Here is a 56,833-nt window from a genome sequence, read left to right on the forward strand (position 1 = left end):
GCTCGTCCTGGTCGTCGCCACCATGCCGTTCAGCTTCGAGGGCCGCCGTCGCCTCGCCCAGGCCGAGGAGGCGCTCGAATTGCTTCAGAAACGCGCTGACGCTCTCGTGCTCTTTGAGAACAACCGCATGGGCGAGCTCATCCTGCCGAAGGACGGCATCCAGAAGGCCTTCAGCCAGGCGGACCAGCTCATCGCGCAGAGCCTGCGCGCCGTTTCCACCATCACCACCACGCCGGGTCTCGTGAAACTCGGCCTCGACGACCTCACCTCCGCGCTCGCCAACGCAAACGGCCGCTGCCTCTTCGGCTTCGGCGAGGCCCGTGGCCAGAATCGCGGTGCGGAGGCGCTCAAAAAGGCGCTCAAGAGCCCGCTCATCGATCAGGGCCGTCTGCTGCATCAAACGAAGAACCTGCTTGTGCATGTCGCCGGCGGCGAATCGCTCACGCTCGTCGAAGTCGAGGGCGTGATGAAACAGCTTGGCCGTCATGTGCCCGACCAGACGCACATTCTCTTCGGTCTCGGTGTCGATGCGAAACTCGGCGACGCCATCGCCGTCACGCTCATCAGCTCGCTCGGTCTCAATCAGCTCAACGCCCACGCCGCCGTCGCGCCGCCTTCGGAAATGCTCCAGCCGCGTGCTGAAGCCCCCGCTCACGTCAACGCACCCGCGCCGAAGCGCGAGACGCCCGCCAGGAAGAGTCATTCGCCTTACGCGCCGCCTCAGGCCGAGCCGGCCGCCGCCCTGCTTTTCAAGGACGAGGAAATCACCGCCGCATCACCGGCGCACGAAATGTCTTTCAACGGCCTGCATCCCGAGAAGCCGGCACCAGAGGAGGAACAGCAACCAGTTCTCGTGCGCGACGAACCAGCTCCTGAGCCTGCGGCTCCGCCGGTCATCGAGCCCACGCCCGAGACCGCGCGTATCCCCGTGCGCACTCCTGCCGCGAAGGAGCTTGCCGATGCTGCCCGCGTCAAAGAATCCACCCTCGCCAGCGTCGTGGCCCGAAGTGTCACCCTTCAGACCGAGTCCGCGCCTCCTCAGGATGACATGATCACCTTCGAAACGCCGGCGGCCACCACCATCACCGCCGTCAGCGCCACCTCGACCGTTATCGCCCGCAAGCCCGCCGCCACCGAGCAGCAGACTTTCAGCCTTGGCGAGGAAGACCGCGGCCGCTTCAAGGACACTGAGCCCTCCATCGTGCAGGGCGAAGATCTTGACGTCCCAACCTGGATGCGTTTGAAGAAAAAGCTGCGTCGTTGAGCACAGGTCGCGGTTTGGGAGCGTTTGTCTGCAACGCCGCATGACTCTCCCACTTTCCCGCCGCCGCCTTCTGCAAACCATGCCGCTCGCCGCTCTCGCCGGCAGCTTTCACATCCACGTTCGCTCGCAGGAGTCGAAAAAATCGTGGATCACCGGCAATCCAGCCATCGACAAGCCGCGTGAGGTCGCCATCAACCTGCTGAAGCCCACACAGGCTCAGATCGATCACGCGTGGGAGCTGCATTTCGGCTCGGTCGTGTTTGAGAGCTACGGCTTCGCCCCGCGCTGCGCCATTGATGCCGAGGCGATGAACGGAGCGATCCAATCAGGCGCGCCAGCCGGCGAAATCGCCGATCTCCGCGAATCAATGTCGATGAACCGCAATGCGACGAACGAGCGCGAGCGCAAGGAATTTCTCGACGCCTTCCATGCATCGGGTGTGACCTGCATCTTTCAGAACACAGGCGAGGAAGGCAGCGATCCGATGCGCCTCATCAAACGCCTGGCCCATTTCACCAAGGCCACCGACTTGATGAAGCCGGCGCTCTCCAAAGTAGTGACGGCGGACGAGATCGTCGCCTTGAAGAAAGCCGGAAACGTCGGCCTGTGCTTCACCACGAACGGCGTGCCGCTGATGCAAGACTGGGAGAGCGTGCGCGATGAGTTGCGCTTCATCCGCATCTTCCATGAGCTCGGCACTCGCATGATGCACGTCACCTACAACCGCCGCAATCCGCTCGGCGACGGCGCGGGCGAGCCGCACGACGGCGGATTGAGTGATTTCGGCAAAGCGGCCATCGCGGAGATGAACAAGATCGGCGTCATCGCCGATGTGGCCCACAGCGGCTGGAAAACGGCCTTCGACGCCGCCAAAGCCTCGTCCAAGCCCATGGTGGCCAGCCACACGACCTGCTGCGGCGTTTACGAGCACTTTCGCGGCAAGCCTGACGACACCATCAAGGCCATTTGTGACACCGGCGGCCTCGTCGGCATCTGCTGCATCCCGCGTTTCCTCGGCGGCAAGGGCGACATCACCGCGCTGCTCGATCACCTCGACCACGTTATCAAAAAATTCGGCCCTCAGCATGCCGCCATCGGCTGCGACGTGGCCTACACCTCGCGCTTCGACAAAGAGGAGCGCGCCAAGCTCCTCAAAGCCCCCGGTGGTCCATCGGACCGCTGGGAGCATCTGTGGCCGAAGGACGATTATCAAACCACTGTCGAGGCCGAGCAAAGCGTCGCATGGTCGAACTGGCCGCTCTTCACGCTCGGCATGGTCATGCGCGGCCACAGCGATGACACCATCCGCCAGATCATCGGCGGCAACATGTTGCGCGTGCTGCAGGCGAATCAGGTCTGACCTTTCCAGGCTGCAAGGTGGCACGACGGCTGCGCGTTTGGATTTTTGGAGGTTTGCGCGTAGCATCTTCCGAACCCCCACATGACCCCACGCCTCCAGTTTCCCTCGCTTGTTTTGGGCAGCTTCGCTGTCGCCACGTCGCTCGTCGCGGCGGCGGACACGGCCTTTCCGCCGGAGCAGGTCGAGTTCTTCGAGAAAAACGTGCGCCCAGTGCTCGCCGAGCGCTGCTACGACTGCCACGGCGCCTCGAAGCACCAAAACGGCCTGCGCCTCGACTCGCGTGACGCCGTGATCCGCGGCAGCGACTACGGCAAGGTCGTCGAGCCCGGCAATCCGAGCGCCAGCAAGCTCATCAAGGCCGTCACCCATGCCGCCGGCGTCGAACCGATGCCGAAAAAGGGTGACAAGCTCACCGCCATCGAGGTCGCCGCGTTGGAGAGATGGATCACGATGGGCCTGCCTTGGCCCAAAGAAGCCGCCGTGGCCGCCGCGCACAGCGAGAAGGCCGATCCGAAGCAGCATTGGGCGTTTCAGCCGGTGAAGGCAGACCGCTCGAAAAGCATCGACGAGCTCGTCGGTGCCAAGTTGAAGGCTGCAGGTCTCGATTTCGCTCCAAAGGGCGACAACCGCACACTCACACGTCGTCTTTATCTGACGCTTACAGGTCTCCCGCCGAAATCCGACGAGTCCGACCAGTCCGACACGTCAGACGTGATCCAACGCCTCCTCTCCAAACCCGCCTACGGCGAACGCTGGGCCCGCGTCTGGCTCGATGTCGTGCGCTACGCGGACACGAACGGCTACCAAGTGGCCGGGCGCTCGAACTTCTACCCGTATGCCTACACCTACCGCGACTGGGTGGTGAAGGCCTTCAACGACGACATGCCGTATGACCAGTTCGTCAGCTACCAGCTCGCTGCCGATCGTATCACCGCCTCCACGCCGAATTCGCCGCACCTCGCCGCGCTCGGCCTCTACAATGTCGGCGAGCGCTTCATCAACGACCGCCTGCTCATCAATGACGACCGCATCGATGTGATCGGCCGCGGCCTGCTCGGCCTCACTGTGGCCTGCGCCCGCTGTCACGATCACAAATTCGATCCCATCCCGAGCCGCGACTACTACGCGATCTACAGCATCATCAGCAGCAGCGACGAGCCTGAGGAGACGGCGATGCCGATCATCGGCAAAGCCGCCAACGAGGCCGATGCGAAGGACTACGACGCGAAGATCGCCGTCATCAACACGAAGGAGCTCGACTACAAAAAGCAGGTCTATGACGAGTTCCGCAAACCGGAGCGCCTCGCCGAGTATCTCGTCTTTGCGCAGGAGGTCATGGACATCGCCGACCGCACCGTTTTCAACGGTAAGGCCGGCCAGGCCAAGCTGCGTGACAAGGTGGCCGACAAGTGGCGTGACTTCCTGAAGCGTTACGCGCTCGCCCCGAAGCCGCATGCCGCGCTGATAGCGTGGAACCGCTTTGCGAAGCTGCCTGCGGGCGAGTTTGCCGCGAAGGCCGCCAGCATCGCGCAGGAGCTCGCGAAGCCCGAGAGCGGCTGCACGCCGGAGATCGCTGCGGAGTTCACCAAGGCCGCGCCGAAGTCGATGAAGGACGTCGCCGGTGTTTATGCGAAGATCATTCTCGATGGCAAGCTGGAGCCCGTGCGCCAGCTCATGCAGGACAAGCTTTCTCCGATGGCCATCCCGGTGGAGGGAGCGGACGCCTTCTTCACCCGCAAGGACCTCGAAACCGTCGTGCGCATCAAAAACGAGCGCAACAAGCTCGACGCCACCCATCCCGGCGCACCGCCGCGGGCGATGGTGATGCTGGACAAGCCGAAGCCGAACGACGTGCGCATCTACATGCGCGGCAACCCCGCCCGCCAGGGCGATCCCGCGCCTCGTGCGTGGCTCACCATGTTCGGCGGCGAGAAGTTCACGAATGGCTCCGGCCGTCTCGAGCTCGCGCAGAAGATCACCAGCAAGGACAACCCGCTCACCGCCCGCGTCATCGTGAACCGCGTGTGGATGCAGCACTTCGGCAAGCCGCTCGTCTCGCAGCCCAGCGACTTCGGCGTGCAGACGCCAAAGCCCGCGCAGGCCGATCTGCTCGACTTTTTGGCCGATTACCTCATGCAAAACGGCTGGAGCCTCAAAAAGCTCCACACCCTCATTTTGACCAGCCGCACCTGGCAGCAGAGCAGCCATGCCACGCCCGAAAAACTCCTCAAAGATGCCGACAACGAGCTCCTCAGCCGCTTCAACCGCCAGCGCCTCGACTATGAAACGATGCGCGACTGCATCCTCGCCGCCACCGGCGAGCTCGACACCTCGAAGCAAGGCGGCCGCGCCATCGAATTGAACGCCAAGGACGCCGACACGCGCCGCACGCTCTATCTCAAAGTCGATCGCTACGACCAGGCCACCGTGCCCGCCATGTTCGACTTCGCCAATCCGGACGGCCACAGCCCGCAGCGCTTCAACACCACCGTGCCGCAGCAGGCGCTCTTTTTGATGAACAGCCCCTTCCTGCGCACCCGCGCCGATTCCATCGCCAAGGCCACGAAGCTCCAAGGCAGCACGCTCGACTCCGAGGCGCTGCGCTCGATGTATCAGCGCATCCTCGCCCGCGATCCGCGGCCCGATGAAGTCGAGCTCGCCCAGCGTTTCATGGCCGACGCCACCGTGCTCGATGCCGAAAAGCCCTTCCGCTGGAGCTACGGCACCGTCACGCTCACCCGCGGTGCCGATGGCAAACCAGCGTTCAGCGGCTTCGAGCCCTTCAAGCACCTCACCGAGCGTGCGAACGGCGGCCAGCGCCTCTGGAGCCCCAGCGAAAAAATCCCCAGCGCCGACGCAAAGTGGGGCCACGCCTTCTGGGCCAACTACGGCGGCCACGCAGCGCCGAAGGAACTCGTCGTCGCCGCCCGCTGGCATGTGCCATCCGATTTGAAAGTGAACATCGACGCCACCCTCAGCCGCAAAACCGACCGTGGCGACGGCGTCCGCGCCTGGATCCACAACAGCGGCACCGGCGTGCTCAGCGAGTATCTCTGCAACCCGCAGAACAAGCAGCTCCCCACCCACCTCACCACCGACGTGAAGAAAGGCGATGTCCTTAGCTTCCTCGTCCACAACGAAGCCAGCACCGACAGCGACAGCTTCGAGTGGCAACCCCGCATCACCCGCGCCGACACCGACGAGCTCCTCACCGACGCCAAAGCCGACTTCTGCGACGCCAACCGCTGGCCCTTCGGCCGCGCCAAGCCCCAAAGCCCCCTCAGCCAGCTCGCCCAAGTGCTCCTCATCAGCAACGAGTTCATGTTCCTCGACTAAAGTTGCCCCGTTCCTGCGGAACAGGGCTCTTGTTGCACAGCAACAATGCTACTTTGCTCTCGACTCCGTCATGCTCGTTTCTTTATCATGGCGGAATGAGATTTCTCCGTGCCGCCGCCGTCTGCTCGTCTCTCGCGCTGCTTTTTAGTTGTGTGTGGTTCACGCAGAAACAGGCGAATCCCACGATGATGCCCAGCTCCAAGCTGCTCGTGCTGCCCAAACCCAATCAGACCACGCCGCAGGCCGTCATGCCCGGCTCCAAAAGCATCGCGCCGCTTCTCACGCCGTCGCAGAGTGCAAACACGCCTCGGATGATCATGCCCGGCAGCAAATCCTACACCGGTGGCACCACGATCAGCTCGGGCGCTTTGCAGACCAACAAACCGCTGCTGCCGCCTGTGCCATGAAGCTGAAAACCAAACTCCTCCGTGCTGGCGTGCTTGTCTTCTCGCTGCTGCTTGCCGCGTTCGGCATGTGGTTCTCGCAAAAACGGGCGTCCAACGAACCAGCGCTGATGCCGAGTTCCAAACTCAAAATCTTTCGTAGCCACGCGCTGACACCGCCTGCCGGGCCATGACACTCCCCGTCGTCATCCTCTCCACCGGCGTGAGCATCCTGTTTCTCGTGGTGCTGTTCCGGCCACTGGAGAAGCTGTTCCCGGCACGTGAGGGCCAGAAATTTCTGCGCCCAGCCTTCTGGACGGATCTGTGCTTCCTGCTCGGCCAATACCTCCTGTGGAGCGGCCTCGTGTTCTGGGCGCTGAATCACTTCCGTGGCTGGCTCGATGGGATCGTGCCCGCGAACTTCCGCGCGAGCGTCGCCGCGCAGTCGTGGTGGCTGCAGGCGGTCGAAATGATCGTGCTCAGCGACTTTCTCATCTACTGGGCGCATCGACTGCAACACAAGCTGCCCTTCCTGTGGCGCTTTCACTCGATCCATCACAGCGCAGAGCACCTCGACTGGCTCGCGGCGCACCGCGAGCATCCGCTCGATACGATTTACACCGTCGGCATTATCAATCTGCCCGCCTTCATCCTCGGCTTCCCGTTGGAGACGCTGGCCGGGTTCCTCGCCTTCCGGGGCCTGTGGGCCATCTTCATTCACTCGAACGTGCGTCTGCCCATCGGCCCGCTGCGCATGCTCATCGGCGCGCCGGAACTGCATCACTGGCATCACGACAAGGCGCGTGACGCCGGCAACTACGCCAACATCTCGCCGCTCATGGACATTCTCTTCGGCACCTACCGCTGCCCCGATCACGAGCCTGCCGCTTTCGGCATTCACGAGCCCATCTCGAAACATTACCTCGGCCAGCTCTGGCACCCGTTTCGATGGAACAAACAGAGGGGGAATGATTCTGGCCCGAACATGGACTTTCCCGCTCCTGCCGGACAAACTGGCCTGGAAAGGCAAGAATGACCATCCCTTGTCGTATTCGCCGCTGATTCTGATCCACCTTTCACCCAACGCACCCCATGTTCCGCATCCCTGGCGCCCTCGGCAAAGATCTCTGCGACAAAGACCTCGGCATGACCCGCCGCGACATTCTCCGCGTCGGTGGTGGCACCATGATGGGGCTGACTCTCAACAATGTGCTGCGTGGACAGGCGATGGCCGCAAACTCGCCGAATGTCGGCCGTGCCGGCTGGGGCAAGGCGAAGCACGTCCTCATGATCTACCTCCAGGGCGGCCCGTCGCACCTCGATCTCTGGGACCCCAAGGAAAACGTGCCGGACAAAGTGCGCTCCGCTTTCAAAACGATCCCGACCAAGGTCCCTGGCACGCACTTCACCGAGATCCTGCCGCAGTTCGCGAAGGTGAACGACAAGTTCACCATGATCAATTCGATGAGCTACACGCCGAACGGGCTCTTCAATCACACCGCCGCGATCTACCAGATCATGACCGGCTACACGACGGACAAAGTGAGCCCCTCCGGCCAGCTCGAGCCGCCGAACGCCAAGGACTTCCCGAACTTCGGCTCGAACATCATCCGCCTGAAGCCGCCGCAGGAGCCCATGCTGCCCTTCGTGCAGCTTCCGCGTCCCTTGCAGGAATCCAACGTCGTCGGCAAAGGCGGCGGCGCAGGCTTCCTCGGCAAGGCCTACGATCCTTACACCCTCTTCCCCGATGGCGATGACCTCGACATGGGCAAGATGGACCGCATCAAGATCGACGACCTGCAACTGCGCCCCGACCTTTTCAGTGTGCGTCTCGAGCGCCGCGCGAAGCTGCGCGATGCCATCAACGACCAAATGCCCGTCATCGAGGCCGCCACGAAGGACATGAGCCTCGACAGCTACTACAGCCAGGCCTTGAATCTCATCTCCAGCGGACGCGCCCGCGATGCTTTCGCCCTCGACCGCGAGCCTGAAAAGCTCCGCGACCGCTACGGCCGCAACACCTTCGGCCAAAGCTGCCTCCTGGCGCGTCGCCTGCTCGAAGCCGGCACCCGCGTCGTCGAGGTCATCTGGCCGAAAGTGGCCAATTCCGACAATCACAGCTGGGATCACCACGTCGGCCTCACCGAGCGCATGAAGGGCAAATCCGGCCCGATGCTTGATCAGGGCCTCAGCGCTCTCTTTGAAGACCTTGATGCCTCCGGCCTGCTCGACGAAACGCTCGTCGTCGCCCTCGGCGAATTCGGTCGCAGCCCTGAAAAAGGCGTCTCCACCTCCGGCAATGGCAACAGCGCCGACGGTCGCGACCACTGGCCCTACTGCTACACCGCCGTCATCGGCGGCGCCGGCATCAAGCGCGGCTACGTCCACGGCAAATCCGACAAAACCGGCTCCGCGCCGACCGAAGACGCCGTCCACCCGATGGAACTCCTCGCCACGATCTACCACAGCGTCGGCATCGACCCCGAGACCATCGTGTACAACCACCTCAACCAGCCCCGCGAGCTCGTGAAGGCCAAACCGGTGACGAAGCTGTTTGCGTAAAGTTGTCCTGTTGCTCCGCAGCCGGGGGCACCCGTCGCCCATGACCACCCGCTTCATCTTCGACGGCGCGGACCACTTCGACGAGCGTGCGCGTCTCATCGCGGAGCGGCTCGCGAAGCATGAGCGGGAGCTCCGTGCCTCCTCATGGATCACCCGTTGGCTTCTGCGCCGAAAAATCATCCGCGGAGTTGACCGGGAGCTTTTCGGACGGCTGTATTGACTGAATGACGCGTATGCTACTTTTCACGCATGCCCGTCATTCCCTCGCTCAAATCGCGTCTCGCCGTCCGTGAGCGTCCTGCATGCGCTCACGTGATGCTCCAACGCTGGGAAAAGCTCGCCTTCCTGCACTGGCGCTGGGACGCGGATGAAATCCAGCGCACGCTGCCGCCGGGATTGTTCGTGGACACGTTTCAAGGCGATGCGTGGCTTGCCATCGTGCCGTTTTACATGCGTGGCATCCGTCCACGTTTTCTTCTCGCTGTGCCGGGCATCAGTGACTTTCTGGAGCTCAACGTTCGCACCTACGTCCACGACGAAGCGGGTCGTCCTGGTGTGTGGTTTTACTCGCTCGATTGCAACCAGCCGCTCGCCGTCTGGACAGCGCGCACGTTCTTCTGTCTTCCGTATCAGCATGCGCGGATGCAGGCACGTGAGAGCTCGTGGATCGACTACACCTGCCATCGTCGGGGCGAATCAGGAGCGTCGCACTTCCGCTATCAAATAGCTGATGGAACACAACACGCGGAGCCAGGCTCGATCGAGTTCTTCCTCGCGGAGCGCTACCTGCTTTTTGCGCACACGTCACGCGGCATTCGCTTTGGCCAGGTCCATCACGTGCCGTACCCTCTGGCCGACGTGAAACTCGACGCGTGGGACGTCAATCCGCTGCTCCAGGCAGGATTCGCCGACCCGCAGCGACCGCCGGATCACTTGATCGGCTCGCCGGGCGTCGATGTGCGGGTGTATCCGCTCACCGCATGAGGACCGTGATGCCTTCTTCCACGACAGGTTTCACGGCACGAAGCTTCTTGTCGGTGGAGCTGAGCTGCTTGTCGCCTTGCAGGTATTCCGGGATTTCCTCGCTGCTTGGGTTGAAGCGCACGCTCAACTTCGCGGCCAGTTTGCCACCCTCGAAATTCGCATAGCCGCCGTAGTCCCAACTGAAACCGGCGACCTTGAACGGCTTGCCGTTGATCTTTTCGACCTCTTCGATGCTCATGCCCGCCTTGAGACCGTTTTCAAAGGTCCACGCCTTGCCGATGATGCGGATGTCGAACACGACCTTCTTTCCTTCCTTCTCCGGATCCCACACGATTTCCAGTTCGCGCTCCGTGCCTTCAAACAGCTTCGCGCCGGGGAAGGTCGAGCCCTCAGGCCCTGGCAGATCCATGTTCTTGAGGTTCTTTTTGCCGTAGGCGCGTTCGATGTCTGCGGCGGTCATGTTCGGCTTGATCAACCCGACCCGCTTGCCGAGAACGATCGTATTGTCTGCCGGATCGAACTCGTCGGCATGAAGAATGGCGGTGAGAAGCAGAAGGCAGGAAAGAATGCGTGTCATGCGCTGAGTACATCAAGAAGCACCGCGAAAATCAAGCCGTCACTTTGCGGCTGCGAACGGCCATGAGCGTGCTTTCCAGCTCCAGGCCAGGAAAACACCGCTGCCGGCGACCAAAGCCAGCGCGCCATAGCCCAGCAGCATGCGATCCGTCGTCAGCAGCAGGTAAACCCAGCCGACGAGCGCCAGCAGCGCTGGAAGCGGATACAGCCACATGCGGAAAGGCCGCTCCATATTCGGTTTCAGGCGACGCAGCATCACCAGCGCACCGATTTGACCCGCAAACTGCACGACGATGCGCGTGGTGAGCAGTCCGTCGATCAGCGTGCCCAGCTTCACGAAGGTGGCCGCAGCGGCGATCAGGCCGACGACAATCAATGACACATGCGGAAAGCCCAGCGTCGGGTGCAGACGGCCAAACACGCGGAAAAAGCTGCCATCCCGCGCCGCCGCATACGGGATGCGTGAGTAACCGAGCAGCATCGCGAAACAGCAGGCCACCATCGTCCACAGCACCAGCACCGTGAAAAGCTGCGCGAAGTCGTGGCCGTAGATTTTCGCCATCATCATCGTCACCACCGGCTTGTTCACGCCTTCCGCCGTCACAAACTCCCGCCACGGCACCATGCCGATGATCGAGAGGTTCACGGCGAAATAGATGAGCGCCACCAGCACGAGTGAAAGCATCACCGCGCGCGGAATGACACGTCCCGGCTGCTTCACTTCATCACCGATGAAGCAGATGTCGTAGTAGCCGAGGTAGTCATACATCCCGATGCGAGCTGCCGCGCCCAGCGCGATCCATTTCGTCGTGTCCATCGTCCAGGCACCCTCTGGGAAGTCGAAAGCGAGCTTGGCATCGAAATGCATCGCGCCAGTGACGATCACCACCGCCATCGCCAGCAGCGCTCCCGCCCAAAGCATCACCGTGATCTTCCCAATCGACTCAATCCGCCGATACAGGAGAAAGATCACCAGCAGGCCGACACCCGCGCCCGCGCACAACCGTGTGGAATCACTGCTTTGTGGCCACAGCGGTTGCAAATACTGCGCCACGCCGATGTAGGCCGTCGCCAGCTCCAGCGGCCCGCTGAGGATGAACTGCCAGATGAAGAGAAAGCCCATGAAGCGGCCCCATTTTTCGCGCCCGTAGCCTTCGCGAAGATAAACATACGATCCGCCTGACTTTTGCAGCGCCGCGCCCAGCTCGCTCCACACGAGACCATCTGCCAGCGCCACGATGAGCGCCACACCCCAGCCGAGCATCGACTGCGGTCCGCCCATCGTTAGCATCAGCGCCGGGATCGTGATGAACGGCCCCGCACCGAGCATGTTCGACATGTTCAGCGCCGTCGCCTGCAGCAGGCCGAGGCGGCGTTCGGGTTCAGCATGGGCATTCATCGTCTGATTCGTTCTTCGATCCAGCGCATCAAAACGTCCATGTCCGGGGCTTTTGAAATCCGATCCGCACATTTCGCAGCCGCTTCGCGCATGGCTGTTTGGCCCAGCAGTCGCTTGAGCTCATCGGCTACTCGTTTGGACGTGAATTGTCGCACGCTGAGGCTGATTCCTGCCCCGAGTCGTTCGACACGATTCGCGTTGTCGGGCTGATCGTGCGCCATGTGCATGATGAGCTGTGGCACGCCAGCGGCGAAGGCCTGAGACATCGTGCCGATGCCGCCGTGATGCACAAACACGCTCGCTTGCTTCAGCAGCGTGCTGAACGGCGCATACTCGACGGTCAGGATGTTATCAGGAAGACTCGGCGGCACCTGTTTCGGCTCACGCGTCACAAAAACCGCCCGGCAGCCGACTTGCGCGACGGCTTGAGCCGCGACAGCAAAGAAGCGTGAGGCCTGCACATTCGCGCTGCCAGGTGTGAAGACGACAGGCTTCTCACCAGCGGCTAAGAAAATCTGTAACTCAGTCGAGAGTGGCTGCTCCTTCGCCAAATCCTCCAAGGGAAAGGTCCATTGCAGCAGATTCGTCGGCCAGTCGGGCTGCGGCGCGGCAAACCACTCAGGGAAGAGTGCCAGCACACCATCGGGCGAGTCCCACCACTCACGCCAGAGGCTTCGCGGTGGTTTGACGCCGTTCACTTCACAAATGCGCCGCACTTTGGGCAGTGCGAAGAGATCGACCGGATTTGGCAGCGAGAAGAGCGCCCGCTTGAACCACACCGGCATGGCACGCAGCACACGCATCGCCGGATGCAGCAGTGGCGTCTCATGCACGCTCAGAAACACGGCGGGTTGCAGATGCACCGTGATCAAGGGAATACCATGCTTCTCGCGTGCAAGGCGTGCGCCGAACGCCGTGACGGGTGCGAGCATGAGATCGACCTTCCCGCAGCTCTCAATGGCCGCGAGATATGGCTCCACGGATTTCGCAGCGAACTCAAACACGACCTTGGTGCCAATGCCGAGCTTCCAGATGCGCGGATCGCGGATCATCGCCTCAAACTCTTCCTTTTCGCCCAGCGAAACAAAGTTCAGTCCAGCACGTCTTGCCTGATCCTCAAACAAACACGCCGTGATCATCGTCACACGATGTCCACGTGCCATGAGATGCCTCCCCAGCCAGATGAAGGGAAACACATCACCAGCGCTGCCGAAGGGAAGAAGAAGGATGTGCATGGCAATGACGAATGGCGAATTCAGAATGACGAATGAATGCTGAAGCCTGAATGCCTCAACGCAATGGTCATTTGGACTTCATTCGTCCTTCCTCATTCTGGTTTCGTCATTCCACCCGGACTCGTCCAGCGTTTGAGCAACGCAGGCAGTGCGCCCGGCCTCGACATCGTGACGTAAACGCCCGCGATCACGGCGCAGGCTCCACAGAACCAAAAGATGTCTCCCGGCGTCCAGCCGAGGCGGATGTTCAGTTCCTTTTGCAACAACGCCGCCGCGCTGATGCCGACCCACGACAACCACGACGCCGCGCCCTGCACCGAGCCTTTGCGATCCGCCGGTGGACGATGCTGCAACACGGCGGCCAACGGCACGATGAACATGCCGCCACCAATGCCGAGCAGTGTGAGGCAGACTGTGAAAGCGGACTTCGAAATGTCATCGATGCCGAGCGCGAAGCCCATCGCTGCCATGAGGAAGGCTCCGAGTGGGATGAGGCCATACTCGACATGATCGCCGCTCAGTTTGCCCGCCAGCAGACTGCCTGCGGCCATCCCGACGGCCAGCGCGACTTGCAACGCGCTGTTTTCCATTGGCTTGATGTGCATGACCTGCTCCGCGTAGAGGACGAGGTTCATCTGAAGCAACACCGCGATGAAAAAGAAGCCCGTGTTGCCGAGATTTGCGCGCCACAGGTCGCGGTCCGTGCGCATCCACTTAAACTCACGCCATAGGTCGCCGAGGAAGTTGAGGCGCAGCGGCTTGTCAGGACTCGCGGCGGGAACACGCGTGATGCCCAGGCTCATCAGCCAGCCAATCATCGCGAGACCGAGCAGGATGCCGCCGGACCACGCCGGTTTGCCCGCAAAGCTCTCCGCCAGCCACGCGGCAGCCAGTGTGCCGAAGATCGCGGCGAGGAACGTGAGCATCTCGATCACACCATTGGCCCACGAGAGTTTTTTCGGCGGCACCACCTCAGGCAGAGAGCCATACTTCGACGCGGCGAAGAACGCACTGTGAACGCCCATGAGGCAGATGCTGGCGAGTTGCAGGCCCATCCTGCCCGAGGCGAGCGCATAGGTGGCGAAGACCATGATGCCGATCTCCATCGTCTTCACGCCGATCATCACATGCCGCTTGCTGAAGCGGTCCGCCATCCATCCGCCAAACATCGAGAGCAGCAGGAAGGGAATGGCGAAATACATGCCGGAATCGGACACCAGGCTGTCGAGCTGCTCTTTCGGCATCTTTTGCGCGATGACCAGGTAGATGACGAGCCACTTGAGCACGTTGTCGGAGAAGGCTCCTTGAAACTGCGTGCCCATGAGGCACCAGAAGCCGCGTTTCCAGTTCGTCTCGTTGATCACAGAGTTGGGGGAATTCATGCGCGTTTGGCGGCGGCTTGTTCAGGCGTGGGGCAGATTCTCTTGAGCAGGAAATGCGTCGGCAGATACACGAGGATGACGAGCAGCGCGATCCATGTCACGAGATAAAGCTCTGCGCCCATCCAGGTCTGCGGCTGCGCATCGTCCATGCCGAAGACGTAGTTCACGTTGCGCGGCAGATTGCGATCCGGCAGCGTTTCACCGGCTTTAGGCAGGACAAAGAAGGCCGTGAGGCACAGCCCCGTCGCGGAGGCCGTCCAGCCTTTGAAGGCGCGATGATCGTAGCCGAGCTTGAACACGAGAAAGACGAGCAGGAAGGGCAGCCAGCCGTGAAACAGTGACAGGCCACGCAGAAAGAGCGGCTTCTGCTCATCAAACATGTAGGCGGTCATGCCGGTCATTTTTCCACCGGTGAGCTGCACCGCGAAATCCACGCACCACAGCGTCTGCGGCATCAGGATGCCCACGGCGGGCAGTGAGATGAGCAGCGGCTTTTCCAGCCACACACCGACGAGTGTGAGCAGCAGTGCGATGTCGCAGAAGTAGAGGAAGTTCGTCGGACCGTAGTGATACCAGTAAACGGGAATCAAAATCGCCATGAAGGCGGTGTAGGACACTTTGAGCCACAACGGGATCGCGGGTGATGGACTTGGTTTCATGCGAGGGGATCTTCCAGCGCGAAGGTCAGGCCGGCTAATCGACCTTTTTTGAGTTGGTATTGAGAAAAGGCATGATCAGCGCAGCCAGGCGTCGATCGCGGGTGAGACATGGCCCGCCATGTGATGTGCAAAAAAGGCTACCGCAGCCCCGGCGATCACGTCCAGCGTGTAATGCGCGCGCAGAACCAGAACGGTCGCCATTTCTCCTGCCGCGATGACGATGGAGGCGATGCCGAGCCACGCAGGTCCGGTCTGTGAAAGCGTCAGCGCACCAAGCACGGCCAGCGCCGTGTGACCGGAGAAAAAGAAGTCATTCCCCACCTCATACGTCACCAGCAAGGAGGGGCGGCCCGGATGCCGCCAGATCATGCCGGGAGGCGGCGGCAGGGTGCAGATGGCCTGTGAAAGCTGCCGCAGGCCGAAAAGGATAAGTAGCGCGATGAAGGGCGCGAAACTGCCGCCAAATACGGCCATGCCGATCACGGAAAGGCCGAGCACGTTGATGAAAAATGAGCTGATGATGAGCAGGCGGTTTGCAGCGCGATCATTCACACTGAGCCAGCCGTGCCAGCGGGAAGTGAGATCGTGAACGAGATCGCCCAGGCCGTGACGTGGCGTGCTTTTGCGGGCGATGAGGATTTGCGTCCAATGCCAAGCGGCCAGCGCGAGCACGACGACGCCGAGGCGGATGAGGATGGTGGTGAGGTTCATGAGTTGCGATGGTTGAGGGATTCAGTCATGAGCGCTTCGAGCTGCTGGCGCACGGCAAGCGTGACCGGATCGGCGGAGACGCCACGCGGACGCTCCGGCGAGACTTCGATGGCATCGCCGATCATCACGACAGCGCGCATCGCCGAGTGTGGTCGCGCGACATCAGTGAGGTCTTCTTCAAAGCGCTCCACCGTTTCCAGGAGGCGCTCCGGTGCGTCCGAGGTGTCGAGATAACTGCCGGGATAGCAGTGAAGCTGCTGCACGAGATAAAGATCCGCCAGTTGCCGCCAGCGCGCGGCCTTGTCCGCCTCGGAAAGGGTTTCATCGAGCAGATCAGGCACGATGGCGGTGCGCAGGGCCTTGATGCGCTCCATTGTGTCTTTGTCACGACGCGGTGACTTGAGCCACTGCGACTCCAGCGGAGAGAGGAGATGATCGATCAAGGTGCCGACACGTTCCGCGAGCGATCCACCGCGTGCCGCGCCGAGATACTCGATCTCTTTGAGCGAGAGCAGCGCCTCGCCGAGCTTCGCCACACGTTCGCGCAGGGAAAGATGCGTCTGCGGCTGCCAGGAGAGCTTCGTTTCGATGTCCTTGAGCACGGGGCGCAGCGTGGTTTCAAGATCGCCCTCGAAAAAGTAGCGGAGGAAGGTGGGATGGATGACCACCTTGCGTTTCGAGTCGATTTTCGCCGCCAGTTTGGCCCCCAGCCTCGCCATGAAGGCCACACCGTCCATGAGGTTAGCGAGATGATCGTTGCTGCGGGTGATGAAGCCTTCGGGAAAGACGATGAGCGGCCTCCGTGCCTCACCGAGGATCTGCGTGGCATGATTGAGTGACTCGCGGTCCATGCCTTCGCGAAACATGCTAAAGCCGCCCATGCGCGGCAGGAGGAAGGATTGCACGCGGCTCTGATGGAAGATGTGCCAGCTCGCCATCGTGCTGAAATCGCAGCGCACATGCGGACGCAGACTGCGTGCGATCACCATCGGATCGCACGGGCGGCAGTGATTCGCGGCCAGCAGCATGCCGTGGCCGGAGTTCAGCGAGTCACGCAGCTTTTCCGCTCTGACGCACTCGCAGGACTCGATGCCATAAACCTTCCGCAGATGCCCTGGCAGCCAGAGATGCACCAGCGCGCTCCAGAAGCGGCTGTTGCGGGAAGGGATGAAACGATAGGGTTTGTCGATGATGAGCTGTTGCATGACGCAACCGTGCCCATGCAATCACCGCTCCTCGAATTGATATAACCTGAGGTTGTATCGAGATGATCAATTGACGCTCACGCACACCATCTGGCCTGCCGCGTTGCGCGCATAGATGCGGCCGTTGGCGAGGACTGGGGCGCTCCAGCAGCGGCCGGAGAGCACAGGAGTGCGGGAGATCGGCTCAAACTTGGCCGCATCAGCCTTCGCGATGATCAGTTCGCCTTTCGCGGTCATGATGATGAGCTTGCCATCGGCGGCCTTGAGGGAGCAGAAACCGGTGGAGGGCTCGTTCCATTTTTCCGTGCCGGTGGCGAAGTCGATGCACTTGAGGGACGCGGTTTTGCTCTCGTCGCCGTCGCTGCCATAGAGGTGGCCCTCGATGAGCACGGACGAATTGAACTGGTTCTTTAGCACACGGCTGCGCCAGACTTCCTGCGGTTCTGCGGATGCGAGATCAAGCAGGGCACAGCCTTTGTTGTAACCGGAGGAGATGAATAGTTTCGTGCCACTCAGGATTGGATCGGCCGCATTCACGCCATAGCTGGTGGACCAGGTGTGCTCCCACATGACGCTGCCGTTTTTCGGATCGACGCCTTTGTAGGCACGACCGGAGCCGATGACGACCTGAGGTTTGCCGTTCACCGTGATGGGGTAGGCCGTGGAGTAGCCGGCGTTGTCGGTGTCGGACTTCCACACGAGCTTACCGGTGGCTTTTTCGACGGCGGTGCCGGCTTTGCCGACGTTCAGGATGAGCAGATCGCCGTAAACGAGCGGGGAGCCGGAGAATCCCCAGTCAGGGATGTTCGCCTCGGTCTCCTGCTGGATGTTCTTCTGCCAGACGATCGTGCCGGTGGCGGCATTGAAGCAAAAAAGGTCGCCCCAGCGGCTCAAATGATAGGCCTTGCCACTTTCAATCGTCGGCGTGGCCGAGGTGCCGCCTTCGTAATACTTGTCACCGAGATCGGCGGCGTAGTCGTGCTTCCACACTTGCTTTCCGCTCAGGGCGTCGAAGCAGAACACGGTGTCCTTGCCGTCCGCGTGGCCCGTCGTGTAAACACGGCCATCCGCGACGGTGAACGAGGCGAAGCCGATGCCGATCTTCGCCTCCCAGAGCTTCTTCACCTCTGTTCCGGCCAGCTTTTCGGTCGAGACGCCGTCGTGATTCGGTCCGCGCCAGACCGGCCAGTCGGCGGCTTGGGTGACGGTTCCGAGGGCGAGGAGTAGAAGCGCGGTTTTCATGCGGAAGGATGGATGAGTTTCATCAAAACGCCCGGCAGCGGCAAGGTGAACGTCATTTTTTCATCGGTCGCGGGATGGACGAATTTCAGTTCGGTGGCGTGGAGGGCGAGGCGTTTGGCGGGATCGGTCTTGGCGCCGTAAGGAGTATCGCCGACAATGGGGTGGCCCATGTCGGAGAGGTGGACACGGAGTTGGTGGCGGCGGCCGGTTTCGAGTTTGAGTTCGACAAGGGTCCGGTCGGCAGTGCGCTGGAGGACTTTGAAATGCGTGATGGCCTCGCGGGTGTCGTCGCCGGGCGGGACGCTGCGGACGCGGAGGGAAAACTCCTCGTTCAAGTGGCAGCGCAGGGTGCCGGAGTCGCGTTTGATGACGCCTTCAACCACGGCGAGGTAGGTCTTGTCAAACTTGTGCCAGTTCTGCTGGAGGATGCGTTTGAAGGGCTCCGTCTTGGCGAAGACGATGAGCCCGGAGGTGTCGCGGTCGAGACGGTGGACGATCCAGACGCGGTTGCGCGGATCGGTGGCGCGGACGTGGTCGGTGAGGGCGGCGTAGGCGGTGCGGCCCTTGCCGGAATCGAGAGCGACGGTCAGCCAGCCTGCAGCTTTGTTCAGGACGATGATGGCGTCGTCTTCGTGGATGATTTCGAGTCCTGGGGGGAGGGGTTTGGCGGCTTTTTGCGGGGCGCGCTCGACCTTGATCTCGATCTTGTCGCCGGGGCGCAGTTCGTGGTTGTGACGGGTGATTGGTTTGCCGTTCACGCGGACGCTGCCGAACTTGAGCCACTGTTTGACGCGCGTACGCTTCACCTCCGGCCAGTTCGCGAGCAGGAAGGGCAGGAGTTCGGCGGGGTCGGTGACGGTGCGCAGGGGCGACATGCTGCTTTCATGCCACGGGAAAAAGAAGCTGGCTAAGGAAAAGCGGGATGGCACGTTCTCCCCGCACTCCCAACGCGCCCCCATGCTCAAAAACCACATCATCCTGATCTCCTGGTCACTGACCGCCGCCCTGGCTGGCGCGGCCGATTTCAAAAAGGACATCCAGCCGATCTTGGAAAAGAACTGCTATGAATGCCACAGCGTGAAGACCGGGAAGAAGAAGGCCGGTTTTGTCTTCGACGACCTGGAAACCTTCAAACTGGACATCGCCGACAATGACGTGGCGCAGATCCGGCCCGGCAAGCCTGCGGAGAGCCATTTCCTGGAGATCATGGTGAATGACGGGAAGAACCACATGCCGCCGAACCAGCAGCTCTCGTCCAGCGACATCAAGAAGATCACCGAGTGGATCGCGGAGGGGGCGAGCTTTGAGAGCGGCGCGCCGAAAATGACCGTCGCCGCGAGCACGCCGAAGAAATCCCTGCCGCCGATCATGAGCTGGACGAACATGGAGGGGAAGACAATCAAGGCCGGATTTGTGCGCCTTGAAGGCGAAAATGTGGTGCTGCGCATGCCTGCGAACGCTCAGGAGGTCTCCTACCCGCTGGCGAAACTCTCCGAGGCGAGCCAGAAGCTGGCACGGGACTGCGCGGCACCGTGAGGCAGCTACTTTTCCGCCAGCGCGGCGCTGACGGCGGCCTCCAGCGGGCGCGAGCCCGAGCCGCCAAGCTGCTCGTCGAGGGCTTCGAGGCGCTGGATGAGGTCGGCGACATGTTTACGCGGATACATTCCCCCGGCTTCGGCGCAGAAATGCGTCCGGCAGCCGAAGGGGCGGTGGGTGTAGATGGTGCAACGGCCATCGCGGCCTAGCAGCGGGCATGCGCCGTCCGGGTGAGGCTTGAGGGCTTTGCGACCGCTGGCGCGCACGCCCTGCGCGGCGTAGAGCGCCTCGCCTCGCGTAAGCAGCGGGGTGTGTCCTGCCAGGCGAAAGTGGCAGCAGCCAGTCCGCATGGCACACTGCCGGGGCAGGGGACGGCGTTCGACCTCGGCATAGATGGCCTTGATTTCGATGTGGGGGTCGGCCTTCGGGTTTTTCATGCGGCGTGGAGTCAGCATGGGCGTGCTGGCATTTGTGGCACGCGATTTTTGCAAAGAGGCATTTGAGATTTGAGATTTCCCATTCCGCCACCATCGTACCTGCCCTTGATGACTCTCCAGCCTGTTTTTCGAGCCATCCGGGACAATTCAACCGCCCCTAGAGAGAACCGAAGCACGCATGAGTCTGCCTGATATTGCCGGACATGAATTGCAGGACCTGGTAGGCAGCGGGAGGTGCGGTGCCGTTTACCGCGCGGTGTCCGCGAACGGCAAGGCCTGCGCGGTGAAGGTCTTCAGCTCGATGGCGATCAACCGCAAGGCGCTGGCCACGGCCTTCCGCGCCCTGCAGCAGATGCCGCACCACCGGGGCGTGCTGCCGGTGGAAAATTACAGCTTCGACAAGACGCCGTATTTTTGCGTGATGCCGCTCGTCGGCGTGATGACGAAGGACAGCCATGGCCGCCGCCAGTGGCAGACGCCCACGTTGGAGGCTGTGTGCAACGGACTGCCGCCGGAGCAGGCCTGGCGGCACATCTACGAGGTGGCGGACGCTCTGGCCTGGCTGCACAAGCACGGCATCCCTCATGGGAATCTCCGTCCCGCCAACGTGCTGCTCGAAGATGATGCGGAATCCTCGATTCGCCTGACCGACATCGCTCAAGGCTGGGTGGGAGGCATTCATCACCTCGAGCTGACGGATCATTTCGTGCATCTCTGCCCGGAGCAGGCGGAGAATCCGGACGGTGTGTTTGCGGGCTACGGCCCGACGTGGGACGTGTACAGTTTTGGAGTGCTGGCGTATCGCCTGCTGAACGGCATCCTGCCGCGTGGCGCGGAGATGTGGGCCAGTGAAGTGGAGCGTGCGCAGCAGCAGGCCGCGTCCGGTCTTGCTGCGCAGATCGACAGCAACGCGCTGCTCGCCGCCGTCAAATCACAGCCGAAAGTCGTCTGGCCGCACCCCGCGCAGTCAAAATGGGACGAGCGCCGTCGCAACATCATCGAACGCGCCCTCGACCTGAATCCCGCGGCGCGTTGGGCGGACATGCGCGAGGTCGTGCGCGAGTTCGAGGTGCTCGAAAGCGACTACCTGCTCGAAGAATCGCGCGAGCAGACCGTCCGCGAGCGTCAAAAGCAGGCGAAGAAGGTGCTCACTCTGCAAACCGCCGCGCTTTCGCTGCTGACCATCTTCGTCCTGTGCTTTATCTACGCGTTTGTGACCCTGCGCCGCGCGCAGAAGGCCGAGAAGACCATCGACAGCCTCGGTGCGAACCACAAGATCGAGATCGACGCCCGAGAGAACCGCATCGCAACGCTGACCACCGAGCGAGACACCTCTCGGGCCGCGAAGGCCGTGGCGGACCAGAATTTGCAAAACTCGCAGAACGCGGTGGACCAGTTCCTCACGCAGTTGCTGCAAACGCCCACGGGCAACGAGATGGAGGCCGGTTTCCAGAAGGAGCAGCTCAACGACGCCCTGGCCTACTGCATGCGCGGACTGACCGCGCTGGAAACTTCTCCCGCGCTCGGCGTCGAGCGTTTGCGCGCGTATGGAAACATCGGCCAGCTCCACCTCCGGCTGCGCAACACCACGCAGGCGGTGGAATACCTCACCAAGGCGCGGGAACAAGCGCTCGACTTGATCAGCAAAGGAGCGGGCGAGGGCGCGCAGATTGCCCTCTACCAGCAGTGGCTCGGCCGCTACAGCCTGCTGCTCTCCGACATTCGCGGCCGTGAGGGCCGTCATGCGGACTCGTTGCTTCTCCTTGGCGATGCCACTGTCAATCTCGACAAAGGCCTGGCCGCTGATCCTAAAAACCGCCTCGCGCGCAACGAATGCGCCCGTGCGTGGCTTGAATACGGCCTGCGCACCCTGCGAAATGGCGACATGCCAGGCTCCGAGCAGGCGCTGGCGCGCGTGCCGGTCATCCTCGACCCAAAGCTCATCGGTCACGACCTCATCAATGATGAAAAATTCATCCTCGCCCGCGCCAAGTTCGCCAAGGGCATCAGCCAGCGAGAGGCGGGCAAGATCGAGGAAGCGCTGAACACCCTCATCGACTCCGTGAAGGACATGGGCGAGCTCGTGCTCGGCAGCAGCCCGCGCAATCAGGACCAGGCGTTGCTGCTCGCCGAGGCCTACACCGAGCTCGCAGAGCTCATCGGCCGTCACTTCAGCGGCGCGGATGCCAAGGAGGCGCACAGCCAGGCGCTGCCCATCCTGCTCGAACTCAACCGCCTCATGCCGGAATGGGCCGAGGTGAAGTATTTCCTCGCCCGCAACTACGGCGCGCTCGCCTCGCTCGCACGGGATGCCGGGAACCCCTCGGAGGCCTCCAAGAAAAAGCAGGATGCCATCGAGCTGGTGAATGAGATCCTTGCCGATGACAAAACGAACGCCCGCTACGGCTTCCTGCTGGCCAAGCTGCGCGGCGAATACGCCGAGCTGATGGCCGACACCGGCAAGACCACTGCTGCGATCCCAATCGCGAAGCAGGCGGTGGAGTCCATGGAGGCGCTCATCAAGGCGCTGCCGGAAAGCGACAATCTTACACCCGAGCGCCGCATGTGGTCCAGCCAGCTCGCGCAGCTTTACGGCGCGCTCGGCCACACGAGTGAAAGCGCCGGCAAGAAAACCGAGGCGAAGGCAGCCTTTGCCAGCGCCGTCGCCATCTGGGAGAAGCTCGCTGCCGCCATCGCCAACGACGAGGCCATCCAGGCCGGGCTAAACTGGAGCAAGGGCCGTCTCGCGAAGATCAAATGACATTGGTGGAGAAACAGTGGTCGTTGATCGACGACCTGAACATCATCCACGACCCGCATGAGCGTCTGAACGCCGTTGTCACACGTGGTTCGTCGATGAAAATCGCCGAGGAGTATAAAACCGACTCCAACCTCGTTCCCGGCTGCGTTTCACGCGTCTGGCTGCATGGCGAACTTGTCGATGGACGTGCCCGTTTCTCCTGCGATGCCGAATCCCCGATGGTGAAGGGCCTCGCCGCGCTCTTGTGCGATCTTTACGACGACACCGACCCCGCCGAGGCCGCAGTCATCGAGCCGGAATTATGGGAAGCCTGTGGTTTCACTAAAATGCTGTCCCCGACGCGATTGAACGGCCTTGCGAACATGCGGAGGCGGATTCGGGAGATGGCAGAAGGCTTCGCCCAATGACGCAACCAGAATGAGGAATGACGAATCAAGCTCCAATTAACGTGGAGCATTGCTCATTCGGATTTGGAAATTCATTCGTCATTCGCCATTGATTCGCTTTGCTCACCCTCCGGCTCCTTTCAGTCGTCTGTCTCGCTTCGCTCGGCTCTGGCTTCGTCATTTTCATCATGCTCCGCCTCCAAAACTTTCACGGCTCAGAACTCGAACCGCATCTCGACGCGCTCGGCGAGCTGCGCATCGCCGTCTTCCGCGAATATCCATATCTCTACGACGGCAGCCTCGAATACGAGCGTGACTACCTCCGCGTTTACCTGCGCTCCAGCGGCAGTCTCGTGGTGCTGGCGTTCGACGGAGATCGAGTGGTTGGCGCGACGACGTGCCTGCCGATGCTTGATGAAGGCCCGGAGTTTCAGTCGGCGTTTGCGAAGGCCAGTTACGATCTCTCCACGATCTGCTACTTCGGCGAATCCATCCTGCTGCCCGAGTATCGCGGCCAAGGTGTCGGGAAGGAGTTCTTCACGCGGCGCGAGGCGCATATTCGCCAGCTTGGCTCCAGGTTCAGCACATTCTGCGCCGTGGACCGTCCCACCGATCATCCGCTGCGTCCCGCAGGCTATCGCCCGCTCGATGATTTCTGGCGCAGCCAGGGCTACACGAAGCATCCTGAGCTTCAGGCCACGTTTGTGTGGAAGGAAATCGGTGAGGAGACCGAATCGCCGAAGACGCTGACTTTTTGGATGAAGCGATGGCCTGTCTGATCTGAAGCCTGTCGGACACGAAAAGGACGGGAAGGCGTCTCACGGTTTGAACTCCGCCACGATCTTTGCGCTGGTGACATCCCAGGCACGGAGCACGCCTTCCTGATCACCGCCGAGGATCAAATCACCGCCGCGAGTGGCGGCGAGGGATTGGAGGAAGCCGGTGGCACCGGGGAGTTGCTTCACTTCGCCGCCGTCGCTGGTGATGAGGCGCAGCTTGGTGTCGCCAGCACTGGTGGCGATTTGATCAGCCGCGCCAAGATAGCGGATGCCGGTGACCTCTTTGTCCCAGCCATCGACGTTCTTGCGGCGGTCGCCGGTGGTCCAGTCCCACACTTTGACGACGTTGTCCGCTCCGCTGCTGGCGAGCAGGCGGCCATCCGCACGCCATGTCAAGCCGAGAACGTGATGCGTGTGGCCTTCAAAGACCTTCACGACCTTGCCGCTGGTCAAATCGGTGATGCGCACGGCCTTGTCGGCTCCGCCGGAGGCGAGGAGCTTGCCATCCGGCGAGAAGTCGAGCGCGAAGACGCTGTCGAGGTGACGCTCGGCGTAGTTTTTCACGAGCTTGCCGGATTCGATATCCCACAACGTGATGTCGCCACTGCGCGAAGGCTCGCCGCTGCCGATGGCGAGTATTTTGCCATCCGGCGAGAAGGCGAGGCTGTTCGCGCGGTCGGTGATCGGCGACTTGGCATCGCCTGTGCCGAGCGTGCGCTCCAGCACCCATGCCACGCCTGTGCTGCCAGGGGCGATCGGTTTTCCGGTGACCGTGCTCCATGCGAGCGGCTCGCCGGAATCGAACGTGGCGATCAATTCGAAGCCGTTCGGGCTGAAATGCAGCGCCTTTGCTTTCTTCATGGAGGCAGCGAGCGCTTTCGCGGCGAGATCGCGGTCTGCGGCGGCTTTCTCCGATTCCTTTCTCACGACCTCGAGACGTGCCTTGGCATCCAAGACGGTCTGTTTGGCCTTTTTCTCGTTTTCAGTCACGAGTTTGATCTCGTTCGCCGTGTCGGTGATGGCGGCCTCGCCGCGTGTGAGGGCTTCTTGAGCGAGTTTGAGGTCAGTGGCGGCTTTGGCGGCCTTTTCTTTGGCTTCGGTCTGTTTTTTGAGCAACGCATCCGCCGCCGTTTTGGTCGCGGCAGTGATTTGATCGGCCACGGCCTTCAAAGCCTTGTCCGCAGCGGCTTTGGCATCCTCCTTCGGCTTGATGGCCTTCTGCTTCTCAGCCAGACCGGCCTTGGCGGGATCTGCCTCTGCTTTTTTGAGGTCTGCTTGGGCTTGCGCGAGTTCCGCACTGGCTTTGGTGACTCCGGCTTGTGCTTCCGCCTGCTTCTTGGCGAGAGCTTCATCAGGCTTGGCAACTTCCGCGCCAACGTCCTTTGCTGCCTTTTCCGCAGCGGCCGTCGCATCTTGCTTGGTCTTCAGATCTTTCTTCTTGTCCTCCAGGCTCTTTTTCGCCAACTCGGCTAGCTCGTTGGCTTTCTTCAAACGGTTCGTCTGCTCGGTGGCGTCGGTCTCGGCCTTCTTGATGGCCTCGTTTTGATAAGTGACCTCCAGCGCTGCGCGCGTGGCGGCCAGCGTGCGTTGCGCGAGCGTCTGCTCGGCGAACAAATCGGTCTTGATATGCGCGACGAGCTTTCCGCCCGTGGTTTCGGTAATCTTGATCGTGTTGTCGGCCTCTTGAATGGCGGTGAACTTCGGATGCGCGGGCACCGGCGCGGCTGCGGGCTTGTTTTCGCGTTTCCACAGCTTCACCTCACGGAAACTGCCCGTGGCCAGCCGCATGCCGTCCGGGCTGAAGGCGAGCGACTGCACAAGATCGCGATGCGCGACGCCGGGCTGCTTGTAGAGGCCGGATTTGAGCAATGCGTCATCGGTGAGCTTCGTGGAAAGGCTGTGCGTGGGCAGATGATAGATGCTGATCTGGTTCGCCCGTGCCGCGGCGGCGAAATCGCCCTGCGCGGTGGTGGCGAGGGCGAAGATGGGCTGGAGTCCGGCGGGCAGCGGCTCCCATGCGATGATCTTGTCACGCTTCGGCGAAGGGCGCGCGCCTTGATCAATCCAGTCCTTCAAGATGGCGAGCTGCTGCGACGTGAGGTTCACCGCGCCGACCTTGTTGCCCTTCGGCGGCATCTCGCTGTCCCATGTGTGCGCGGCGGCCTGGTAGATGATGCTTTCGGCGCCCTTGCCGGGGATGAGGCCCTTGTCGGTCTCGCCGCCCTTTTCCATCAGCGCGGGGGTCTCCATGTTCAGCCCGCCCTTGGTGGTGGTCTTGTTGTGGCAGGCGATGCAGTTGTCTTTGAGGAAGGGATAGACCTGCGTGTCGTAGTCAATGGGCGCGGCGGTGGCGGCGATGACGAATGCAGAATGCAGAATGCAGAGAGGAACAAAGGATCTCATTTTTTGGCGACCTCCTTCACGCGGACACGGATGGGATTGGAATAGACGGCGAAGACGGCTTCTTTGGGGGCGGCTTTGGCAGTGAGGTCCTTGACGAGCTTGTCGATGTCGGCCTTGGCTTTGTCAGCCTGCTTGAGCGCCTCCGTGGCAGCTTTGACGAGCTCGTCTTTCTTTGGCGTTGTGTCCGCCTTGGCGGCGTCGAGTCTCTTCTGCGCCTCCTTTTGATCTCCAAGCGCTTTTTGGGCGTCGGACTCGGCCTGGGTGAGTTCTTCGAGGTTGCGGCGGATTTTCATCTTTGCCGGGCCTTGGAAAATGAAGCCGTAGTCGCCGGGGGCGAGCTTCAAGGTCTTCACATCGAGGGTGAATTTACCATCGGTCGCTTTGGCGGCGATGTCAGCCTCGGGTGCTTTGGTGGCGTCCGCGATGAGGCCGAGGGCTTTGAGCTTGAGGGCGTCGGCAAAGTCGGCGTGGCGGGTGACTTTGAGGGCGATGTCGAGTTTGGCGTCAGCGGCGACTTCCAGGATGTCGGTTTTCTCGGTCTGGATGAAGGCGGGGGCGGTTTGCGTGCTCACACCGAGCGCGGGAGCGGCGGTGGTGCGGTAGAGCGGGCTTTCCTTGGTCATGTCGGCCACGTTGTAGCTGACGAACTGGCTCTTGGTGATGCCGCTGAGCACGCTGGCACCTGCGGGAGCATCGGCGGCGGCTTGGAAAGCGATGTAGCCGAGTGACTGGCCTTTGCCGATGAAGCCGCCGAGGCAGGTGACGCCGGCGGGGAGATTTCCAGCCTTCAATTCGATCGGCTCGCTCAAGGCGTTGCGATTCGGCGCGACGACTTCGAGCGCGGCGATGCCGTTGCGCGGGACGTTCGAGCTGCCGGACTCGGCGGTCTTGGTTTTGGCTCCGGGCAGGATGGGATTGATGGCGATGAGTGCCGGAGGCTTCGGCGCCTCTTTGAGGATGCGCAGCTCAAAGGGATGTGTGGTGCCGAAGGCGTCGTTCAGCGTGAGTCGGAAGGTGCCGTCGGCCTTGGCTTCGTAGGCGTAGGAGGGGTCGCGGTTGAGCACGGCGAGGCTCGGCGCGGGTGTGATGGCGGGCGCGTCGGCGGCTTCGGCCTGCGCGGTGAGTGTGCCGTCGGCTTTGAGGTTTTCGATGACGAGATGCGGATCGGTGGGATGGCCGAGCTGATTCGAATGGACCTCGATGATGAACTTCTCTCCCGTTTTGAAGGCGAGATCGAAGCTGTGCGTAGCACCGAGCGGCAGGAAGGCGTCTTGAATGGTCTGGCCGATCTGAACGGGACGCACGGGGCCTGCTTGGCTGGCGAGACGAGCCTGAGGCGGCGTGGTGCTGAGCGTGACGCGATAGCTGTAGTCGTCGCCGGGGCGGAACATGAGCTCGTTCAGGCGGAGGCGATAGGTGGCGTCGGCTTTGGCGGTGAAGGTGAGCACACCATCGCGCATGCGGGCAAGTTCGCGGCCCGTGGGAGCGCTGACGGCGGCGAGCAGTTCCGTGCGTGTGTCAAAACGACGGCCATTGAAAGTAGCGGTGATCGTCTGGCCGCTTTTCGCATCGAAGGTGAACCAATGCGGTGCTGCTGACTTGAAGACGCCCTGGATGACGGAGTTGAGCGCGACTTTGTGCGCTTTGTCGGCCTTGGTGTTCGTGCCGGGTGATTCGACGGTGTCGAGCGTGCTGATTTCAAACACGCGCGGATTGGAGACACCGTAGCGCCCAACGAAGCGGAGATCGTAGAGCGTGGGCTTCAGGTCGGCAGGCAGCGCGAAGCTGACGACGTTGGCCTTCGGGCTTTTGACGGGAATCGAGCGCTCATTCAGCAGGATGGCGATGGGCGCATCCAGATCAGTGCCGCGAAGCGTGAGTTCGATAGTCGTTCCGGCTTTGGAGCCGAGTGGAGCGATGCCGGTGAGCGCGGGAGTGGGGAACGTGGCTTGGGAGAACGCTGAAACAGCAAAAGCAACGAAGGCTGACGCCACGATGCTAAATGCAGAATGGCGGCGGGGCACGGAACGAGAGTTCATGGGCGTTTGGCGAGTCCTGAGTTGGATTTTGGAATGCGGACGAGGCGTCCGCGCTCCGCGTGAAGCTGCGCTCTCGATCAATGATTGAAGAGGAACTCCTTTGTGTTCAGCAGCGCCCACAGAATGTCCTCATAGGCCTCTTTTTTGCCTTTGAAGGCTTCGTCGCCGGTTTTGCCGGTGGTTTTCTTGTCGAGGTGAGCGCGGGCGAATTTCACCTCGTCGGCGTTCGGATCACGGCTAAGGGCGATGTGGTAGAGGTCGGTGATCTTGTCGTCGTCGGGGCGGGCGTCCTTGGTGAGCATGTCGGCGCGACCGTTGCCGCGTGAGAGCTGGGTCTGGATGTCGGCGGCGTTCAGCAGGTGCAGGCTCTGCGCGAGGCTGGCCTCCTGCGTGCGCTCGCATTCGCAGGCGCTGGAGGAATCGGGACGGCCGAAGACGCTGAGGAAGTAGGTGCTTTGGTTGTAGCTGTTGTCAGGAAGCGCGACGGCGCGGGTGCCGGGAGCCTGGCCGGCGAAGTTGCTTTCGACATCGAGCAGCGTGTTCACGGCGTCGTAGAGCACCTCGGCATTGAGGCGCTTCGGATAGTAGCGGCTGAAATTCTGGCGGTCCTTGGCGTTGTGCGTGTTCGGCACGGCGCTGAGCTGATAGGTCGTGCTCTTGACGATGGTGCGGATGAGCTTCTTCATGTCGTAGCCGCTTTTCACGAAGTCGGCGGCGAGTGCGCTGAGCAGTTCGGGATTCACGGGCGGGTTGGTCTCGCGCATGTCGTCCTCGGGCTCGACGAGGCCGCGATTGAAGAAGTGTTTCCAGTAACGGTTCACCAGCGTGTGGGCGAAGAAGGGATTGTCCTTCGCGCTCATCCATTCGGCGAGGGCGTGACGCGGATCCTGCTCGGGTTTCAGCTTCAAGGCGCTGCCACCGAGGCTGGTGGGCATGACGTTCTCCTTCGTGCGGATGTTCTGCGTCTGCGCGATGCCACGTTTGTGAAAGATCGTCTCCTCTCCGATGAAGGTGGATGGCTTGCGGGCCACGTTGCTGAAGAAAGCGGCGAAGCCGTAGTAGTCCTGCTGGCTCCACTTCTCGAAGGGATGATGATGGCACTGCGCGCACTGCATGCGCGTGCCGAGGAAGAGCTGCGCCACGTCCTCCATCTGCTGCTTCTGCTCCTTCACCTGACGATACCAGGCGACGGGCGGGTTCTGTTCGAGATCGCCTGCGGCGGCGACGACTTCACGCACAAACTGGTCGTAGGGCTTGTTGTCCGCGATGCTGTCGCGAATCCATGAGTAGAAAAGATAGCTGCCACGCGCGAAGGTGGGCTGCGTTCGTTGATTGCGCAGCAGGGCGCTCCACTTGTTGGCGAAGTATTCGGCGTATTCCGGGCTGTCGAGCAGACGATCGACGAGCGCGGTGCGCTTGTTCGCGTCCTTCGAGGCCATGAAGTCCTTCATCTCGGCAGCGGTGGGCAGGCGGCCGGTGATGTCGAGCGTGACACGGCGGACGAAGGTGCCGTCATCGGCGATGTCGGACGGCGGCATGCCGATGGTCTTCAGTTTCGCGAAGACGAGATCGTCCACGAAGTTGCTGACGGGCGGGAGTTTATCGACAGGAGCACCCAGCGGCACCGTCGCGCGGAACGTGCTCACCTTGCCCTGATAGCGCACCATCACAGCGACATCGCCCGGCAGATCAAAGAGCTGCACGCGGCCGGTCTCCGTCGTTTCGGCCATCGCTTTCTCATTTGCCTCATAGAGGGCGCGTTTGGTGACATCACGGGTGCTGCCGTCGGTGTAATGCGCGGTCACCTTGAGCTGTTGGGCGCCTTTGAGCGGCATGGTGAGCTTCGCGGGCTCCACGCTGATGCGCGCCATCTTCGGGTCGGTGTCCTTGCCATACGGCATGCCCTCGCGGATCCAGCGTACGAGGTCGGCGTAGTCCTCGGAGTTCGGGTCGAGCTTCTTGCCGCCGCCGTGGGGCAATTGAGCGGTGCCCTTGGTCAATAGAAGGCTCTGCTCCGGTGATCCCGGGAACACACGGCGGCCACGTGCCTCCTTCACGATGTGCTCATAGTCTTCCTGCGGCTCGAAACCGAGCAACGAGAGCTTGAAACCGTTCTGCCCGCCCGATTTTCCATGACATCCACCTGAGTTGCAACTGCCCTTCGTGAGGATGGGAACGATGTCGTTCGCAAAATTCAGCGGACGCGGTGCATCGGCGGCAAAAGCCGAAGAAGACGCGAGTGCGGCGAGGAGGGTGATGCGTGGCAGGTTCATGACAGCGAGAACCTACGGGCGAGAGGGCGAGATTTTGTCGTTTGAAACAAACTATGTCGTGCTCGCAATGACGAAGCCCAAATTCCGAATGGTGAATGAATCACGAATGACGCACTGACAGCTCGCCATTCGCCATTCTGGTTTCGTCATTCCAATCACACCAGCTCCGCCATCGGCAGATTGCCATCCACGAGATACTGTGGCCTGCCAGTAAGATCAGTGAGCGTGGCCTTGGTCACGTCGATGCCCATTTGTTTGTAGAGCGTGGCAAAAACTTCGCCGAAGGCGACGGGGCGGTCGGTGGGTTCGCCGGCATGCTTATCGGTGGCGCCGATGACTTGGCCGTGACGCATGCCGCCGCAGGCGAGCAACGCGGAGGCGACGCGCGGCCAATGATCGCGGCCGCCCTTGTCGTTGATCTTCGGTGTGCGACCGAATTCGCCCCAAACGACGACGGAGACATCTTTGTCTAGGCCGCGCTCGTGCAGATCGGTGATGAGCGCTGTGAGGCCGGCGTCGAGAAGCGGCAAATCCTCGCGAAGCTGGCCGAAGTTGTTTGAGTGATAGTCCCAGCGGCTGAAGGCGAGCGTGACGACACGCGCACCGGCTTCCACCAGGCGACGCGCCATGAGGAAGTGGCTGGTGAGACGCGGGCCGCCGTCGTCGCGGTTGCGGTTCTCGCCCTTGCCGTAGCGCTCGACGACTCGCGGGTCTTCTCGGTTCAAATCGAGGGCGTGGAGCAGCTTGGGACTCGTGAGTACATTGAGCGCCTGCTCATTGAAGACATCCACGCCGCCCATAAGGCCGGTGGCGTCGAGATCGCGGCGCAGATTGTCGAAACTGCTCAGCAGCGTCTTGCGATCACCGAGACGATCAAGCGTGATGCCATTGAGTGACATGTCCTCCGTGCCGCCGCCGCGATTCGGCTGGAAAGGCGCGTGCGCGACACCGAGATAACCTGGCTCGCCTGTGCGTGCCCAGGGCATGTGACCCATCTTTGGCGCGAGGCCGACAAACGCGGGCATGGCCGGATTCACGCTGCCTTCGAGCTTGGAAACGATGGAACCCATCGACGGCCATCCGCCAGGCGGCTGACGCTTCGCGCTGCGGCCGGTGAGGCACTGAAAGGCATCATGACCGCTGTCGCAGTCGGCTAGCGAACGAATGAGGGTGCATTTGTCCATCATCTTCGCGAGGCGCGGCAGGTGCTCGCAGATTTGGATGCCGGGGACATTCGTGGAGATCGGTTTGAACTCGCCACGGATCTCGCTCGGCGCATCCGGCTTCATGTCGAACATGTCCTGATGCGACGGGCCGCCTGGCAGGAAGACCATGATCACCGCCTTGTGCGACTTGCCCGCTTTCTGCGCCGCTTCGGCACGCAGCACATCATTCAACGACAACCCGCCCATGGCGAGTCCGCCGATCTTGAGGAAGTTTCGACGCGAAACACCATCGCAGAAGCCGCCGCTGGATTGGGAGTAGATGGAGAGCATGGCTGGTTAGGGTGGTTGGCGCAAACCTACGAGGGCACTGACAGCTCTCTTGCCGCCGTGGCGCTGATTGAAAAATGAGCGGACTAATCGGACCACTTCAGGTCAGCCCGCCAATCGGCGAACCCATGTAAAGCGTGTGCGGCCGGCCGGTGAAGTCTTTCCAGATCGTTTCGCGGGGCAGGCCGAGCGCTTCGTAGATCGTGGCGGCGAAGTTTTCGGGTGTTTGGGCGTCGCTGATGGGATAGCCGCCGATCTTGTCCGTCTCGCCGATGACGCGACCGCCTTGGATGCCGCCGCCGGCGAGCAGGATGCTCTGCGCGTGGCCCCAGTGATCGCGGCCGGGCAGGGCGGTGGCGGAGATACTCTTGATCTTGGGCGTGCGACCGAATTCGCCGGCCATGACGATGAGAGTCTCATCGAGCTGGCCGCTGGCGTCGAGATCCTCGATCAAGGCACTCACGGCCTGATCCATCGGCGGCAGCAGAAAGTTCTTCAAATTCGGCCACGCGGCCTGATGCGTGTCCCAGGTCTCGTTGTTGCCCAGATTCACCTGCACGAGCCGCACGCCGCTCTGAACGAGGTTTTTCGCCATGAGCAGCGACCAGCCGAAGCTGTGGCGGCCGTAGCGGTCTAGCAGCTTTGGATCGACTTTATCCAAACTGAAGGCGTCATGCACCTTGCGGTTGCTCAGCAGGCCGATGGCGGCCTGGCGGGTCGAATCGAAGGCCTCGTCGCCTGCGAGCCGCGTGAGGTCATCGGTCTGCTTTTCGAGCGAATCACGCAGCGACACGCGATCCATCACACGATCGAGCGTCAAACCCTGCGGCAGCGAGAGATGCGGCGCCTGAAATTTGAGCTTGTCGTCTTTTTCAAAGCCGCGCTCGTGATGAAACAGGTAGCCAGGATACGCGCCGTAGTGCTTCGGGTGGTAAGGCGACATCTCCAGGAACCACGGATCATGTTGCGCGCCCAGCATGCCGCCGAACTGCCCTGCGAGCGTGCGTCCCTCGCGATGCACGAGCTTGTCCGGCATCACGATGGCAGGCGGCAGGTTGTCCTTCCGCTTCGGCAGCAGCGCCGTGGCCAGCGCCGCGATGCTGGGATGATCCGACTTCTGCGGCTTCGCAGGGCTGAAGCCCAGCGGCGCATCGCTGCGGCCCGTGAGCATGATGTGATGCCCCAGCGAGTGATCGCTGCTGCCGTGTGTGAGTGAGCGCACCAGCGACCACTTCTTTGAAATGCGCGCGAGATTCGGCAGATGCTCGCAGATGTGCAGACCGGGCGTCTGGGTGCGGATCGGCTTGAAGTCACCGCGATACTCCATGGGCGCGTCCGGCTTCATGTCGAAGCTCTCATGCTGCGCCAGACCGCCGCTGAGGAAGATGTAGATCACCGACTTCGCACGCGCCGGCTTTGCCGGGGCCGTCATCGCCTGCAGAGCGCTGAGATGATTCATCCCCAAGCCCAGCAAGCCGACCGCACCCGCCTGAATGACTTCACGGCGGGAAAAGGGATGCGCTGGATGCGGCAGGGACATGCGCATTGAAGTACGCCTTGCTGCCGCGCAGCCTTTCCGGAGCGTTTATTTCCTGTTCCACGTGCCCAGCTTGACCTTGTAGTCGCTGCCGGGCGATTCCGCCGAAGTTTTCCGCAGCACCTGGGTGACGACGATCATTCCTTGTTTGATCTCCACACGAAGATCGAGTTGATCGCCCTCTTTGAGGTCAAGGCCCTCGGGAATGGTCGTCACAACTGGATACATGCCCGCCCTTAGACGCTGTGTTCTTCACAAGCAAGCCACGTCTGCGCCTCAAACCAGCTCCGGCATCGGCGACCAGCCATCGACCAAATACTGCGGACGACCGGTGAGGTCGTTGAGTGTGGTTTTGACGGTGTCGATGCCCATGAACCGGTAGAGCGAGGCAAACACCTCACCGAAATGCACAGGACGTTCGGTAGGCTCGCCGCCGAGCTTGTCCGTGGCGCCGATGACCTGACCGGTGCGGAATCCGCCGCCAGCGAGCAACGCGCCGCCGACACGCGGCCAGTGGTCGCGGCCGCCGTCCTTGTTCACGATCGGTGTGCGGCCAAACTCGCCCCACGCAACGACGGCGACGTCTTTGTCGAGTCCGCGTTCGTGAAGATCCTCAACCAGCGCGCTCATGCCTTGATCGAACAGCGGCAGGTGCTTGAGAAGCTGCGGGTAGTTGTTGTCGTGGAAGTCCCAGCGGCCGAAATTCAGCGTCACCACCCGCGCACCGGCCTCGACCAATCGACGGGCCATGAGGAAATGCTCGAGGTTCAGCGGAGCGCCGTCACCGTAGTTCTGCGTCTGGCCTTTACCATAGCGTTCGCGCGTTTTGACGGTCTCCTTGCTCAAATCGAGCGCGGTGAGCAGTTTGCTGCTGGTGAGCACATTCAGCGCCTGCTGATTGAAAGCGTCCATGCTGCCAACAAGGCCGCTGGCGTCGAGTTCACGGCGGAACTTGTCGAAGCCGGTGAGCAGCGAGCGGCGGTCTTCGAGGCGATCCAGTGTGATGCCATTGAGCTGAAGATCCTCCACGCCTGCGCCATTCGGACGGAAGGCCGCGTGCGTGTTGCCGCAGTAACCCGGATGCCCCGGTGAACCGTAGGGCGGATGTCCTGCCTTCGGCGCGAGACCGACAAACGATGGCACCGCAGGATCGGCCTGGCCTTTGAGCTTTGAAATGACCGAGCCAAACGACGGCGGATCGGAAAGACGGCCCACAGGTGCCGCACCACCGTTCGGAGGCGGTGGCTTGCCGGTGTAGCAGATGAAGCTGTCGTGCGCGCCGTTCGGGCTGCCATACATGCTCCGGATCGGCACCAGCTTGTCCATGATCTTCGCGAGACGCGGCGCGTGCTCGGAGATGTGGATGCCGGGGACGGCAGTCTTGATCGGCTTGTAGGGGCCGCGAATCTCCAGCGGCGCGTCCATCTTCAAATCATACATGTCCTGATGCGGCGGCGCGCCGCAGAGGTAGATCATGATGACCGACTTGAAGCTGCGGCCTGCTTTGGCCTCCGCTTCCGCCTTCAGCAGCTCCGGCAGCGACAGCCCTCCCATGGCGAGTCCGCCGATGCGCAGGAAATCACGCCGCGAGACGCCGTCGCAGAATTTGCCGTGGGTTTTGCCGGAGATGGTTAGCATGGACGCCAAAATAAGCAGCCAATGTGCCGGAACTATCACTGAACCTGCGTTAAGTGCACACTATGTGCCGCATGCTGCTTTGCCTGATCGCAGGCTCTACCGTATTCGCTGTTGATTTGCATTGGTCGCAGATGCCTCCGATTCCTGACTCTCGTGGCTTTGCCGGATCATTCGCGGGCATCAGCGGTGGATCACTCATCTTGGCCGGCGGCACGCACTTCATCGACAAGATGCCATGGGAAGGCGGCACGAAGCTCTGGTATGACACGGTCCATGAGCTGAAGGCTCCTGGTGGCGAATGGAAGGTGATCGGCAAGTTGCCAAAACCGAATGGCTACGGCGTGAGCATCACGACCAGAGACGGACTCGTCATCATCGGCGGCGGCAATGCCACCGAGAACTTCCGCGAGGTGTTTTGGCTCGGCAAAGACGCGAACTTGCCACCATTGCCGAAGCCATGCGCGTTCATGGCCGGCTGCATGCTGAATGACGTGATCTACATCGCCGGAGGCATCGAAACGCCGACCGCGACGAATGCGATGAACACATTTTGGTCGCTCGATTTGAAGAAAGCAGGCGCGTCATGGCAGGAACTACCGCCGTGCCCGGGCAGAGCACGCATTCTCCCTTGCATGGCCGCTGTCGGGGGCGCGGTGCATCTCTTCAGCGGAGCGTCGTTGCGCCCCGGCAAGGATGGCAAAGCCGAGCGTGAATGGCTGAGCGACGCGTGGCGCTTCAAATCAACTACAGGGTGGGAAAGACTGCCCGACATGCCCCGTGTGGCCGTCGCCGCGCCGAATCCAGCGCCGGTGAGCGATGACAACATTCTCATCTTCGGCGGCGATGACGGCACAAACGCGAACTTCGAGCCGAAATCGAAACACCCCGGCTTTCCACGCGATATTCTGGCCTTCGATCTCAAAACGCAGTCGTGGTCAAAAGCAGGCGAAGTGCCGTTTTCGCTCGTGACGACGAACGCCGTTCCTTGGAAAGACCGGATTGTCATCCCAGGCGGCGAGGCACGTCCCGGCGTGCGTTCGCCGCAGGTGTGGAGCGCGCTGCTTGATTCAAAGCGTCCGTAACATGGCCAGCGCCTCTTCGAGTTGCTTGTGGCCGGGCCCGTTGGAAAGACGCGGAAACTTGCCATTCACCATCACATGGCGACCATTCCGTGTCAGCATCAGTTTCCGTTCCTTGATCTCGACATCGGTGATGCCCGCATGGGATGCCGCCACGCGAATGCCGGCGCAGGTGAGGAGGTTTTGCACCGCATGCGGCAGTTTTTCGCCGAATTGATCCCGCCACTGGCCTTCGAGCTCGTCGAGTTCCTTGCGTGTCATGATCTCGCCGAGTTGGCGGTAGGCGGTGATGCGCATCTTGGCGTCTTCGATGAAGGTGGAGGGCAAAAACGCGGGCGTGGCGCCTTTGGCGGCCTGTAGCATGAGCGCCTCGCTCATGACGAGGAAGTCCGCACGCAGCCCCACCTCGACCGGACGCGCCACGCGGCGGCCCTGCATGCGGGCGACGCTTTGTTTGAGCATCTGACAGTACAAATCGAAGCCGATGGCGGCGATGTGGCCGCTCTGTTCGGTGCCGAGCAAATTGCCCGCGCCGCGGATCTCGAGGTCGCGCAGGGCGATTTTGAAGCCGCTGCCGAGGCCTGCGTATTGCTTGATGGCGTTCACGCGTTTGCGGGCATCGCCTGCGGTGACGGCATCGCGTGGAAGAAGCAGATACGCGTGTGCTTGCACGCCGCCACGACCCACGCGGCCTCGGAGCTGATACAGATCAGCCAAACCGAAGCGATCCGCGCGGTCGATGATGATGGTGTTCGCGTTCGGAATATCGACACCGCTTTCGATGATCGTCGTGCACACGAGCACGTCCGCCTCGCCATCGACGAAGGTGTGCATGATGTCTTCCAGCAGCTCGCTGTCCATCTGGCCGTGACCGACGAGCACGCGCGACTTCGGGCAGAGCTCGCGGATGCGCTGAGCGACCTTTTCGATGGTGGCGACACGGTTGTGCAGGAAGAAAACCTGCCCGCCACGCTCGATCTCAGTGTCGATGGCCTGTTTGATGACGCGTTCGTCATACGGGCAGATTTGCGTCTGCACGGCCTGCTTGTTCGGCGGCGGCGTTTCGATGGTGCTCATGTCTCGCATGCCCATCAGCGCCAGGTAAAGCGTGCGCGGAATGGGCGTGGCGCTCAGCGTGAGCACATCGACGAGCCGGAAGAGGTCTTTAAACTTCTCTTTGTGCTTCACGCCGAAGCGCTGCTCCTCGTCGATCACCGCGAGGCCGAGATTTTTGAAGCGCACGTCCTTCGAGATCACGCGATGCGTTCCCACAACGATATCGACCGTGCCTTCGCTGATGCCCTTCACGATCTCGCGCTCCTTGTTCGCGGGCGTGAGGCGGCAGAGCATTTCGACGGTCACAGGGAACTCGCTCATGCGCTGGCGGATGTTTTCCCAGTGCTGGCGGGCCAAAACGGTCGTCGGCACCAAAATGGCGACCTGTCGGCCTCCCATGACGGCTTTGAAGGCAGCGCGGATCGCCACCTCGGTCTTCCCAAAGCCCACATCGGCGCATAGGAGGCGATCCATCGGCTTTTCGGCCTCCATGTCGCGTTTGATCTCCTCCGCGCTGCGGAGCTGGTCGGGTGTTTCGCGATACAAAAACGATTCCTCAAACTCCACCTGCCACTTCGTGTCCGGCGGATGCGAGTAAGCCTTCAACGTCTGCCGCTCCGCCGCGACGCTGAGCATGCGCTTCGCAAAGTCCTCGACGCTCTTCTCGGCTGTGGCGCGAGTTTTCTTCCAACGCTGCTCGCTCAGCTTGCTCAATGTGGGCGCTTTGCCACCGACACCAACATAACGCGACACCAGATGCACATGTGCCAGCGGCACAAAGAGCTTCGCGCTGTCCGCGTAGTGCAAAACGAGCACTTCCTCCTTTTTACCGCCTTCACGCACCTCGATGCCCGCGTAGCGGCCGATGCCATGCTCGGCATGCACGACGAGATCGCCCTCGCGGAGCTCGCTGAGCACATCGCGGGCTTTTCGGAGCGTTTCGGCCTCGTCGAGCTTCGAGCCGCGCACGCGGCGGATGTGCTGATGACGGCCAAAAATCTCCGCGCCGGTCAAAACAGCCAGTTTGGCCGCTGGAACGGTGAAACCGCGATACAACAAGCCCAGCTTCGTCTCGACGGACGACGGCAGCTTGCTCTGCAACTCATTGAAGCGCTCCCGCTCGGCCTCGTTGTGGAAGAAGATCACCGTGCGCCAGCCCGCCTTGTGCCACTCCGTGATCTGCTTCGCAAAAAGCTCTCGCCGCGCCTCATGCAACACGAAATCCGACGCATCGAAAACGCCGAGCGGATTCTCATGAATGGCCGCCGTGAAGTCTTCGAGCCCTTCAACCTCCGCCGCGCCGCTGAGGATGCTCATGCAGGCTGGAAAGCCTGCATCACACTCGATCTGGATGATGAAATCGTTCGAGCGGAGATGGCCGCGAACGCGTCCACCTTCATCGGAGCCGTCGTTCATCGTCAAAATGACGCCTGCGCTGTCGAGACGTCGAATCGACGACTGATTGTGCAGATCGAAGGCGCGGATGGACTCCAGTTCGTCGTCGAAAAACTCCAGTCGCAGCGGTTCCTCGGCCTGCCAGGAGAAAAAGTCCACGATACCGCCGCGACGCGCAAACTGCCCGCGCTCCGTGACGACGGGCACGCGCTCGTAACCAGCCTCCGTCAGCTCTTTGAGCAGGATTTCGACATCCAGCTTCTCGCCGACTTTGAGCATGCGTTTCTGGTCGGTGATCTCCTCCAGATTCGGTGCCGGTTCGTCGAGGCTGTCCGCGCAGAGCACCATGACGGGCGATTCGCCCTCCAGCATGCGACTGAGCACTGCGGTGCGCTCCGCGAGCACCTCCGGGTCCGCGAAGGCGCCTTCGACGATCTGTCCCAGACGCGGAAAATACAGCGCCGGGCACTGCCACACGCCGAGTTCGGCATGCACGTGGTCCTGCGTCTTCACATCCGGGCACAGAATCCAAACGCGGCGCTTTTCCTTCTCCACCCGCCGCACCAGCAGCGCCGCCGCAAAGCCAAAGGCCTGCGGCGCGATGTGATCGAGCACCGAACGCGTCTTGAACTCCTTTTTCGAGAGCACCAGATCGACAAGGCCGAGTGCATCCCCCCGCGCACGGGTGGTGGGCGGTTTGTTCAGTCGGCTGGCAGCTCGTTTGGCGGAGTGCAAAATGAGAGAGGGCAAATGGCCTTAGCGGCCTGGATTCGCAAGGTTGAAGAAACGAATACAGCGAACGTTTAGATTCCGTCATGAGCTCGCCGACCACCTCACGCCGCCGATTTTTTCAGCACTGCACTGCCGCGGGAGCCGCGCTCGGTTTCCCCACGATCATCCCGTCCTCCGCGCTCGGCAAAGACGGCGCGGTCGCCCCTTCAAACCGCACCACGCTGGCGCTCATCGGCTGCGGCGGGCGTGGCACGGATGTGGTGAAAAACTTCCTCAATGACGAACGCGTGCAGGTCATCGCTGTGTGCGATGTCGAACGCGAGTCCGACCGCTACAACAAAGGCATCATCAAAAAAGCCGGCACCCTGGGCCGTGAGCCTGCAAAGCGACTCGTCGATCAAACCTACGGCACGAAAGGCTGCGCCGTGCACGAGGACTTTCGCGAGGTGCTCGCACGTGCCGATGTCGATGCCGTGCAGATCGCCACGCCGGACCACTGGCATGCCTTGCAGGCCGTCGCCGCCGCACGGGCGAAGAAGCACATCTACTGCGAGAAGCCGCTCAGCCTCACCATCGCGCAGGGGCGCTTCATGAGCGATGTCGTGCGGCAAAGCGGTGTCGTGTGGCAAACGGGCAGCCAGCAGCGCAGCGATGTCCACTTCCGCATGGCCGCTGAATACGTCCGCAATGGCAAGATCGGCAAGCTCAAGCAAATCCGCGTCGGTCTTGCGAGCGACAACCGCGACAACAACGGCTGCGCCTCGCAAACCGAGCCCGCGCCCGTGCCAGAAGGCTTGAACTACGACATGTGGCTTGGCCCCGCGCCCGAGGCCCCGTTTTGCCCCGCGCGACTGCACTCGAACTGGCGCTGGTTCTTCGACTACAGTGGCGGAAACATCACCGACTTCGGCGCGCACCATCTCGACATCGTGCAATGGGCGCTCGGCATGGACGAAAGCGGCCCCGTCGAGTTCTTCGACCTCAGCGCCGAATGGCCCGCGCCCGGCAGCCTCTACAATACCGCGCCGAAATTCGCCTTCGCCTACCGCTACGCCGATGGCACCACCGTCCGCGTGAAGGACAAGCAGGAGTTCGGGGCCGGCATCGCCTTCGAAGGCGAACTCGGCACCATCATCAGCGCCCGCGGCAAACTCGACATCAAGCCCGCCGAACTGCGCAAACCACTCGCCGAAGGCGATGTGCGCCTCTACGAAAGCAAGGACCACTTCCGCAACTTCATCGACGCCATTCAAAACGGTGCCAAGACCGCCGCGCCCATCGAATACGCCCACCGCAGCATCACCATCGCCCATCTCGCAAACATCGCCCTGCGCCTCCACCGCGAGAAACTGCGCTGGGATCCCGCCACGGAGCAGATCATCGACGACGCCGATGCCACCGCCATGCTGACGCGTCCGATGCGCGGGCCGTGGAAGCTGGTTTGAGTTTCAGTCTGTCACGGGAACCGCTTTGCGGGCGGCGGGTTCCTCCTCCGAAGCCCCGGCTTTGCGAACCTCCTCCTCAGGTTTCGTTGCGGCGCTGCGGCCCACGGCTTCAAAAGGAGCGGTGATCACCTTGCCCGTTGTCTCGACGGTTGTTGTCACGATGCTGCCCGCCGTTTTCACCGGCACGGTGACGAGGGAGCAGCCTGCAAGAGTGAAACTCAGAATCCCGATGGCAGCGTGTGTTTTCATCGCACGTACTAAACTCTGTCCGGGCGATTTGTCATCCCGGCTGCGTCATCGCGCAGGCTGTGGCGGGTAGGGATACCAGCGTCCTTGATACCACTGGCCCTGCGGCTGCTGGGGTGGGTAGGGATAGGCCGGCTGCTGTTGCGGATATTGCGGCGCATAATGCTGCTGGGGATAATACGATTGAGGCGGCGGATACTGCGCCGGGTGAGGCTGCTGCTGAGCGTAGCCTTGGGGCGGATAATATGGCTGTTGGGGTTGCTGCGGTGCCGGCTGACGGTGGCTGCCCATGGCCTGCACACCCGCTTTCGCGACACCGCCCGTGGCCTTGACCGTGGCACCGGCCACCGTGCCCGCCGCACCCAGCGGCACGGTGATCAATGAGCAACTGGCAAGACCGCAGCAGATCAGGATGGAGGCGAGAAGGTAACGCATGCGGAGGCAGATAGCCGTGATCGAACGCTTTGTCATCCAAACTGCCGCCAGAACATCACCACTGAGATCGCGAGGCCGATCGCCGTGATCAGATGCCGCACGCGCCGCGGCTCGATCCGCTGGGAGAAATGCGCGCCGAAGTAATAGCCCGCCAGCGCCCCCGCAGTCAGCGCCAGCGCCTGCGGCCAGTTCACCATGCCCGCCGCGATGAACCACACGGCCGCGACCACATTGATGAGGCTGCCGAGCAGGTTTTTCAGCGCGTTCATCTCATGGATGTGCGTCATGCCCATGAAGCCGAACGACGCCAGCATCAGAATGCCGATCCCCGCACCGAAAAACGCGCCGTAGATCGCCACGGGCAGTTGCAGCGCCAGCGAGAACCAAAGCGCCTTCGTTCTGCCTGCCGTTTGCGACTTCTTCAGAAAGCCCTGGATGAAAAACAGCACTGTCGCGAACAAAACGAGGAACGGGATGAGCTTCGAAAACTGGTCATCACTCGTCTGCGTCAGTAACCAGCTCCCAATGGCGGCACCGACGAGGCAGATCGGAATGAAGCGCCACATCAGGTGCCGGATCGCTTTCAGATGCGTGCGGAAGCTCACGATGCTGCCCGCCGTACCGATCACGAGGCCCACGGTGCTCGTCGCATTCGCCATCACCGGCGGTGTGCCGCACATCAGCAGCACCGGAAACGTCAAAAGCGTCCCGCCACCCGCGATCGCATTGATCGCCCCTGCCGCGCATCCGGCGGCGATGAGGGCGAAGAGTTCACCCATCGGGAATGCGTGGACCGTTAGATTCACCGAGACGAGGTCTTGGTGCCAATGACAGGTTCAAAAAAAGATTGAACCGCGATTTGGTCCTGTGTTTTTATGCCAAGCATGATGCAAAAAATCTTTTTGGGCGTGCTGTTGTTCATCTGCCTGTCATCGACGATGTTGGGCGCGGAACGTGTCCGGTTGAATGACATCATCAACCGCAAATGGAGCGACTACAAGACGCAGCCACGGCTTGAGCATGTCACGTTAACCACATGGGCAGGGCAAACCGAGTCCATGTCCGCGCATGCGGGAAAGGTGGTGATTGTCGCCAAGCTTGAATGCTTTGACAAAGCCACAGAGCGATCGGTGGACCGCCTAGAGGTCTGGTTAAAAAAATATTCTGCTCAAGGGCTTGTCGTTTTGGGTGTGGATGATGCCCAAGGCGGAGCCAAGAAGACAGAGGTGGAAGAGGCTGTGAAGAGGTGGAAAGTGACGTTCCCCATTTGCCGCTACATGAGCTTTGCGAGAGGGGCCATCGAATCAGGGTGGCAGATGAGCATGCCTGGAGTCCACATTTTCGACCAAACGGGCAAACTGGGATACCAAGGCCCCATTCTGGATAGCGAACCGAATGTCTTGCTCCAAAAGCTGTTTTCCAAACCATGAACATCCACATCCGCCTCCGCCAGATCTGTCTTCTCACCGCGTTTTTTACGTCAGCCACAGTTATCAACGCGCAAGGATTGGCTGCGCAAACACTCACCCTCGCAGACGCGAAGATCAATCAGGTGCTCAAGGGCGACCCTTCCATCCTGAACAGTTTAAACGGAAAGATTGTCGTGGCCCTCTGGACGCCTGACTATGTGGATACCACGCCCCAGCCTGCCGATCCCCCGTCCAACTGGAAAGGCAGTCGTGCCGCCTGGGCCAGATATCGGGCTGATTATCCGAAATCCCGGGAAAATGACATCAAACGGAAGTCGGATGTCGTGAAAGCGTTTGAATCGCTGCGCAGAAAATACAAAGACCAGCCCAATGTTGTTTTTCTCGGTCTTGCCATGAGCTCAACAAACAAGGGCAATGTCGATCAGACTGTGGAGCAGTTGAAGATGACGTTTCCTATTGCCAAGCCGGCCGATGATGGACAACTGCCTTCGCGGCATGCAAGTCATGTGATCATTTACGATGCCAGTGGCAAAGCTGTGCATACCGGCCCTGTTGACAACCACTCGGAGTCATTTCTCAGAAAGACGGTGAAGCCCTAAGTTTCGCCGGGCATTTTTCGCTTTTTCTCTCACTTCGCCTTCGGATTCCGCATGTAATAGAGATGGCCGTCCTCGGCACCGCCGACGAAGTCAGGGACGCCGTCCGCATTGAAATCGACAGTCGTGGGGCTGACGTCGTGGCCTTCGATGTTCGCATCGGAGAGCAGGCCCTTGTCGGTGAAGAACCATTTGCTGTCGGCGGCGCTTTCCTGGCGGAGGAAGTTGGCGTTGGCGGAATTGAGGAGGATGTCGAGCTGGCCGTCCTGATCCCAGTCCATGATGCAGAGCTTCCGACGGCCGCTCTTGCCAGCGATGCCACTGTTGAGGCGCAAAGGCTCGCCCGGCTTCATGGCGACAGGTGTTTTGACTTTGAGATGCTCCAGCGCCTTGTCCAGCAAACCGGGCTTCGCCGCGTCCTTGGAGGCACATATGACACGTTGCGGATGCTTGAGCACGAGTTGGTCACCCTGCTTCGCACGTTCGAAGAAGGCGAGGTAGCCTTCTTGATCGAGCATGACGAGGTCGGTGAGGCCATCCTTATTCCAATCGACGCCGACAGGCGTGGTGCGCCATTGCGTGAGCAGGGCTTTGCCTTCGGGACGCAGCCAACCGTACGCGAGATGAGGCTGCTCGCCGTTCCATTCGACCTCGATGGGCTGGGCGGCGGCGAGTTGCGGTTTTTGGCGTGTGCCGATGTTTTTGAACCACACGACTTTGCCGAGGATGGAGTTCAAAAGCAGGTCAGGCAGGCCGTCTTGATCCCAATCGGCCACGGTTTGCGTGGTGTAGCCCCATTTGGCTTCGCAGGGGCCTTGGATGCTGCCATTCGGGCCGGCCATCGGACGGATGATTTTGCCTGCGGCGGTGAGTTTGACCGGCGCGGCCCATTTCGGCTGCTCCACGCCTTTGCCGCTGAGATTTTCAATGAAGGCGACATAACCGGCGGTGTTGCCGCAGATGAGATCGGTGTCGCCATCGCCATCCCAATCGAACCCGACGGGCGTGACGAGGGCTCCGAATTTCACCTGATCGGCCTCCTGCTGGAAGTAGCGAGGCTCGGCATAGACCGGCGCTTTGGCGTCAAATTTGCCGGTGTGCTCGATGAAGGCCACGCGGCCGTCTTCATCGCCACAGATGAGGTCGAGGTCGCCGTCCTTGTCCCAGTCGATGGCCGTCGGCGTGATCATTTCGAGGTCCATCGTGAGGTACTTGCCCGTATCGGCTTTGAGGCGGACGCCGAGGGCATACTTCGGTTTGGTGCGGCTGCCGGTGTTTTGGAAATAGGTGAAGCCATCGAGGAACTCGCCGCAGAGCAGGTCGAGGTCGCCATCCTTGTCGAAGTCGCCAAAGTTCGGCGAAGGCCAGCCAAAGGTCTCCACGGGGCGGTCGGTGGCGTTGATCTTCTTCGGCTTGTCATACTTCGGCGCTTCGTTGGTGCCGGTGTTGCTCAACAGATACACATAGCCGCGAATGGGGCCGTTCATCCAACGGCCGTCGGCGGTGTAGGCATTGTCCCAGCCGTATTCGGTCCAGTCGCCCACCCCGACGATGAGATCGTTTTTGCCATCGCCCTCAAAATCGACCATGCGCCACATGTTGGCTCGGACTTTGTTCATGTGGACGTTTGCGGGCGGGCCGAGCTTCACCTGCTGCTCGATGCCGGTTTGGAGGAAATCGGGATGCGCATTGCCCGGCGTGAGCACGACGGGTTTGCCGTCGAGATAGCTCACCTGCACGTTTTGAGCGCCTTTGCTGATGCGCTTCGCCGGTTTGAAAACGGGCATCTTCGTCTTCGCGGTGTCGCCGCTGGCGTTCTCGAAGAAGTAGATGCCGTTGTAGGGTTTGTCCGGGCAGTTCACCACGAGATCGGGGTCGCCATCGCCATCGAAATCCATCGGCAGCGGCCAGGCCCACAAGCCGACGCCAAGATCGACGACGAGACCGGGGTTGTTGTACTTGAGCGGCGTGAGCGTGGACTCGGCGGCGAGAGCGGAGCCGCAAAGGATCGCGAGGAGAATATGCTTCATGGTCGGGAAGGGAGACGGTAATGCTAAGCGAGACGAACGTCGCCGCAGAACGAAACATGCAGGCCGAGTTCGCGCATGGCGGCGGCCTTGATGCGGGCGGCGCGATGCGCCTGCTTTTCATTCGGGCAATAGACCACCTGAATGTGGTTCGACTTGTGGCGGGCCATCATCTGGTCACGTGACACGCCTTTCAGCACCGTGTGCATGATCGGCCACTGCGGTGTAGTCTCCTGCCAGCGGCGATTCGTCTCGACCTCCGGCAGTTTCACCACCTCGGCGACGCCGATGTCGCAATGCAGCGCCCCATCCATCACAAACACACGGCTCCACACGATGTGGCCCGGCTTGCTGATGCCTTTCAACGTCCCGCCGCCGAGCCGGAAATACATCGCTGGCTGACGCTCGCTGCTCGCGCCCTTCCAGCCACCCATGAAATGCGCGGGCGGTGCCGCACCGCTGATCAGCAGCGCCCAGACGTAGTTTGGGCCGAATTTATCGCCCCAGCGCAGGTCGTGCAGCGTGTTTTCCGGCGCAAAGCCGAGCTCACGCCACAGGCGATACGTCACCAAGCCGTCGAGACCGGCGCATTCATCGACCTCATTGAAATGCGGCAGCGCATCGCCCTCAAACAGCATACGCTTGCCATCCACGCTGGGCACCGGCGGACGATCCGCGTTGTTGAGCATGCCTTCGACGAGGTCACTGGCAGGCGTGAGGTCCTTCAAGCCTTGCTGATACTGTATGCCGATGGCATCGCAGCCGAACTCGTCCGCCAGACGCACGGCAGCGATGTACATTTTGCACTGCAGCAGCACCTGCGGTTCCGTGAGTTCCGTGGCTTCATCAGCACCGATATTCATCTGCAAGCCCTTGCGCTTCAGCCACCCAAAAACCGCCCCCGCGTCCGCATCGCTCACGTTTTGCATCGCCGCGTAGAGCGTGGACTGACTCAGGCGCTCCTTGAAGCAACCCGTGGCGTGCAGCAGGTCGTCAGGAATGATCGCGTTGAACATGCCCATGCAGCCTTCATCGAAGACGCCGAGGATCGCCTTCCGCGTGCGGAAACGACGTCCAAAGTCGCGCCCGATCTGCTGATCCTCCGCCGGCAGCTTCAGCAATGTCAGATCACGCACATGCGATTGATCATGCGTGAGCTGGCCAGTCGTCAGCCACTCGCGCAGGCCGTTTTTGAAGTACGCATCGGTGAACGTCTCGCTCCACAGCGTCGAGTAAGTCACACCCGCCTTCGTGAGCGAGGCGTTGAGGTTCAGCAGGCCCACCAAGCCCGGCCACTGCCCGCTCCAGTTCGCCACAGTGAGGATCGGACCGCGATGCGTGGTCAATCCGGCCAGCACATGATGCGAATACTGCCACACTGCTTCTGCCACGATCAGCGGCGCATCGGGATCAATGCCACGGAACACCTCAATGCCCTCACGTTGGCTGGCGATGAAGCCGTGTTTTTTCTTCGGATCATACGGATGCGCACGCTTCACCTCAAAACCCTCGGTCTTGAGGGCTTTCGTCAGCGCATCCTCCATGGCCTTCTGCGCAGGCCAGCAGATTTGGTTTGCGGCGAGGCGCAGGTCGCCACTGGCGATGAGCTGGATGGTCGGTTTGGCAGGCATGGTCTGCGATTCTGCCATTCCCGGTGCCCCGACGGCAAGCCACACCTTCAGCGCATCTTTGGCATGCGGCTGACGATTCTTGATCTTCGTTTAAGGCTTTGGTTGCCAGCCGAAGCCATTTCCTTTAACGACGAACAAGGACCTCCGCCCAAACAAGCGTGCCGGGAACCACGCCCTGCAGCAGCCAGCGCCGCGTGTTCTGATTCCCGTTCACCGATGTGGCGTGACACGACTGCCCGCGCCGTTCATCAGCAGCGCCGCAAAGAATCGAACTTGCAGACCCCGGCGCTCATTCAAGGCAGCCTTCCCTCATCCACATCAATGTAATGCGCGATCGTCTGGATGTCCTCGCGATCACCGAGGCCGCCGTCGGCCTTACGTTTCGCCAGGATGGCCGTGATGTGGTCGTTCCAGCCGAGCGTTTTGACGTAATGATTCCAGATGAGTTTCTCGTTGTCGTTCAGCACACGGCTGCGCTGCTGGCACCATTGAAGAATCTCCTCATCGGTCCCGCCTTGCAGGACGCGGGCTTTCAAATCGTCGTAGTTGATGTGCAAAAAGTCCACCAGAGCTCCGTCGCTGCCTTTGCCGAGGTTTGCGTGCAGATCCTCCCAGAGTTTGCCAGCGGCATGCAGGCGGATCTTGGCGATCATGCGCGGGAAGTATTTCAGGCCGGCGGTCTCTTCGAGAGGACTGCACGGCAACGTGGCGGGATCGGGTTTGGCGGGCATGCGGCAAGCCTTGGGCGCTCCACCGCTTTTTGTCAACGCGACGCGAAGGATGAAAACGGCACGCTGCTTGCGAGAAATAATCTCTGACCTACCATCTCACCACCCGGTTTTGACATGTTCTCTTCAATAAAACCACTGCTTCACAAGCTGTCTCTTGTTTTGCTCACCCTCGTGTCCGCGGCCGCGACTGAGACCGGCGACAAGCCATCGCTTCCCAAGGCTCCCGAGCCCATCGAGTCCATCCTCCGTCTGCAAATCTTCCTCGATTCGAAGCTCTTCGGTCCCGGCAAGGTGGATGGCAGGCCCGGCGAATTCACCACAAAGGCTCTGAAGCGTTACCAGGCGGCGAACGGGCTGCCTCAGACCGAGGTGGAGAATCACTCGCTCGATCTTTCATCCATCACCGACCTCTTCACCACCTACACGATCCGTGAGGAGGATCTGAAGTTCGTCGGCGATGTGCCGACAAAGCCCTCGTTGCAGAGCAGGAAGAAGTACCTGCCCTACGACTCACTGCTGGAATTCCTCACGGAGCGTTTTCATACATCGCCGGAGCTGGTCGAGTGGCTGAACATGCCGGCGAAGATGAGCGCGCTCAAAGCGGGTGATGTGGTGAAGGTGCCGAACGTTGCGGAGCCGTTTCTCATTGAATCCCTCGAACCCATCCCGAGCCTGCCCGAGGTGCCGGAGTTTCAGGCCGCACGCGTCATCAAGATCAACACCATCGAGAAACTCCTCGGTGTGCATGAGGGAGGCAAACTGCTTGCCAGCCTGCCCATTACGCCGGGCAGTGGTCATCTCGCCACACCGCCCGGCACCTGGCGCATACTCTGCATCGCGCAAATGCCGACGTTTCGCTGGGACAACAGCGTGCTGAACTACGGCGTTCGCAGCAACAACGCTTATGAACTGCCTATCGGCCCGAACAACCCGGTTGGAGTCATGTGGATCGGTCTCAGCAAGCCGGGCATCGGCATCCACGGCACGAATTCACCGCAAAACATCGGCCGCACCTCCAGCCATGGCTGCATGCGCACGGCCAACTGGGATGTCGTGCGCCTCGTGAGGCACATCAGCAAGGGCATGACCGTCATCATCGAAGGCCCGAAGGCCGAGCCCAGGCCTGTCGTGGTCAAGAAAGCCCTTCCGCCGCCCCCACCTCCACCACCGCCGAAGAGGTGGTATCAGTTCTGGAAGAAGAGCTGACGCTCACTGCCACGCGAAAGCCTTCTCGCGCTACCACTCCACTCATTGCCTTTGAACGTGAGACTGCGCCTGAAATTCTTTTTGCCGGACTTTAACCGTTCTTCAGCGAGGCCATGTCGATGGAGAAACGATACTTTACATCGGACTTCAGCAGGCGTTCGTAGGCCTCATTGATCTGCTGGATGGCGATGATTTCGACATCGGAGACGATTTGGTTTGCGCCGCAGAAATCGAGCATCTCCTGCGTCTCGGCGAGGCCGCCGATGAGCGAGCCCGCGAGGCGTTTGCGGCCAAAAAGCAGGCCGAACGCGGAGACGGGCATCGGTTTATCCGGTGCGCCGACGAGGGTGAGCGTGCCGTCGGTGACGAGGAGGTTGAGGTAGGCGTTGATGTCGTGATCGGCGGAGACGGTGTCGAGGATGAAGTCGAAGCTGCCAGCGTGCTTTTGCATCTCGTTCGCGTCGCGGGTGAGGATGACCTCATCGGCGCCGAGGCGCAGCGCGTCGTCTTTTTTGCTGGCGGAGGTGGTGAGCACGACGGTGTGGGCACCGAAGGCATGCGCAAACTTCACGCCCATGTGACCGAGGCCGCCGAGACCGATTACGCCGACTTTTTTGCCCTTCACATCACCCCAGCGGCGGATGGGTGAGTAGGTGGTGATGCCGGCGCAGAGCAGCGGGGCAACTCCGGCGAGGCTGAGGTTCGCGGGCACTTTGAGCGTGAAGTGCTCGTCCACGACGATGCTCGTCGAATAGCCGCCGTAGGTCACGGGCGCGGTGCCGTGCTTGTCGGGCGAGTTGTAGGTGAAAATGGCGTGCGGGCAGAACTGCTCGAGGTTCGCGGCGCAGCTCGGGCATTTTTGATCCGAATCGACGAGGCATCCGACGCCCACGATGTCTCCGACTTGGTGCTTCGTGACGGCAGAGCCGATCTTTGTCACGCGGCCGACGATTTCATGTCCCGGCACGCAGGGATAGGTGGTGGGCACGGCGCTCCATTCGTTGCGGACCTGATGCAGATCCGAATGGCAGACACCACAGTAAAGGATGTCGATCTCCACATCGCGCTCGGTCGGTTCTCGGCGTGGAATGCTGGTGGAGGCCAGGACTGACGTGGGACTGGAGGCGGCGAAGGCTTTGGCGTTGGGCATGATGGATGAGAAGTGTGTGTATCGATTAATGTTACGGCTTACGCCGTCGCAACAACGGATTCGCCGAAGAATCATCGGCCGGGCAATGCGGCGGTGATTTTCGCGATCTGCTGCCGGTGGATGCCCATGTGTGTGGCGGTGAGCGCGTGCCAGCCTGCGGCATCGAGCGGGCCAAACCAAGGATGCGGATAGCGTGCGGCCGTTTTCAGCTCCGGCACGGCGGCGACTGCGGCCAGCAACTGATCGCACGAAGCCTCAAATGCCGCCTCGACCTCGGCGGTCACATCGCTGCGAGGCTTCACATCGGCCGTGCTGGCCTGTTTTTGCGGCACCTTTGCTTGTGCGAGCGAGGTGATGATCATGGCGAAGATCGAGTTCGTGATGCGCAGGTGCTCCAAGGTCATCCAGACCGACCAGAAGCGGCTGCTGTCCTCCAGACCGCGAAGGCGTGGGATGAGCACCTGCTCGCCGCGTCGTGCCGGATCGCAAGTGGCGAGTAATTCCCGGATGGCGGCGCGCTCCTGCTCAAAGCGGGCCGTGAAGGCCTCTCGAGTGCCAAAGCGCCGCCTCAGGCCGAAGAGGACTCGGGCGCTCCAAAGCTCAGGTCCGGGCAAACCGGCTCCAGGAGGTGCCAAAGTGGGTGCAGCGGGGGAGTTCATGTCAGGTGATGATTCCAAAACGATTGCAAAACGCAAGTGTTAAGGCTTTTGAAATGCAAGTGATTCTGGCGCATGGTTTTGCATGCCGAAAATGTCCTCCACGAAGTCTGCCAAAGCCGCTCCACGCCGCTCGCCCTGTCCGGTCGCCTGTGCGCTGGACTTGTTTGGCGACAAATGGACGCTGCTCATCATCCGCGACCTCGTGCTCGGTCGCAGCCGGTTTAAAGACTTTGTGGAGTCGCCCGAAGGCATCCCGACGAACATCCTCAGCGACCGCTTGGAGCGCCTGCGTGATGGCGGCATCGTGCAGCGCATTCCCGCCGCCGAAGGCAGCAAGCGCCTCGCTTATGAACTCACGGACAAAGGCCGCGCTTTGCGCCCGGTGCTCCGCTCCATCCGCGATTGGGGCCTGAAATGGGAGCCTGGGACCCGTGTCGGAATGGAAAGCCTGTGAAACACATGGTTGCAGGGCGTTGCGTCTTTAAGGTGCCGCCAAAAGCTGCAACGCATCCAGGATCACAAAACCGTCTGTTTCTCGGTTTCGGAGTGTGATGGTCGTTTCGAGGTCTTTTTGGAGTTCGACCTTGCCGATGCTGCGGAAGGCTTCACCGGCCGGAAGTGGCTGCGTTTGATCGACGAGCAGTTCGATGGCCTTTTCGCCGTTCTGGATCGTCAGCGGCACTTTCGTGGCTCGCGTCTCATGCGCGGAATAGGCCATGCGGAGGTCGTAGCGACCACTTTTCGGCACTTTGACACGGAAGACGGCCACGGACTCGCCATCGCCGCGTTTGTCATCGTGGAGATAACCCGTGCCGATGTGCGGTTTGAAGTTTGAGGAGCGGCTCCATGCGCCCTTCAGCTCCGCCTGCGCATCATCGAGCACGATGCCCGGCAGTGTCTTGGGATCGATGCTCATCGCGCCTTTGGGTTCAGCAGGCGCTTTGGCGAGCACCGGCAGGTCGAGCACCTGCTTCTGCGCTAGCAGACGCTCACGCAGCGCGGGATACGGCAGCTTTTGCACGTCGAGGCCTTGTTTGGCACTCAAAGCAGCGGCGATGCCCGCACTTTGACCGAGGATCATCCACGTCGGCTCCACGCGGATCGACGACATGCCGACATGCGTGCAGGACAGCGCCACGGGCACGAGCAAGTTCGTGCATTCGGCGGCTTTCGGCGTGATGGCGCGATACGGGATGTGATACGGATAGCCGTGCTTCCTACCCGCCATGCGCACCGGCATGATGGTGCCCTCATCGACAACGAACTCATCCGTGCCGACACGCTGGCAGTCATGCGAGTCGATGGGAAAGGACGACACGACGATGACATCCTCCTTCTTCGGCTGCTCCATGATGTCCTTTTGCGAAACAACGTATTCGCCGATCATGCGGCGACCCTCGCGCACATAAAGCTGCGGCGACCAGTGGTCGTAGTCCGCGAACTCATCGCGACACAGTCCCAACTCGCTCATCTCTTTCCGAATCGCCGCTGGCACCGCGTTGTCGGTGGTGAGGAAGTGATAAAACTCCAGCGTGTATTGCTTGTGCGCCTCCCAGATGGCCGTGCGACCCGCTTCATCCGCCTCGCTCCAGCCATTGCAGGCACCGACGAGGCCCATGGAGAACTGTTTCCCGATGCCGTTGTTCGCGTCGAACTTGTTCCCCGGCAGCGGATACAGATCCCATGGCAAAATCGGGCGCTTTTCCTTCGCGAAGTAGCGTCGCACGACCTCAAAGCGAGCTGGATCATACTTCGTCGGCTTCGGAAACGGCACGCGATTCGCCGCGTCCTTCGTCACGCAGAGGCGAAAGCTATAGACCATCACATTCTTGTCGCCTGCGTCCTCCGGTCCCGCATCGGTCGTCGTGATCAGCGGCAGCGGCTTCCCATCGGCTCCGAGGCCGGAAATCTTCATCTTCGCCTTCGGATACTGCTTCCCCGCCAGCGACTCGCCGAACTCCTTCCGCCCCTCGCGACCAATCGTCCAGCTCACACCCGCCTCCGCCATCAAATCGCCCTCGTAAGTGCCGTCGATGAACGTTTTGGCCTCGAACTCGCCCGCAGTGGTGATGAGCTTCGTGATGCGCGTGCCGTCTTTGATCACCGACTTCAGCACCTGCCGCGTCATCACCTTCACACCCGCCTCATCGAGCATCGCCTGCGTGATCTTCGCCGCCACATGCGGCTCGTAGGTCCAGTGCGTGTGATCCTTCTCCCTCACCTTGTAAGGCAGCGCGACACCGCGCTGCTGGTAGTCCTTCTCCACCCGCGCGTGCCACTCCTCAAAAAGCCCCATCACCGTGCTGCGCACCGTTTGATTCGAATCCGAGAAGCACAGCCCGCCCGTGTTCACCCCACCGACATGCCCCGTCGGTTCCATCAGCACCACCGAGGCGCCTTCACGCGCCGCCGCGATGGCCGCACAGAATCCACCCGGCGTGGCTCCATAAACGATCACATCCGCCTGTGTAGCGGCGTGATTGGGGAAGGCGAGGAGAAGGAAGCAGCCAATGAAACGCGTCATGGCTCCAGTAGGTCATGAAAACCGCGATTTGGACAGTCATTTCACCAGCGCCTTGCCCACTGCCTTCGCTTTGTCCACATTCACTTGCAATAACGCGCCACCAATGACGAGCGGCTGATGAATCAGCGTGCGCTCTCCTGATTTGGCCGGAACGCTGAAGTAGTGCGTCCCATTGGCGGAGAAGCTGTTGCCGATCGTCAGCAGGCGAATCGTTTTAGGCTCGCCCGCGGAGGACGAGCCCCAAAACAACAGCGACAGTAACAGGACGACCGTCTTCATGACTGGCGCTGATCAATGGCAGCCGCAGCCTTCACCGCAGCCGCCCTTCTTCACCATTTCCTCTGGCGAAGGCACGCGGCCGCTTTCGAGGCTCTTGCCGACAAACGCGTTCACTGCCTCAGCAACGCTGCTGAGCACGTTCTGCGCAGTGAGGAAGCCGGAGATGACCGGATTCGACTCGCAGCGGTCCTGTAGGGCATTGAAGCGCGTGATCTCCTCCGCAGTCGGCTCTTCATCGTGATGCTGCTTTTGATGCAGCGCACGGCCGAGCGTGGCCATCTCGCGATACAGTGACATGGCGGATTCATCTGCAAGGAAGGTCTCGGCCTGGAGGCGGGCGTTTTTCACATCACCATCGGCCACGAGGGCTTCACAGAGCTCGATGATCTTGGACTGGATGAGGGGGGAGGCGGTCATGGGGCCGCGAGAGTAGGCCGAAATTGCCCATGAACAGGAAAAAGTGCGTCTTTTTCACCAACTCCGAGCCATCTCGTGGTTCCGCTTGAAGCCCTCGCGCACGAGCGAGAGGTCGGAATCCATCGCGATCCATGTGAGACCGAGCGCCTTGAGTTTTTCCTTGTCGTCCGCATGACGAACGAGGATACCGCACCCCTTGCCGTGATCTTTGGCTGCCTTCACGACGGCATCAAGACACTCGTCGTAACTGCGTGGCGACTTCCGCGCCTTCAAATCATAGCTCAAATCGGCCGGACCGATGAACAAGGCATCTATACCGTCCACAGCGGCGATCGCCTCCGCATTCGAAACACCTTCCGCGGTCTCGATTTGCGCGAGGATGATCGGTTTCGGCATTTCATCACCCGGAAGCCTCATGCCGTATCCATAAGCCCGAACAGTCCGCGAGACACCGCGATGACCCTTCGGCGGATAGGTGGCTGCCTTCACGCAGTGCTCCGCCTGCGCCACGGTATCGACATGCGGCACCATGATGCCATCCGCGCCCCAATCGAGCACGCGACCGATCAAATCGGCATGCGGAGCACTTACGCGGACGATGCCGAGCGTTTGGCTTCCGCGCAGGGCTCGCAGTTGGTTGGGAAGCGCTGCCTCGGACTCACAGCCGTGCTCGAGATCAATCAGCACCCAGTCATAGCCGCATTCCGCAGCGAGTTCCGTGACCGCAGGTGATCCGATGGAGAGAAAGGTGCCGATGTGTGTTTTCATGCTGAGAGAATGTCGAGGCCGCTGCCTTCCCGCAAGCCGCGCAAGGCGGTGGAGAGCTTCGAAAGCGTGATCTGGCGGAGATTTGTGCCGGGCGAATTCAAAAAGAAGCCACCATCACGCTCAAAGTAGCCCGCGCCGACGCGGATCACGGCTTTCACGATCATGTTTCGCAGCAGGTGCAGCCAGAAGCGCCGCACATGCTCCTCCGGCAAGGCGCGAACACTTTCGTAACCCTCGAAGGCTCTTCGCAGAAACGCCGCATCATGGAAGCACGCCAGCAGCGAGAGGTCGTCCATCGAATCGCCAGCAATGCTGTCATCAAAGTCAATGAAGTCATAGATTTCCCGCTCGGTGCCCAGTATGTTCCAAAGCGCGAGATCCTTGTGCACGAGGCAGCCGGGAGCGAGTTCGAGCAGTGCGCGGTGGTTTTCGATTTCCGCCTGAATCTCATGCGCATTCGCCAAAAAGCCGCGCTCTGTCAAAAACCGCAGATGCTCATCGAGACGCAGGTGAAAGTAGTCGGCGTAACTCGTTCGATAGCCTCGAAGGTTTTCATCCAGCACCCCGAAGCCCTCAAATGTGATCCCCTGCCACTTCGCCACGGCCACGCCGATCTCGAACGCAATCTTCGGCACCTCCAGCGTCCCTTGCTTGAACCAGTGATTCAAATCCGGCGCGGAAACCCGTTCCAAAGCCTGCCACGCGAACGAAACGCGGCTCCGCGAGGCATCGCACCCAAACACACGCGGCGTGGCCACACCCACCTGACGCACACGATCGAGCAAGGCGGATTCCACCGCCAGATGAGCGTCTTTTTCCGGCCCATTCTCCACGCGGATAAAAAGCGGCTCTCCATCCACATCGGCATTCCAGGTGAGATGATTGCCCTGACCGGCTCCAGGGCTCAAAACGACGTTTTTTGTGTCGAAGTGCCTGCAAAGCTCCTTTTCGACCTGTGCAGCCAAATTTGAATCCGCATCACCACGAACCTGCGTGCCATGAAAGGCCGCTTGGCGATCGCATTTCCAATAGTAAATGTCTTTGCGGCTCATGCGGACGGTGGGCGGCGCTTCCAGATGGCCGCGGCAATGCCTCCGATGATGTTTTGCATCACACCGCTAAAAACACCCGCTGCCGCGGCGAGCGGCATGCTGGCAAAATGAATGCGCGCCAGGGAGGCGGCCATGCCGCCATTCTGCATGCCCACCTCAATGCTGACCGTGCGGGCGATGGACTCCGGATAGCGCAGCATCTTCGGAACGATGTAACCGACGCCAAAGCCCAGCACATGCAGCACGAACGCCGCGAGTGCCAGAACGCCAAAATGCTTCGCAATCGCCTCCGCGCTCGCCGCGACGATGCCACCGGTGACGCACACAAACGCGCTCACCGCGATGGTCGGTCCCGCGGCACCGATGCGATCTGCCGTGCGTGGCAGCTTCCATCG

At 61.3% G+C, this 56,833-nt stretch carries 51 protein-coding genes (2 of these 51 cut by a window edge); 19 read left to right on the forward strand and 32 right to left on the reverse strand.

All coding sequences use genetic code 11. The features are described from left to right. The 9 genes from ACILSE_RS03105 to ACILSE_RS03145 form a co-directional block, all read left to right on the forward strand. Positions 1-1,264: the 3' portion of a cell division protein FtsZ gene (locus ACILSE_RS03105; RefSeq protein WP_395715884.1), read on the forward strand. 395 nt of this gene lie to the left of the window's left edge; only the last 1,264 of its 1,659 coding nucleotides appear in the window; its start codon lies beyond the left edge, outside the window; the stop codon is at positions 1,262-1,264. Positions 1,265-1,304: 40 nt separating this feature from the next. Beyond that, complete coding sequence (locus tag ACILSE_RS03110; protein ID WP_395715885.1) at positions 1,305-2,624, forward strand: dipeptidase; 1,320 nt, start codon at positions 1,305-1,307, stop codon at positions 2,622-2,624. An 81-nt stretch (positions 2,625-2,705) separates the two neighbouring features. Continuing rightward, positions 2,706-5,960, forward strand: a complete 3,255-nt coding sequence (locus tag ACILSE_RS03115) for a PSD1 and planctomycete cytochrome C domain-containing protein (RefSeq protein WP_395715886.1) — start codon at positions 2,706-2,708, stop codon at positions 5,958-5,960. A gap of 95 nt (positions 5,961-6,055) precedes the next feature. Then, positions 6,056-6,367 carry a hypothetical protein gene (locus ACILSE_RS03120; RefSeq protein WP_395715887.1) on the forward strand — a complete coding sequence of 104 codons (312 nt, stop codon included), beginning with the start codon at positions 6,056-6,058 and terminating at the stop codon, positions 6,365-6,367. After that, positions 6,364-6,537, forward strand: coding sequence for a hypothetical protein (locus tag ACILSE_RS03125; protein WP_395715888.1), 174 nt, complete (start codon positions 6,364-6,366; stop codon positions 6,535-6,537). Before ACILSE_RS03120 ends, ACILSE_RS03125 begins: the two co-directional genes overlap by 4 nt. Then, positions 6,534-7,379 (forward strand): sterol desaturase family protein, encoded by an 846-nt coding sequence (locus ACILSE_RS03130; protein ID WP_395715889.1) that lies wholly within the window; start codon positions 6,534-6,536, stop codon positions 7,377-7,379. Before ACILSE_RS03125 ends, ACILSE_RS03130 begins: the two co-directional genes overlap by 4 nt. Before the next feature lie 56 nt (positions 7,380-7,435). After that, on the forward strand, positions 7,436-8,905 hold the full coding sequence (locus ACILSE_RS03135) for a DUF1501 domain-containing protein (protein WP_395715890.1): 1,470 nt from the start codon (positions 7,436-7,438) through the stop codon (positions 8,903-8,905). Between the two features lie 40 nt (positions 8,906-8,945). Continuing rightward, positions 8,946-9,125, forward strand: coding sequence for a hypothetical protein (locus tag ACILSE_RS03140; RefSeq protein ID WP_395715891.1), 180 nt, complete (start codon positions 8,946-8,948; stop codon positions 9,123-9,125). 29 nt (positions 9,126-9,154) lie between these two features. Then, the gene (locus ACILSE_RS03145; RefSeq protein WP_395715892.1) at positions 9,155-9,889 is read left to right on the forward strand and encodes a YqjF family protein; all 735 of its coding nucleotides are present in this window, start codon (positions 9,155-9,157) and stop codon (positions 9,887-9,889) included. On the opposite strand, the gene ACILSE_RS03150 is transcribed toward ACILSE_RS03145, so the two are convergent. From ACILSE_RS03150 to ACILSE_RS03190, 9 genes are all read right to left on the reverse strand, one after another. Next, positions 9,879-10,466 (reverse strand): hypothetical protein, encoded by a 588-nt coding sequence (locus ACILSE_RS03150; RefSeq protein WP_395715893.1) that lies wholly within the window; start codon positions 10,464-10,466, stop codon positions 9,879-9,881. The two genes, ACILSE_RS03145 and ACILSE_RS03150, sit on opposite strands and share 11 nt — an antisense overlap. Before the next feature lie 39 nt (positions 10,467-10,505). Continuing rightward, positions 10,506-11,864, reverse strand: coding sequence for an APC family permease (locus ACILSE_RS03155; protein ID WP_395715894.1), 1,359 nt, complete (start codon positions 11,862-11,864; stop codon positions 10,506-10,508). Then, positions 11,861-13,099 (reverse strand): glycosyltransferase, encoded by a 1,239-nt coding sequence (locus ACILSE_RS03160; RefSeq protein ID WP_395715895.1) that lies wholly within the window; start codon positions 13,097-13,099, stop codon positions 11,861-11,863. The genes ACILSE_RS03155 and ACILSE_RS03160 overlap by 4 nt, the downstream gene beginning before the upstream one ends. Before the next feature lie 92 nt (positions 13,100-13,191). After that, positions 13,192-14,481, reverse strand: coding sequence for an MFS transporter (locus tag ACILSE_RS03165; protein WP_395715896.1), 1,290 nt, complete (start codon positions 14,479-14,481; stop codon positions 13,192-13,194). After that, positions 14,478-15,140, reverse strand: coding sequence for a hypothetical protein (locus ACILSE_RS03170; protein ID WP_395715897.1), 663 nt, complete (start codon positions 15,138-15,140; stop codon positions 14,478-14,480). The genes ACILSE_RS03165 and ACILSE_RS03170 overlap by 4 nt, the downstream gene beginning before the upstream one ends. Positions 15,141-15,215: 75 nt before the next feature. Next, complete coding sequence (locus tag ACILSE_RS03175; protein WP_395715898.1) at positions 15,216-15,851, reverse strand: phosphatase PAP2-related protein; 636 nt, start codon at positions 15,849-15,851, stop codon at positions 15,216-15,218. After that, on the reverse strand, positions 15,848-17,056 hold the full coding sequence (locus ACILSE_RS03180) for a 1-acyl-sn-glycerol-3-phosphate acyltransferase (RefSeq protein ID WP_395715899.1): 1,209 nt from the start codon (positions 17,054-17,056) through the stop codon (positions 15,848-15,850). Before ACILSE_RS03180 ends, ACILSE_RS03175 begins: the two co-directional genes overlap by 4 nt. Positions 17,057-17,122: 66 nt before the next feature. Continuing rightward, positions 17,123-18,298, reverse strand: a complete 1,176-nt coding sequence (locus ACILSE_RS03185; protein ID WP_395715900.1) for a PQQ-binding-like beta-propeller repeat protein — start codon at positions 18,296-18,298, stop codon at positions 17,123-17,125. Then, positions 18,295-19,173: an RluA family pseudouridine synthase gene (locus ACILSE_RS03190; protein WP_395715901.1), complete on the reverse strand. Its 879-nt coding sequence runs from the start codon at positions 19,171-19,173 to the stop codon at positions 18,295-18,297. Before ACILSE_RS03190 ends, ACILSE_RS03185 begins: the two co-directional genes overlap by 4 nt. 82 nt (positions 19,174-19,255) lie before the next feature. Here ACILSE_RS03190 and ACILSE_RS03195 point away from each other — a divergent pair, with 82 nt between their 5' ends. Further along, positions 19,256-19,834: a c-type cytochrome domain-containing protein gene (locus tag ACILSE_RS03195; RefSeq protein ID WP_395715902.1), complete on the forward strand. Its 579-nt coding sequence runs from the start codon at positions 19,256-19,258 to the stop codon at positions 19,832-19,834. Positions 19,835-19,839: 5 nt separating this feature from the next. On the opposite strand, the gene ACILSE_RS03200 is transcribed toward ACILSE_RS03195, so the two are convergent. Beyond that, entirely contained in the window at positions 19,840-20,289 is a 450-nt protein-coding gene (locus ACILSE_RS03200) for a YkgJ family cysteine cluster protein (protein WP_395715903.1), read from the reverse strand. A 160-nt stretch (positions 20,290-20,449) separates the two neighbouring features. Here ACILSE_RS03200 and ACILSE_RS03205 point away from each other — a divergent pair, with 160 nt between their 5' ends. From ACILSE_RS03205 to ACILSE_RS03215, 3 genes are all read left to right on the forward strand, one after another. Then, positions 20,450-23,032 (forward strand): protein kinase domain-containing protein, encoded by a 2,583-nt coding sequence (locus ACILSE_RS03205; RefSeq protein ID WP_395715904.1) that lies wholly within the window; start codon positions 20,450-20,452, stop codon positions 23,030-23,032. Beyond that, complete coding sequence (locus ACILSE_RS03210; RefSeq protein WP_395715905.1) at positions 23,029-23,439, forward strand: SufE family protein; 411 nt, start codon at positions 23,029-23,031, stop codon at positions 23,437-23,439. The genes ACILSE_RS03205 and ACILSE_RS03210 overlap by 4 nt, the downstream gene beginning before the upstream one ends. 167 nt (positions 23,440-23,606) lie before the next feature. After that, positions 23,607-24,197: a GNAT family N-acetyltransferase gene (locus ACILSE_RS03215; protein WP_395715906.1), complete on the forward strand. Its 591-nt coding sequence runs from the start codon at positions 23,607-23,609 to the stop codon at positions 24,195-24,197. Positions 24,198-24,236: 39 nt separating this feature from the next. Here ACILSE_RS03215 and ACILSE_RS03220 read toward each other — a convergent pair whose 3' ends face one another. The 7 genes from ACILSE_RS03220 to ACILSE_RS03250 all read right to left on the reverse strand — a co-directional run bounded on the left by ACILSE_RS03220 (position 24,237) and on the right by ACILSE_RS03250 (position 35,580). Beyond that, on the reverse strand, positions 24,237-26,600 hold the full coding sequence (locus tag ACILSE_RS03220) for a c-type cytochrome domain-containing protein (RefSeq protein ID WP_395715907.1): 2,364 nt from the start codon (positions 26,598-26,600) through the stop codon (positions 24,237-24,239). After that, on the reverse strand, positions 26,597-28,639 hold the full coding sequence (locus ACILSE_RS03225) for a hypothetical protein (protein ID WP_395715908.1): 2,043 nt from the start codon (positions 28,637-28,639) through the stop codon (positions 26,597-26,599). Before ACILSE_RS03225 ends, ACILSE_RS03220 begins: the two co-directional genes overlap by 4 nt. A 77-nt stretch (positions 28,640-28,716) precedes the next feature. Beyond that, entirely contained in the window at positions 28,717-30,912 is a 2,196-nt protein-coding gene (locus tag ACILSE_RS03230) for a DUF1549 domain-containing protein (RefSeq protein WP_395715909.1), read from the reverse strand. A 155-nt stretch (positions 30,913-31,067) separates the two neighbouring features. Next, positions 31,068-32,408: a DUF1501 domain-containing protein gene (locus ACILSE_RS03235; RefSeq protein ID WP_395715910.1), complete on the reverse strand. Its 1,341-nt coding sequence runs from the start codon at positions 32,406-32,408 to the stop codon at positions 31,068-31,070. A 97-nt stretch (positions 32,409-32,505) separates the two neighbouring features. Continuing rightward, positions 32,506-33,945, reverse strand: coding sequence for a DUF1501 domain-containing protein (locus ACILSE_RS03240; RefSeq protein WP_395715911.1), 1,440 nt, complete (start codon positions 33,943-33,945; stop codon positions 32,506-32,508). Between the two features lie 45 nt (positions 33,946-33,990). Beyond that, positions 33,991-34,170, reverse strand: coding sequence for a hypothetical protein (locus ACILSE_RS03245; protein ID WP_395715912.1), 180 nt, complete (start codon positions 34,168-34,170; stop codon positions 33,991-33,993). 48 nt (positions 34,171-34,218) lie between these two features. Next, the gene (locus tag ACILSE_RS03250) at positions 34,219-35,580 is read right to left on the reverse strand and encodes a DUF1501 domain-containing protein (RefSeq protein WP_395715913.1); all 1,362 of its coding nucleotides are present in this window, start codon (positions 35,578-35,580) and stop codon (positions 34,219-34,221) included. A gap of 131 nt (positions 35,581-35,711) precedes the next feature. Here ACILSE_RS03250 and ACILSE_RS03255 point away from each other — a divergent pair, with 131 nt between their 5' ends. Continuing rightward, the gene (locus ACILSE_RS03255) at positions 35,712-36,662 is read left to right on the forward strand and encodes a galactose oxidase (protein ID WP_395715914.1); all 951 of its coding nucleotides are present in this window, start codon (positions 35,712-35,714) and stop codon (positions 36,660-36,662) included. On the opposite strand, the gene mfd is transcribed toward ACILSE_RS03255, so the two are convergent. After that, positions 36,648-39,845: a transcription-repair coupling factor gene (mfd, locus tag ACILSE_RS03260; protein ID WP_395715915.1), complete on the reverse strand. Its 3,198-nt coding sequence runs from the start codon at positions 39,843-39,845 to the stop codon at positions 36,648-36,650. The two genes, ACILSE_RS03255 and mfd, sit on opposite strands and share 15 nt — an antisense overlap. A gap of 80 nt (positions 39,846-39,925) precedes the next feature. Between mfd and ACILSE_RS03265 the strand changes: the two genes are divergently transcribed. After that, the gene (locus ACILSE_RS03265) at positions 39,926-41,287 is read left to right on the forward strand and encodes a Gfo/Idh/MocA family protein (RefSeq protein WP_395715916.1); all 1,362 of its coding nucleotides are present in this window, start codon (positions 39,926-39,928) and stop codon (positions 41,285-41,287) included. A gap of 3 nt (positions 41,288-41,290) precedes the next feature. Here the strand turns inward: ACILSE_RS03265 and ACILSE_RS03270 are convergent, their stop codons facing one another. The 3 genes from ACILSE_RS03270 to ACILSE_RS03280 are packed head-to-tail and all read right to left on the reverse strand — an operon-like array spanning position 41,291 to position 42,747. Continuing rightward, positions 41,291-41,536: a hypothetical protein gene (locus ACILSE_RS03270; RefSeq protein ID WP_395715917.1), complete on the reverse strand. Its 246-nt coding sequence runs from the start codon at positions 41,534-41,536 to the stop codon at positions 41,291-41,293. Between the two features lie 45 nt (positions 41,537-41,581). After that, complete coding sequence (locus ACILSE_RS03275) at positions 41,582-41,968, reverse strand: hypothetical protein (protein WP_395715918.1); 387 nt, start codon at positions 41,966-41,968, stop codon at positions 41,582-41,584. A gap of 32 nt (positions 41,969-42,000) precedes the next feature. Beyond that, on the reverse strand, positions 42,001-42,747 hold the full coding sequence (locus tag ACILSE_RS03280) for a sulfite exporter TauE/SafE family protein (protein WP_395715919.1): 747 nt from the start codon (positions 42,745-42,747) through the stop codon (positions 42,001-42,003). A gap of 105 nt (positions 42,748-42,852) precedes the next feature. On the opposite strand from ACILSE_RS03280, the gene ACILSE_RS03285 reads away from it, so the two are divergent. Together ACILSE_RS03285 and ACILSE_RS03290 are read left to right on the forward strand one after the other, a co-directional pair. Further along, complete coding sequence (locus ACILSE_RS03285; protein ID WP_395715920.1) at positions 42,853-43,398, forward strand: hypothetical protein; 546 nt, start codon at positions 42,853-42,855, stop codon at positions 43,396-43,398. Next, positions 43,395-43,997, forward strand: a complete 603-nt coding sequence (locus ACILSE_RS03290) for a hypothetical protein (protein WP_395715921.1) — start codon at positions 43,395-43,397, stop codon at positions 43,995-43,997. The genes ACILSE_RS03285 and ACILSE_RS03290 overlap by 4 nt, the downstream gene beginning before the upstream one ends. 29 nt (positions 43,998-44,026) lie before the next feature. On the opposite strand, the gene ACILSE_RS03295 is transcribed toward ACILSE_RS03290, so the two are convergent. The 3 genes from ACILSE_RS03295 to ACILSE_RS03305 form a co-directional block, all read right to left on the reverse strand. Beyond that, complete coding sequence (locus ACILSE_RS03295) at positions 44,027-46,024, reverse strand: FG-GAP repeat domain-containing protein (RefSeq protein ID WP_395715922.1); 1,998 nt, start codon at positions 46,022-46,024, stop codon at positions 44,027-44,029. 23 nt (positions 46,025-46,047) lie between these two features. Further along, the gene (locus ACILSE_RS03300; RefSeq protein WP_395715923.1) at positions 46,048-47,652 is read right to left on the reverse strand and encodes a fucose isomerase; all 1,605 of its coding nucleotides are present in this window, start codon (positions 47,650-47,652) and stop codon (positions 46,048-46,050) included. Positions 47,653-47,945: 293 nt separating this feature from the next. Continuing rightward, on the reverse strand, positions 47,946-48,383 hold the full coding sequence (locus ACILSE_RS03305; protein WP_395715924.1) for a DUF5069 domain-containing protein: 438 nt from the start codon (positions 48,381-48,383) through the stop codon (positions 47,946-47,948). A gap of 114 nt (positions 48,384-48,497) precedes the next feature. Between ACILSE_RS03305 and ACILSE_RS03310 the strand changes: the two genes are divergently transcribed. Continuing rightward, positions 48,498-49,589, forward strand: a complete 1,092-nt coding sequence (locus tag ACILSE_RS03310) for a L,D-transpeptidase (protein WP_395715925.1) — start codon at positions 48,498-48,500, stop codon at positions 49,587-49,589. Between the two features lie 91 nt (positions 49,590-49,680). Here the strand turns inward: ACILSE_RS03310 and ACILSE_RS03315 are convergent, their stop codons facing one another. Together ACILSE_RS03315 and ACILSE_RS03320 are read right to left on the reverse strand one after the other, a co-directional pair. Then, positions 49,681-50,739: an NAD(P)-dependent alcohol dehydrogenase gene (locus ACILSE_RS03315; RefSeq protein ID WP_395715926.1), complete on the reverse strand. Its 1,059-nt coding sequence runs from the start codon at positions 50,737-50,739 to the stop codon at positions 49,681-49,683. 71 nt (positions 50,740-50,810) lie between these two features. Continuing rightward, entirely contained in the window at positions 50,811-51,398 is a 588-nt protein-coding gene (locus tag ACILSE_RS03320; protein ID WP_395715927.1) for a DinB family protein, read from the reverse strand. 91 nt (positions 51,399-51,489) lie between these two features. Here ACILSE_RS03320 and ACILSE_RS03325 point away from each other — a divergent pair, with 91 nt between their 5' ends. Further along, positions 51,490-51,852, forward strand: a complete 363-nt coding sequence (locus tag ACILSE_RS03325; protein ID WP_395715928.1) for a winged helix-turn-helix transcriptional regulator — start codon at positions 51,490-51,492, stop codon at positions 51,850-51,852. A gap of 27 nt (positions 51,853-51,879) precedes the next feature. On the opposite strand, the gene ACILSE_RS03330 is transcribed toward ACILSE_RS03325, so the two are convergent. The 6 genes in view from ACILSE_RS03330 to ACILSE_RS03355 are tightly spaced (at most 54 nt apart) and all read right to left on the reverse strand, a layout consistent with a single transcriptional unit that may run on beyond the window. Continuing rightward, entirely contained in the window at positions 51,880-53,922 is a 2,043-nt protein-coding gene (locus ACILSE_RS03330) for an FAD-dependent oxidoreductase (protein WP_395715929.1), read from the reverse strand. Positions 53,923-53,958: 36 nt separating this feature from the next. Next, entirely contained in the window at positions 53,959-54,201 is a 243-nt protein-coding gene (locus ACILSE_RS03335; RefSeq protein WP_395715930.1) for a hypothetical protein, read from the reverse strand. A 12-nt stretch (positions 54,202-54,213) separates the two neighbouring features. Continuing rightward, positions 54,214-54,618, reverse strand: coding sequence for a YlbF family regulator (locus tag ACILSE_RS03340; RefSeq protein ID WP_395715931.1), 405 nt, complete (start codon positions 54,616-54,618; stop codon positions 54,214-54,216). 54 nt (positions 54,619-54,672) lie between these two features. Next, complete coding sequence (locus tag ACILSE_RS03345) at positions 54,673-55,386, reverse strand: HpcH/HpaI aldolase/citrate lyase family protein (protein WP_395715932.1); 714 nt, start codon at positions 55,384-55,386, stop codon at positions 54,673-54,675. Then, positions 55,383-56,438: a phosphotransferase family protein gene (locus ACILSE_RS03350; RefSeq protein WP_395715933.1), complete on the reverse strand. Its 1,056-nt coding sequence runs from the start codon at positions 56,436-56,438 to the stop codon at positions 55,383-55,385. The genes ACILSE_RS03345 and ACILSE_RS03350 overlap by 4 nt, the downstream gene beginning before the upstream one ends. Further along, positions 56,435-56,833 carry the 3' portion of a bile acid:sodium symporter family protein gene (locus ACILSE_RS03355; protein ID WP_395715934.1) on the reverse strand. The gene runs 534 nt beyond the window's last position, so the window shows 399 of its 933 coding nt (coding positions 535-933); its start codon lies beyond the right edge, outside the window — the gene reads right to left on this strand; the stop codon is at positions 56,435-56,437. Before ACILSE_RS03355 ends, ACILSE_RS03350 begins: the two co-directional genes overlap by 4 nt.

Source organism: Prosthecobacter sp., assembly GCF_044236155.1.
Lineage (GTDB): Bacteria > Verrucomicrobiota > Verrucomicrobiia > Verrucomicrobiales > Verrucomicrobiaceae > Prosthecobacter.

Excerpts from the sequence above, each read along its gene's own strand:
- ACILSE_RS03110 (WP_395715885.1), top strand. The coding sequence starts at position 1,305 with ATGACTCTCCCACTTTCCCGCCGCCGCCTTCTGCAAACCATGCCGCTC.
- ACILSE_RS03115 (WP_395715886.1), top strand. The coding sequence starts at position 2,706 with ATGACCCCACGCCTCCAGTTTCCCTCGCTTGTTTTGGGCAGCTTCGCT.
- ACILSE_RS03120 (WP_395715887.1), top strand. The coding sequence starts at position 6,056 with ATGAGATTTCTCCGTGCCGCCGCCGTCTGCTCGTCTCTCGCGCTGCTT.
- ACILSE_RS03125 (WP_395715888.1), top strand. The coding sequence starts at position 6,364 with ATGAAGCTGAAAACCAAACTCCTCCGTGCTGGCGTGCTTGTCTTCTCG.
- ACILSE_RS03130 (WP_395715889.1), top strand. The coding sequence starts at position 6,534 with ATGACACTCCCCGTCGTCATCCTCTCCACCGGCGTGAGCATCCTGTTT.
- ACILSE_RS03135 (WP_395715890.1), top strand. The coding sequence starts at position 7,436 with ATGTTCCGCATCCCTGGCGCCCTCGGCAAAGATCTCTGCGACAAAGAC.
- ACILSE_RS03140 (WP_395715891.1), top strand. The coding sequence starts at position 8,946 with ATGACCACCCGCTTCATCTTCGACGGCGCGGACCACTTCGACGAGCGT.
- ACILSE_RS03145 (WP_395715892.1), top strand. The coding sequence starts at position 9,155 with ATGCCCGTCATTCCCTCGCTCAAATCGCGTCTCGCCGTCCGTGAGCGT.
- ACILSE_RS03150 (WP_395715893.1), bottom strand. The coding sequence starts at position 10,466 with ATGACACGCATTCTTTCCTGCCTTCTGCTTCTCACCGCCATTCTTCAT.
- ACILSE_RS03155 (WP_395715894.1), bottom strand. The coding sequence starts at position 11,864 with ATGAATGCCCATGCTGAACCCGAACGCCGCCTCGGCCTGCTGCAGGCG.
- ACILSE_RS03160 (WP_395715895.1), bottom strand. The coding sequence starts at position 13,099 with ATGCACATCCTTCTTCTTCCCTTCGGCAGCGCTGGTGATGTGTTTCCC.
- ACILSE_RS03165 (WP_395715896.1), bottom strand. The coding sequence starts at position 14,481 with ATGAATTCCCCCAACTCTGTGATCAACGAGACGAACTGGAAACGCGGC.
- ACILSE_RS03170 (WP_395715897.1), bottom strand. The coding sequence starts at position 15,140 with ATGAAACCAAGTCCATCACCCGCGATCCCGTTGTGGCTCAAAGTGTCC.
- ACILSE_RS03175 (WP_395715898.1), bottom strand. The coding sequence starts at position 15,851 with ATGAACCTCACCACCATCCTCATCCGCCTCGGCGTCGTCGTGCTCGCG.
- ACILSE_RS03180 (WP_395715899.1), bottom strand. The coding sequence starts at position 17,056 with ATGCAACAGCTCATCATCGACAAACCCTATCGTTTCATCCCTTCCCGC.
- ACILSE_RS03185 (WP_395715900.1), bottom strand. The coding sequence starts at position 18,298 with ATGAAAACCGCGCTTCTACTCCTCGCCCTCGGAACCGTCACCCAAGCC.
- ACILSE_RS03190 (WP_395715901.1), bottom strand. The coding sequence starts at position 19,173 with ATGTCGCCCCTGCGCACCGTCACCGACCCCGCCGAACTCCTGCCCTTC.
- ACILSE_RS03195 (WP_395715902.1), top strand. The coding sequence starts at position 19,256 with ATGCTCAAAAACCACATCATCCTGATCTCCTGGTCACTGACCGCCGCC.
- ACILSE_RS03200 (WP_395715903.1), bottom strand. The coding sequence starts at position 20,289 with ATGCTGACTCCACGCCGCATGAAAAACCCGAAGGCCGACCCCCACATC.
- ACILSE_RS03205 (WP_395715904.1), top strand. The coding sequence starts at position 20,450 with ATGAGTCTGCCTGATATTGCCGGACATGAATTGCAGGACCTGGTAGGC.
- ACILSE_RS03210 (WP_395715905.1), top strand. The coding sequence starts at position 23,029 with ATGACATTGGTGGAGAAACAGTGGTCGTTGATCGACGACCTGAACATC.
- ACILSE_RS03215 (WP_395715906.1), top strand. The coding sequence starts at position 23,607 with ATGCTCCGCCTCCAAAACTTTCACGGCTCAGAACTCGAACCGCATCTC.
- ACILSE_RS03220 (WP_395715907.1), bottom strand. The coding sequence starts at position 26,600 with ATGAGATCCTTTGTTCCTCTCTGCATTCTGCATTCTGCATTCGTCATC.
- ACILSE_RS03225 (WP_395715908.1), bottom strand. The coding sequence starts at position 28,639 with ATGAACTCTCGTTCCGTGCCCCGCCGCCATTCTGCATTTAGCATCGTG.
- ACILSE_RS03230 (WP_395715909.1), bottom strand. The coding sequence starts at position 30,912 with ATGAACCTGCCACGCATCACCCTCCTCGCCGCACTCGCGTCTTCTTCG.
- ACILSE_RS03235 (WP_395715910.1), bottom strand. The coding sequence starts at position 32,408 with ATGCTCTCCATCTACTCCCAATCCAGCGGCGGCTTCTGCGATGGTGTT.
- ACILSE_RS03240 (WP_395715911.1), bottom strand. The coding sequence starts at position 33,945 with ATGTCCCTGCCGCATCCAGCGCATCCCTTTTCCCGCCGTGAAGTCATT.
- ACILSE_RS03245 (WP_395715912.1), bottom strand. The coding sequence starts at position 34,170 with ATGTATCCAGTTGTGACGACCATTCCCGAGGGCCTTGACCTCAAAGAG.
- ACILSE_RS03250 (WP_395715913.1), bottom strand. The coding sequence starts at position 35,580 with ATGCTAACCATCTCCGGCAAAACCCACGGCAAATTCTGCGACGGCGTC.
- ACILSE_RS03255 (WP_395715914.1), top strand. The coding sequence starts at position 35,712 with ATGCCTCCGATTCCTGACTCTCGTGGCTTTGCCGGATCATTCGCGGGC.
- ACILSE_RS03265 (WP_395715916.1), top strand. The coding sequence starts at position 39,926 with ATGAGCTCGCCGACCACCTCACGCCGCCGATTTTTTCAGCACTGCACT.
- ACILSE_RS03270 (WP_395715917.1), bottom strand. The coding sequence starts at position 41,536 with ATGAAAACACACGCTGCCATCGGGATTCTGAGTTTCACTCTTGCAGGC.
- ACILSE_RS03275 (WP_395715918.1), bottom strand. The coding sequence starts at position 41,968 with ATGCGTTACCTTCTCGCCTCCATCCTGATCTGCTGCGGTCTTGCCAGT.
- ACILSE_RS03280 (WP_395715919.1), bottom strand. The coding sequence starts at position 42,747 with ATGGGTGAACTCTTCGCCCTCATCGCCGCCGGATGCGCGGCAGGGGCG.
- ACILSE_RS03285 (WP_395715920.1), top strand. The coding sequence starts at position 42,853 with ATGATGCAAAAAATCTTTTTGGGCGTGCTGTTGTTCATCTGCCTGTCA.
- ACILSE_RS03290 (WP_395715921.1), top strand. The coding sequence starts at position 43,395 with ATGAACATCCACATCCGCCTCCGCCAGATCTGTCTTCTCACCGCGTTT.
- ACILSE_RS03295 (WP_395715922.1), bottom strand. The coding sequence starts at position 46,024 with ATGAAGCATATTCTCCTCGCGATCCTTTGCGGCTCCGCTCTCGCCGCC.
- ACILSE_RS03300 (WP_395715923.1), bottom strand. The coding sequence starts at position 47,652 with ATGCCTGCCAAACCGACCATCCAGCTCATCGCCAGTGGCGACCTGCGC.
- ACILSE_RS03305 (WP_395715924.1), bottom strand. The coding sequence starts at position 48,383 with ATGCCCGCCAAACCCGATCCCGCCACGTTGCCGTGCAGTCCTCTCGAA.
- ACILSE_RS03310 (WP_395715925.1), top strand. The coding sequence starts at position 48,498 with ATGTTCTCTTCAATAAAACCACTGCTTCACAAGCTGTCTCTTGTTTTG.
- ACILSE_RS03315 (WP_395715926.1), bottom strand. The coding sequence starts at position 50,739 with ATGCCCAACGCCAAAGCCTTCGCCGCCTCCAGTCCCACGTCAGTCCTG.
- ACILSE_RS03320 (WP_395715927.1), bottom strand. The coding sequence starts at position 51,398 with ATGAACTCCCCCGCTGCACCCACTTTGGCACCTCCTGGAGCCGGTTTG.
- ACILSE_RS03325 (WP_395715928.1), top strand. The coding sequence starts at position 51,490 with ATGTCCTCCACGAAGTCTGCCAAAGCCGCTCCACGCCGCTCGCCCTGT.
- ACILSE_RS03330 (WP_395715929.1), bottom strand. The coding sequence starts at position 53,922 with ATGACGCGTTTCATTGGCTGCTTCCTTCTCCTCGCCTTCCCCAATCAC.
- ACILSE_RS03335 (WP_395715930.1), bottom strand. The coding sequence starts at position 54,201 with ATGAAGACGGTCGTCCTGTTACTGTCGCTGTTGTTTTGGGGCTCGTCC.
- ACILSE_RS03340 (WP_395715931.1), bottom strand. The coding sequence starts at position 54,618 with ATGACCGCCTCCCCCCTCATCCAGTCCAAGATCATCGAGCTCTGTGAA.
- ACILSE_RS03345 (WP_395715932.1), bottom strand. The coding sequence starts at position 55,386 with ATGAAAACACACATCGGCACCTTTCTCTCCATCGGATCACCTGCGGTC.
- ACILSE_RS03350 (WP_395715933.1), bottom strand. The coding sequence starts at position 56,438 with ATGAGCCGCAAAGACATTTACTATTGGAAATGCGATCGCCAAGCGGCC.